The 57,671-nt window shown below is 26.5% G+C and carries 58 protein-coding genes, 1 pseudogene and 1 riboswitch (1 of these 60 only partly in view); of the genes and pseudogenes, 10 read left to right on the top strand and 49 right to left on the bottom strand.

From position 1 onward, the window contains the following. Positions 1-620 carry the 5' portion of a nicotinamide riboside transporter PnuC gene (gene pnuC / locus CNZW441b_RS01270; protein ID WP_166683063.1) on the bottom strand. The gene continues 61 nt to the left of window position 1, outside the view, so 620 of the gene's 681 nt are visible here — the first part of the coding sequence; its start codon is at positions 618-620; its stop codon lies beyond the left edge, outside the window. Continuing rightward, a riboswitch (TPP riboswitch) is annotated at positions 613-701 on the bottom strand. It overlaps the preceding gene by 8 nt. Before the next feature lie 105 nt (positions 702-806). Beyond that, entirely contained in the window at positions 807-4,319 is a 3,513-nt protein-coding gene (gene tssM / locus CNZW441b_RS01265) for a type VI secretion system membrane subunit TssM (RefSeq protein ID WP_216681381.1), read from the bottom strand. Between the two features lie 111 nt (positions 4,320-4,430). Here tssM and CNZW441b_RS01260 point away from each other — a divergent pair, with 111 nt between their 5' ends. Continuing rightward, positions 4,431-4,943: an Hcp family type VI secretion system effector gene (locus CNZW441b_RS01260; RefSeq protein WP_131163065.1), complete on the top strand. Its 513-nt coding sequence runs from the start codon at positions 4,431-4,433 to the stop codon at positions 4,941-4,943. 8 nt (positions 4,944-4,951) lie between these two features. Here CNZW441b_RS01260 and icmH read toward each other — a convergent pair whose 3' ends face one another. From icmH to tssJ, 3 genes are read right to left on the bottom strand one after another with little or no spacing between them, the layout of a single operon-like run. Continuing rightward, positions 4,952-5,722, bottom strand: a complete 771-nt coding sequence (icmH, locus tag CNZW441b_RS01255; RefSeq protein WP_216681382.1) for a type IVB secretion system protein IcmH/DotU — start codon at positions 5,720-5,722, stop codon at positions 4,952-4,954. An 8-nt stretch (positions 5,723-5,730) separates the two neighbouring features. Beyond that, positions 5,731-7,113, bottom strand: coding sequence for a type VI secretion system baseplate subunit TssK (gene tssK, locus CNZW441b_RS01250; protein ID WP_216681383.1), 1,383 nt, complete (start codon positions 7,111-7,113; stop codon positions 5,731-5,733). Between the two features lie 8 nt (positions 7,114-7,121). Next, positions 7,122-7,493 (bottom strand): type VI secretion system lipoprotein TssJ, encoded by a 372-nt coding sequence (gene tssJ / locus CNZW441b_RS01245; protein ID WP_425331636.1) that lies wholly within the window; start codon positions 7,491-7,493, stop codon positions 7,122-7,124. Positions 7,494-7,525: 32 nt separating this feature from the next. Here tssJ and pheL point away from each other — a divergent pair, with 32 nt between their 5' ends. From pheL to tssF, 6 genes are all read left to right on the top strand, one after another. Next, entirely contained in the window at positions 7,526-7,570 is a 45-nt protein-coding gene (gene pheL, locus CNZW441b_RS08260) for a pheA operon leader peptide PheL (RefSeq protein WP_373563805.1), read from the top strand. A gap of 79 nt (positions 7,571-7,649) precedes the next feature. After that, positions 7,650-8,897 (top strand): type VI secretion system domain-containing protein, encoded by a 1,248-nt coding sequence (locus CNZW441b_RS01240; RefSeq protein WP_216681386.1) that lies wholly within the window; start codon positions 7,650-7,652, stop codon positions 8,895-8,897. 56 nt (positions 8,898-8,953) lie between these two features. Then, positions 8,954-9,439 carry a type VI secretion system contractile sheath small subunit gene (gene tssB, locus CNZW441b_RS01235; RefSeq protein WP_131163060.1) on the top strand — a complete coding sequence of 162 codons (486 nt, stop codon included), beginning with the start codon at positions 8,954-8,956 and terminating at the stop codon, positions 9,437-9,439. Between the two features lies 1 nt (position 9,440). After that, the gene (gene tssC / locus CNZW441b_RS01230) at positions 9,441-10,892 is read left to right on the top strand and encodes a type VI secretion system contractile sheath large subunit (RefSeq protein ID WP_131163059.1); all 1,452 of its coding nucleotides are present in this window, start codon (positions 9,441-9,443) and stop codon (positions 10,890-10,892) included. A gap of 3 nt (positions 10,893-10,895) precedes the next feature. Next, on the top strand, positions 10,896-11,273 hold the full coding sequence (locus CNZW441b_RS01225) for a GPW/gp25 family protein (RefSeq protein ID WP_131163058.1): 378 nt from the start codon (positions 10,896-10,898) through the stop codon (positions 11,271-11,273). After that, entirely contained in the window at positions 11,273-12,991 is a 1,719-nt protein-coding gene (gene tssF, locus CNZW441b_RS01220; RefSeq protein WP_216681387.1) for a type VI secretion system baseplate subunit TssF, read from the top strand. The genes CNZW441b_RS01225 and tssF overlap by 1 nt, the downstream gene beginning before the upstream one ends. Positions 12,992-13,102: 111 nt before the next feature. Here tssF and CNZW441b_RS01215 read toward each other — a convergent pair whose 3' ends face one another. The 5 genes and pseudogenes from CNZW441b_RS01215 to dapB form a co-directional block, all read right to left on the bottom strand. Next, positions 13,103-15,097, bottom strand: a complete 1,995-nt coding sequence (locus CNZW441b_RS01215) for a methyl-accepting chemotaxis protein (protein WP_216681447.1) — start codon at positions 15,095-15,097, stop codon at positions 13,103-13,105. 61 nt (positions 15,098-15,158) lie between these two features. Continuing rightward, a pseudogene (locus tag CNZW441b_RS01210) lies at positions 15,159-17,671 on the bottom strand (molybdopterin guanine dinucleotide-containing S/N-oxide reductase). A 10-nt stretch (positions 17,672-17,681) separates the two neighbouring features. Next, positions 17,682-18,254, bottom strand: coding sequence for a cytochrome C (locus CNZW441b_RS01205; protein WP_216681446.1), 573 nt, complete (start codon positions 18,252-18,254; stop codon positions 17,682-17,684). Between the two features lie 116 nt (positions 18,255-18,370). After that, entirely contained in the window at positions 18,371-19,708 is a 1,338-nt protein-coding gene (gene purF / locus CNZW441b_RS01200) for an amidophosphoribosyltransferase (protein ID WP_216681445.1), read from the bottom strand. Beyond that, positions 19,709-20,437, bottom strand: coding sequence for a 4-hydroxy-tetrahydrodipicolinate reductase (gene dapB, locus CNZW441b_RS01195; RefSeq protein ID WP_216681444.1), 729 nt, complete (start codon positions 20,435-20,437; stop codon positions 19,709-19,711). It abuts the gene before it with no gap. Between the two features lie 136 nt (positions 20,438-20,573). Between dapB and CNZW441b_RS01190 the strand changes: the two genes are divergently transcribed. Then, the gene (locus CNZW441b_RS01190; protein WP_216681443.1) at positions 20,574-22,019 is read left to right on the top strand and encodes a DASS family sodium-coupled anion symporter; all 1,446 of its coding nucleotides are present in this window, start codon (positions 20,574-20,576) and stop codon (positions 22,017-22,019) included. 29 nt (positions 22,020-22,048) lie between these two features. On the opposite strand, the gene trxB is transcribed toward CNZW441b_RS01190, so the two are convergent. The 19 genes from trxB to mqnP form a co-directional block, all read right to left on the bottom strand. Continuing rightward, a complete protein-coding gene (gene trxB / locus CNZW441b_RS01185) occupies positions 22,049-22,987 on the bottom strand; it encodes a thioredoxin-disulfide reductase (protein WP_200218791.1) in 939 nt (312 codons plus the stop codon). A gap of 130 nt (positions 22,988-23,117) precedes the next feature. After that, on the bottom strand, positions 23,118-23,432 hold the full coding sequence (gene trxA / locus CNZW441b_RS01180; RefSeq protein ID WP_131163898.1) for a thioredoxin: 315 nt from the start codon (positions 23,430-23,432) through the stop codon (positions 23,118-23,120). Positions 23,433-23,482: 50 nt separating this feature from the next. After that, positions 23,483-23,821, bottom strand: coding sequence for a YraN family protein (locus tag CNZW441b_RS01175; protein ID WP_131163899.1), 339 nt, complete (start codon positions 23,819-23,821; stop codon positions 23,483-23,485). Further along, positions 23,821-25,074, bottom strand: coding sequence for a homoserine dehydrogenase (locus CNZW441b_RS01170; protein ID WP_216681442.1), 1,254 nt, complete (start codon positions 25,072-25,074; stop codon positions 23,821-23,823). The genes CNZW441b_RS01175 and CNZW441b_RS01170 overlap by 1 nt, the downstream gene beginning before the upstream one ends. Beyond that, positions 25,071-26,279, bottom strand: coding sequence for an LL-diaminopimelate aminotransferase (locus tag CNZW441b_RS01165; protein ID WP_131163901.1), 1,209 nt, complete (start codon positions 26,277-26,279; stop codon positions 25,071-25,073). Before CNZW441b_RS01165 ends, CNZW441b_RS01170 begins: the two co-directional genes overlap by 4 nt. An 8-nt stretch (positions 26,280-26,287) precedes the next feature. Beyond that, positions 26,288-27,091, bottom strand: a complete 804-nt coding sequence (locus CNZW441b_RS01160) for a hypothetical protein (RefSeq protein ID WP_131163902.1) — start codon at positions 27,089-27,091, stop codon at positions 26,288-26,290. Continuing rightward, positions 27,085-28,014, bottom strand: a complete 930-nt coding sequence (locus tag CNZW441b_RS01155; RefSeq protein WP_131186400.1) for a helix-turn-helix domain-containing protein — start codon at positions 28,012-28,014, stop codon at positions 27,085-27,087. The genes CNZW441b_RS01160 and CNZW441b_RS01155 overlap by 7 nt, the downstream gene beginning before the upstream one ends. Next, the gene (gene rlmB, locus CNZW441b_RS01150) at positions 28,007-28,693 is read right to left on the bottom strand and encodes a 23S rRNA (guanosine(2251)-2'-O)-methyltransferase RlmB (RefSeq protein WP_131163904.1); all 687 of its coding nucleotides are present in this window, start codon (positions 28,691-28,693) and stop codon (positions 28,007-28,009) included. Before rlmB ends, CNZW441b_RS01155 begins: the two co-directional genes overlap by 8 nt. A 1-nt stretch (position 28,694) precedes the next feature. Further along, complete coding sequence (gene rsmI, locus CNZW441b_RS01145; protein WP_216681441.1) at positions 28,695-29,531, bottom strand: 16S rRNA (cytidine(1402)-2'-O)-methyltransferase; 837 nt, start codon at positions 29,529-29,531, stop codon at positions 28,695-28,697. A gap of 2 nt (positions 29,532-29,533) precedes the next feature. Further along, on the bottom strand, positions 29,534-29,734 hold the full coding sequence (gene rpmE / locus CNZW441b_RS01140; protein WP_131163906.1) for a 50S ribosomal protein L31: 201 nt from the start codon (positions 29,732-29,734) through the stop codon (positions 29,534-29,536). Positions 29,735-29,796: 62 nt separating this feature from the next. Beyond that, a complete protein-coding gene (locus CNZW441b_RS01135; RefSeq protein ID WP_131163907.1) occupies positions 29,797-30,450 on the bottom strand; it encodes a 16S rRNA (uracil(1498)-N(3))-methyltransferase in 654 nt (217 codons plus the stop codon). Further along, positions 30,451-30,858, bottom strand: a complete 408-nt coding sequence (locus CNZW441b_RS01130) for a hypothetical protein (RefSeq protein WP_131163908.1) — start codon at positions 30,856-30,858, stop codon at positions 30,451-30,453. Between the two features lie 2 nt (positions 30,859-30,860). Beyond that, on the bottom strand, positions 30,861-31,283 hold the full coding sequence (locus CNZW441b_RS01125) for a c-type cytochrome (protein WP_131163909.1): 423 nt from the start codon (positions 31,281-31,283) through the stop codon (positions 30,861-30,863). Further along, on the bottom strand, positions 31,283-31,864 hold the full coding sequence (locus tag CNZW441b_RS01120; RefSeq protein WP_131186398.1) for a 6-pyruvoyl trahydropterin synthase family protein: 582 nt from the start codon (positions 31,862-31,864) through the stop codon (positions 31,283-31,285). Before CNZW441b_RS01120 ends, CNZW441b_RS01125 begins: the two co-directional genes overlap by 1 nt. Then, entirely contained in the window at positions 31,861-32,610 is a 750-nt protein-coding gene (locus CNZW441b_RS01115) for a 7-carboxy-7-deazaguanine synthase QueE (protein WP_131163911.1), read from the bottom strand. The genes CNZW441b_RS01120 and CNZW441b_RS01115 overlap by 4 nt, the downstream gene beginning before the upstream one ends. A 3-nt stretch (positions 32,611-32,613) precedes the next feature. After that, the gene (gene moaA / locus CNZW441b_RS01110) at positions 32,614-33,576 is read right to left on the bottom strand and encodes a GTP 3',8-cyclase MoaA (RefSeq protein WP_131163912.1); all 963 of its coding nucleotides are present in this window, start codon (positions 33,574-33,576) and stop codon (positions 32,614-32,616) included. A 10-nt stretch (positions 33,577-33,586) separates the two neighbouring features. Next, a complete protein-coding gene (locus CNZW441b_RS01105) occupies positions 33,587-34,096 on the bottom strand; it encodes a DUF6115 domain-containing protein (RefSeq protein ID WP_131163913.1) in 510 nt (169 codons plus the stop codon). 1 nt (position 34,097) lies between these two features. Then, a complete protein-coding gene (locus CNZW441b_RS01100; RefSeq protein ID WP_131163914.1) occupies positions 34,098-34,592 on the bottom strand; it encodes a hypothetical protein in 495 nt (164 codons plus the stop codon). Beyond that, on the bottom strand, positions 34,583-35,458 hold the full coding sequence (gene mqnP / locus CNZW441b_RS01095) for a menaquinone biosynthesis prenyltransferase MqnP (protein WP_131186397.1): 876 nt from the start codon (positions 35,456-35,458) through the stop codon (positions 34,583-34,585). Before mqnP ends, CNZW441b_RS01100 begins: the two co-directional genes overlap by 10 nt. Before the next feature lie 67 nt (positions 35,459-35,525). On the opposite strand from mqnP, the gene miaA reads away from it, so the two are divergent. Beyond that, positions 35,526-36,395: a tRNA (adenosine(37)-N6)-dimethylallyltransferase MiaA gene (gene miaA / locus CNZW441b_RS01090; RefSeq protein WP_131163916.1), complete on the top strand. Its 870-nt coding sequence runs from the start codon at positions 35,526-35,528 to the stop codon at positions 36,393-36,395. Here miaA and CNZW441b_RS01085 read toward each other — a convergent pair. From CNZW441b_RS01085 to CNZW441b_RS00990, 20 genes are all read right to left on the bottom strand, one after another. Continuing rightward, positions 36,384-38,747 carry a DUF7494 domain-containing protein gene (locus CNZW441b_RS01085; RefSeq protein ID WP_131186405.1) on the bottom strand — a complete coding sequence of 788 codons (2,364 nt, stop codon included), beginning with the start codon at positions 38,745-38,747 and terminating at the stop codon, positions 36,384-36,386. The two genes, miaA and CNZW441b_RS01085, sit on opposite strands and share 12 nt — an antisense overlap. Positions 38,748-38,766: 19 nt before the next feature. Then, on the bottom strand, positions 38,767-40,161 hold the full coding sequence (locus CNZW441b_RS01080) for an NADH-quinone oxidoreductase subunit N (protein ID WP_131186396.1): 1,395 nt from the start codon (positions 40,159-40,161) through the stop codon (positions 38,767-38,769). Beyond that, positions 40,151-41,641, bottom strand: coding sequence for an NADH-quinone oxidoreductase subunit M (locus CNZW441b_RS01075; RefSeq protein ID WP_216681440.1), 1,491 nt, complete (start codon positions 41,639-41,641; stop codon positions 40,151-40,153). Before CNZW441b_RS01075 ends, CNZW441b_RS01080 begins: the two co-directional genes overlap by 11 nt. Position 41,642: 1 nt before the next feature. Beyond that, entirely contained in the window at positions 41,643-43,439 is a 1,797-nt protein-coding gene (gene nuoL / locus CNZW441b_RS01070; protein ID WP_216681439.1) for an NADH-quinone oxidoreductase subunit L, read from the bottom strand. Position 43,440: 1 nt separating this feature from the next. After that, entirely contained in the window at positions 43,441-43,737 is a 297-nt protein-coding gene (gene nuoK / locus CNZW441b_RS01065; RefSeq protein WP_131163920.1) for an NADH-quinone oxidoreductase subunit NuoK, read from the bottom strand. Continuing rightward, positions 43,737-44,252, bottom strand: coding sequence for an NADH-quinone oxidoreductase subunit J (locus CNZW441b_RS01060; protein WP_216681438.1), 516 nt, complete (start codon positions 44,250-44,252; stop codon positions 43,737-43,739). Before CNZW441b_RS01060 ends, nuoK begins: the two co-directional genes overlap by 1 nt. Then, complete coding sequence (gene nuoI, locus CNZW441b_RS01055; protein ID WP_216681437.1) at positions 44,249-44,917, bottom strand: NADH-quinone oxidoreductase subunit NuoI; 669 nt, start codon at positions 44,915-44,917, stop codon at positions 44,249-44,251. Before nuoI ends, CNZW441b_RS01060 begins: the two co-directional genes overlap by 4 nt. A gap of 9 nt (positions 44,918-44,926) precedes the next feature. Next, positions 44,927-45,925: an NADH-quinone oxidoreductase subunit NuoH gene (gene nuoH, locus CNZW441b_RS01050; protein ID WP_131163923.1), complete on the bottom strand. Its 999-nt coding sequence runs from the start codon at positions 45,923-45,925 to the stop codon at positions 44,927-44,929. Further along, positions 45,918-48,380 (bottom strand): NADH-quinone oxidoreductase subunit G, encoded by a 2,463-nt coding sequence (locus CNZW441b_RS01045; protein WP_131163924.1) that lies wholly within the window; start codon positions 48,378-48,380, stop codon positions 45,918-45,920. The genes nuoH and CNZW441b_RS01045 overlap by 8 nt, the downstream gene beginning before the upstream one ends. After that, complete coding sequence (locus tag CNZW441b_RS01040) at positions 48,377-49,081, bottom strand: hypothetical protein (protein ID WP_131163925.1); 705 nt, start codon at positions 49,079-49,081, stop codon at positions 48,377-48,379. Before CNZW441b_RS01040 ends, CNZW441b_RS01045 begins: the two co-directional genes overlap by 4 nt. Beyond that, positions 49,071-49,304, bottom strand: a complete 234-nt coding sequence (locus CNZW441b_RS01035; protein ID WP_131163926.1) for an NADH-ubiquinone oxidoreductase subunit E family protein — start codon at positions 49,302-49,304, stop codon at positions 49,071-49,073. The genes CNZW441b_RS01040 and CNZW441b_RS01035 overlap by 11 nt, the downstream gene beginning before the upstream one ends. After that, on the bottom strand, positions 49,301-50,527 hold the full coding sequence (nuoD, locus tag CNZW441b_RS01030; protein ID WP_131163927.1) for an NADH dehydrogenase (quinone) subunit D: 1,227 nt from the start codon (positions 50,525-50,527) through the stop codon (positions 49,301-49,303). Before nuoD ends, CNZW441b_RS01035 begins: the two co-directional genes overlap by 4 nt. Position 50,528: 1 nt before the next feature. Then, the gene (locus tag CNZW441b_RS01025; RefSeq protein ID WP_216681436.1) at positions 50,529-51,320 is read right to left on the bottom strand and encodes an NADH-quinone oxidoreductase subunit C; all 792 of its coding nucleotides are present in this window, start codon (positions 51,318-51,320) and stop codon (positions 50,529-50,531) included. Beyond that, entirely contained in the window at positions 51,320-51,823 is a 504-nt protein-coding gene (locus CNZW441b_RS01020) for a NuoB/complex I 20 kDa subunit family protein (protein ID WP_131163929.1), read from the bottom strand. The genes CNZW441b_RS01025 and CNZW441b_RS01020 overlap by 1 nt, the downstream gene beginning before the upstream one ends. Continuing rightward, positions 51,805-52,194, bottom strand: coding sequence for an NAD(P)H-quinone oxidoreductase subunit 3 (locus tag CNZW441b_RS01015; protein ID WP_131163930.1), 390 nt, complete (start codon positions 52,192-52,194; stop codon positions 51,805-51,807). Before CNZW441b_RS01015 ends, CNZW441b_RS01020 begins: the two co-directional genes overlap by 19 nt. 115 nt (positions 52,195-52,309) lie before the next feature. Then, positions 52,310-52,975, bottom strand: a complete 666-nt coding sequence (locus CNZW441b_RS01010) for an ATP-binding cassette domain-containing protein (protein WP_216681435.1) — start codon at positions 52,973-52,975, stop codon at positions 52,310-52,312. Continuing rightward, positions 52,962-53,711, bottom strand: coding sequence for an ATP-binding cassette domain-containing protein (locus CNZW441b_RS01005; protein WP_244985447.1), 750 nt, complete (start codon positions 53,709-53,711; stop codon positions 52,962-52,964). The genes CNZW441b_RS01010 and CNZW441b_RS01005 overlap by 14 nt, the downstream gene beginning before the upstream one ends. Beyond that, positions 53,711-54,493, bottom strand: coding sequence for an ABC transporter permease (locus CNZW441b_RS01000; RefSeq protein WP_131163932.1), 783 nt, complete (start codon positions 54,491-54,493; stop codon positions 53,711-53,713). Before CNZW441b_RS01000 ends, CNZW441b_RS01005 begins: the two co-directional genes overlap by 1 nt. After that, positions 54,486-55,442: an ABC transporter permease gene (locus CNZW441b_RS00995; RefSeq protein WP_216681434.1), complete on the bottom strand. Its 957-nt coding sequence runs from the start codon at positions 55,440-55,442 to the stop codon at positions 54,486-54,488. The genes CNZW441b_RS01000 and CNZW441b_RS00995 overlap by 8 nt, the downstream gene beginning before the upstream one ends. Next, the gene (locus CNZW441b_RS00990; RefSeq protein WP_216681433.1) at positions 55,423-56,961 is read right to left on the bottom strand and encodes an ABC transporter substrate-binding protein; all 1,539 of its coding nucleotides are present in this window, start codon (positions 56,959-56,961) and stop codon (positions 55,423-55,425) included. Before CNZW441b_RS00990 ends, CNZW441b_RS00995 begins: the two co-directional genes overlap by 20 nt. A gap of 249 nt (positions 56,962-57,210) precedes the next feature. On the opposite strand from CNZW441b_RS00990, the gene CNZW441b_RS00985 reads away from it, so the two are divergent. Then, on the top strand, positions 57,211-57,654 hold the full coding sequence (locus CNZW441b_RS00985) for a hypothetical protein (RefSeq protein ID WP_216681432.1): 444 nt from the start codon (positions 57,211-57,213) through the stop codon (positions 57,652-57,654). Positions 57,655-57,671: the final 17 nt, after the last annotated feature.

The following is a 57,671-nucleotide window of genomic DNA, read 5'->3' as shown; positions in this document are numbered from 1 at the left end:
ATAATTAAAAAAATAATCATATTTAGAAGTTGGGCAATATTTTCTTTAGAATGTTCAAAAATTAAAAACCAAATAAAAACATTTGTAATATTAGCCAAAGTAACTAATAAATAATTTTGAATATATCGTTTTACTTGCAAATAAAATGCAACAATTTGAGCAATAACTGCAAAACTATTAAAATATGCAAACATGGTGTTAATTTTTTCTAAAAAAATCCCATATAAAATTGTTAAAAATAAAACTACCACTAAACAAATGATCATATTTTTAAAATTTAAACTTCTAATATTTACAATATTATTTTTATTTTGATGATTTTTCCAATGTATAATACCCAATACATTCATAGGTAAATAAATAAGATTTAACATAACATCACCATATAAATTAGTTTTATAAGCTATATAAATATAACAAATAGAATACATAATGCCAAAAATAAAACATATCAGTTTTTTAGCGCCAGCAAAAAATGCATAAATAATCCCGCATATAGCAGTAAAAATATTTAAAGTGTCTGCATTAATGATTAAACTTAGCGTAATAACAAAAATTAAAGTCACCAATAACAAGAAGTAAAATTTAAAAGATAGACTATATAGTTGAGCTTTTAACAAAATTATCCTTTCCTTGCGTAAGCATTATCTTACAAGTTCTAAGGGTATGATCTCAGCCCTAAAGCACCCCTTGGATTAACAAAATAACTTTAACAATTTAAAATATTGTAAAAAATTATATTTTAATAAAACATTAAAATATTTCAATTATAAAGTTAAACTTGAATAAAAGACAATATTCTCCTTTCACCCCTTCACCCTTTTAATCATTTTAAAATCATCTAATATTTTAATAATATCATTAACACTAGCTCCACTTATTAACATAAAATCAAAATATCTCTCTTTATTATCAAATAAAATGCTATAAGTGCCATTATCCATATAATTTGCTTCTTTTAATAATTTATACCAAGCCCATTCTCCTTTATAATTTTTATTATAATTTATATTTGTATTATTAAAAGAATAAGCATTTAAGCTTAAAATAGTAGAAGTATTAAATTGATCTGCAATAATTTGTAGATTTGTTTTTAAAGTATGATCATATCTTATTTTATAAGAATTATAAGAAAGCTCTATAAAAGAAAAACTAGAACTTAAATCCAAGCTTTTTAAAATAAAATTAACCTTTATATTATCATTTAAATCAAGCATTAAATTTGAAAGCATATAAGATTTTGAAAGAAAGGTTAAAAATTCTTTAGAAAAAACAAATCTTTTAGCAAAAGTTTCTTTTATAAAATATTCATTTTTCTTTCTGATTAAAATATTATTTAAGTATTTTTCATAAAACTGATTTAAAATCCCGCTTTTTCCAAAAAACTCCTTAAAAGCATCTATACTTAAATCATCGTTAGAATTATTATTAAAAGGATAAAATGGAGCTATATTATTTATAAAAGGAGTATAAACCTCATTAAACCACGTATTATCAAGCAATAAAAATCCATAATCTTGCATAAATTCATAAGAATAAGAAATAAGCAAAGAATAATATCTTTGTAAGCTAGGAGGTAGTTTTTTAATATGGGTTAAAAATACATCAAAAATATCATTTGCTTCTTTGTTTTGATTAAAAATATAATTTATTTTTTCTTGAGTATTTAAATCATTATTAGTAAAATTAGAAATTCTACTAATTAAAACGTTTAAATCCTCATTTATAATATCCATAATATTGCTTACATTATTGGCATTGTTTGTATTTAAAATATTATCAATTAAACTTTTATTATCTAAAAGAGTATGATAGGCACTAAAATAATTACTCACGCTCATAAAAATAGTTTTAATTTCACTAGCATTCACACCCAAATTATAAGCTTGGCCCAACAATAAAGCATCATTTAAATTAGTATTAATATTTATAATTTCAATTAAAGCTTTTATAGGATTTTCTTTACTGGCTAAGATATTTAAATTATCAAGCAAAGCTTCTTTTGAGATATATCTTTGAGGGGCAAGATTTAAAAGTAAATTTTTGTATTGCTCTTTATATTGTTCTAAATATAACTTAATAATATTTAAAATAATAAAATTCTTACTTTCTTTTTTTGAACTTAAACCATCAAATACCCAAGCATCTATGCTTATAGCTTGATCAATTGTTTGATTGATATTTTTTAAAAAAGCCATCAATGCTTTTTTGTTATAAGATAAATCTACATTAATGTTTTTATTTGCAAAAATATTTTCTAAAGAAAAACCTAGCTCATCTTTAAGATTATAAATTTGATCTTTTTGTTTTGTGTCTAAAAAATTAAGTAAAAAATAAATTCTTTGAAATTTATTTATTTTACCAAGCTTTAAAAAAGCCTCATTGATGCTTTGTTTATTTTCTAAAAACTCATTTAAATCAATTTTTTTAAGAGTATCAATCCTATTTAAAAAATTCTCTTTTGAAAGTTCATATTTATTTAAAAAGATCCAATTTTTATCAATCCATTTTTTTAATAATTCTTTATTAAGAGCGTTTTCTTTAAACAAAGATCTATACATATATAAAGTTTCAACCAAAACCTTAGGATTGTTTTGAGTTTGTAAAATATTTTCCATTTCTTTAATAAGAGTATTTTCAAGTATATTTTCATTAAGTTTATAATAAAAATCCAAAATAGGAGTAAAGGCTTTATAAGAAATATTTAAATTAAAATATTCCAAAAAAGAAGTTTTATTATTAAATTCAGAATAAGAACTTAAGATACTTTTTAAATTAGCCAACAATTTAGCCTTTTGCAAAATGTCTAAATGCTTATAATCAGAATCTTTAAGCAAATTTTCGATTTGATTTAAGACATTATTGGCCTTTTGTTGTTCTTTATTATTAATTTCAATAAAATAAGAAGATAAAAAATAAGAACAAATAAATAAAGCTAAAACTAAAAATAAAAAACTAAATTTCTTAAATAAATTTTTTAAAGTTAATTGGCTTAAAAAATAATCTTTAAAAATAATATCTTCAAATAAAGATTTAATAAAATAGCTTTTCTTATTTATAAAGCGTGTAGAATGTGCTAAAGGTTTTTTTATATCATATTTTTCACATACAGTATCTAATAAAAAATTTCTTGGTATATTTTCTTGATAAGCACTAATAAAATACACTCCTCTTAAATAAGAATGATTTTTAAAAGTATTTTTGCTTTGAATTTGTAAGATAAATTCCTTTATTAAAGCAAGCAAATTGTCAAATTGTTTTAAGAAAAGATAGATTTTAGTTTTCTCTTCTAAAGAATATATAAATTGATTTTTACTCATAAAAGCAAAAAGTAAAGCATTGCTTAATTCTTTAAAATCTTTATCTAGTTTTTCTTGATTTATTTCCTCTAAAAAACTAATGCCTAAAGCTTTATTTGAAATTGTCTCATTAAAAATTTCAAAATATTCTTTCATGCCCAATAAAAGATCGATCTTTGAAAAAACTATATAAATAGGAAGTTTTAAATTTAAAATATCTTCAATTTCATCTACTCTTTTGCCAAGATAACGTAAAAGATTTTTTGAATACTCCTTAGAATTACTCAAAAAAGCTTGAGTATCTATTACCAAAACAACACCATTTAATTTATTGTAAAAAAATTTTCTATTTAAAAAAAATAAAAAGTTTTGCCAAATATTTTGCTTAATTAAAAACTCTTTATTTTTAATAAGATCATCTTCTGGTAATTCATCACTTCTTAAAGGCTTAAAAAGCTCTTCTTGGGAAAAATATTTTCCTTCAGTATCAAGCAAAGCTCCTTTTTTTGAAATATAAAGAGCAAAATTGTTTGTAGATTGATGTAATTTCTTATAAGAATTTAAACTATCACTTAAAGGATATTCCATATTAGAATAATTTATCAAAGAGCTTTTTCCAGCACCCTCTTTTCCTATTATCATAACCAATGGGAGTTTTTTGATCTTTAAATTTTTAAAGGTATTTTTTGCATCTTTTAAAATAATAAAAAAATTCCTTTTAGCTCTATATAAAAAAATATTAGCTTCTTTTCTTAATCTTTTAAATTTTAATCTTTTTGCATCTTTTAAAGAAAATATCAATCTCATTAAAGGTTTTAATAAAAAAAATAAAAAAATAATTACCCAAGTTATAGCAATAATAGCAATTCTTAAATAAGCATCACTAAAAATATAAAAATCATTAAATGCTATTAAAGAACCCCAAAAATAAAACAAGAAACTAAGTGCAAATAAAAAGATTAAAAAAATTGTAAGTGCAAACCATTTGGATTTAAAAAAAAATATCAGTTTTTCAAGCATAAACTATCCTAAAAGGTAATTTTGTAACATTTTATAAAATTTTTACACAATTTATAATAAAGTATAAAAAATATTGCTAGAATATTAAGTATTAGATTTAAAGGAGTTGCTATGGCACAACCAGCATATATAAAAATAGAAGGCTCCACTCAAGGACTTATCTCAAGTGGTGCTTCTACTGAAGCAAGTATAGGAAATCGCTACCAAGCAGGACATGAAGATGAGATTATGGCTCAAGAAATCTCTCACATAGTAACAGTGCCTGTTGATCAACAAAGCGGACAACCCTCAGGACAAAGAGTGCATAAACCCTTTAGTTTTACTTGCTCTTTAAACAAAGCCGTTCCATTGCTTTATAATGCTCTAACTAGCGGAGAAAGACTTCCTAATGTTGAAGTACATTGGTTTAGAACTTCAACAAGTGGTGGACAAGAGCATTTTTTTACAACCAAATTAGAGGATGCAATTATTACAGATATTACTCTTATAATGCCAAATGCTCAAGATCCAAATAATCACAACAAAACTGAACTTTTTAAAGTCTCGCTTAATTACAGAAAAATTACTTGGGAGCATGTAGCTGCTGGAACAAGTGGTGCAGATGATTGGAGAGAAAAAGCTTAATTAATATTTTAATTAAGCTTTATGCTCTGATTAAATTCAGCAATTGTCTTATTTATTTCTTCTTTTACTTTTAAATTATTATTATGAAGATCTATTAAAGAATACAAATAAAAAAATAAAACAAAAACAATAGGCAAAATAATAAGAGTTTTTTTAAAATATAATCTTTTAAATTTTTGCCAAAGATTTTCTTTAATTTTATTTTCATAAGCTTTATTAAAAACTAATTGTTCATCTACATTAAAAAGAGGAGTCAAACTCGAACTTATATTATTTAAAAAATTAACCACTTTTTCTTTAACGTTTTCATCATTTGAATACTTTCCTTGATAACCCAAAGCTAAAAGCGCATAAATAAATTCAAGATAATCTTTATTTTTTAAAGGATCGCTTAACCAATTTAAGGCTATATCATAAAAATTATTTCCGCCCAAAGCTTCATCAAATAAGCTAATTGTTAAAGTATTATTTGCCCAAGAACTATTAATAAAAATACTATTTTTCATAAGCATCTCATCAATAAAAACACAAAGACAATATCTTAGTTTAATTATATCTTTTTCCTCATATTCTTTATAAGCTCCAAGCTTTAAACTCCAAGCTAAAATATCATTAATTAAATCATCTTTAAGATTTTGCATAAAGCTTAAATCAATAGAATTTAATTTAGACAATCTAAAAATAAGCAATAAAAGCTCTAAAGAATTATCAATTACTTTATTATTTCCAAGCCCTTTAAACTGCGAACTTAAAATCAGATTTAATTCTTTTTCTTGCATTTTTTACCTTAAAAAAGAGCCCACATCTTAATATCAGCTTCTTTTATATTATTAGTTAAGTAAATGCTAATCACATTTTCACCCTTAAAGTCTTTAAATAATTTATCCTCTTTGTCTAATTTATAATAAATATAACCATTTAAATAAGGAATATTAGAAGGAATATTTGGAATTTGTTCTATATTTAAACCTTTTAACTGGGTTGCAACAATTTCTTTAATTTTGCTTTGAGTATAAATTTTACTTTGAGTTTTAAAATTGCGAAGCAAATACTCATAACCAACGCTAGAATGTACTGCTAAATAAAGTTCAGCTTGTTCTAAAATTGAATCATTATCAAATAATAAATCATAAAAACCATTGCCATTATTTACAAGTTTAGCTATGCTATATTTAGGAGAGGTAATTTTTGAAAATAAAACTCTTATATGATTAATAAGCAAAATAAAAGTAGAGCTTAAATCATCATGATTATAAGCTATAAACTCTAATTCTTCCTCATTACTTAAAGCATATAATTCTCCTTGAAATTCTATAAGTTTTTCATATAAAAATTCTGGATGAATTTTTTCTTTATTGTTGATATAAGAAAAGATTAAATACCATTTTTTTAAAAGATTTAAAGTTAAATAAGTGCTAAAATCCAAAGTATTTTTAGTTTTATCTATACCTTTAAATACATTTTTAAAAGTGATTTTGTGCTGATTAATTGTATAAAGAATTTGATTTAAAAAAGATTTTACAATATTTATTTTATTTAAATTAAGACAAGTTGGAATAAAATTTTCATCAAGCTCTATTTTTTTATGTGCTGAAATATTTTTAATTTTACAAATAGGAATTTCGAGTTCATTAGCATTTGCATTTCCCAAAACGCCTAGTTTCAATCTTAAACTTGCAAGTGCTATATTCATCTTATCTTGTGCAAAAGTAGAATTTTTTATATCCTCATCTTCTTCAAAATCTTTAAATTCGTTATTACCATCATAGACTTTAGAGGCTATAATACTTCTTATAGTTTTGTATTTAAGTTCTAAATCATTATTAAGAGCAACATCAGCTAAGGCTTCATTTGTTAAAGAAGTTTTTAAAACTATAATTGGACTATTTAAAGTGTTAAAATCAAGCTCTAATGGCTCTGGTAAAATATCTTGCATTGGAGCATCAAAAATACTTCCATCACGTGCAATGCCAGATACTTTTTTTAAAGCAATTCTTCCAAATTCTAGCATTTCTTTATCAAATTCTAAATCAATAATGCCATATAAAGCATTAAAAAGATGGATTGTTTTTGTATTTATATTACGTTCTATATATCTTTCTTGCTGCTCAAAATGAATTTTATCTATACTTAAACCATTAAACCAAACAACTTTTAATTTATCTGCCATCTTTTTTCCTAAAGCTTTTTAATACCTTCTTTATTGATTTCAAAAATAAGAAGTTTGTTTTTTCCAAAACCTTTAGCATCTTTAGTACTTGTATAAATTTTAGAAATTGTGCCATTAGTATATAAAACAAGCACTCCTATAAAAGGCGTTTCATCATCCTTAACCTCAAGAGCTAAGGTTTGTTCTTTAGGGGCTAATTGAAGCCTTAAAGCATCGATTTTATCTTTAGAAAGTATTTGATCTTGACTTATTAAATCAGCATTATTACTTTCTTTAAATTTGCTTATATCTTTTAATTGATAAATAATAATTGTAAGAGGAACATCATCAAGACGTTTATTTAAATTAGAATTTTCTTCATTAATTATTTTTATACCCACAGTACTTGAACAAGCATTAAACAACAAAAAGCATAAAGTTAAAAAGATTTTTTTATGCATTTTTCTTTATCCTTTAAGATTTAAAGCAAGTAAATTAACATAATATTTTTTAAATTTTAATTATAATTATAAAAGTTAATAGAATTTGGAGTATGAATGACTTTTGCAAAAAGTATAAATAATGATTTTAAACAAGAAGAGTATTATGAACTCTTAGAATATCAAATGTCTAAATATCAAACTCTAAATCATGAAAGTATTGAATGGGATAAAGTGTATGAATACTCGCTTAATCTTTTAAAGACTAAAACAATTGATATTAAAATTTGCAATTATTTCTCTTTGGCTTGTTTATATCTTAATAATGCAACAGTTTATGAGAATTTATTAAAACTATTTAAGCATTTAAACTCTTTATTAAATTCTAACACACTAACACAAGATGAAAAAATATTAAATTCTTACAAAAAAAGATTAGAAGGTATTATAAAAAATTTTATAAATCAATTTAATAATGCAAAATTAAATATTAATCCTGATATGGCCTTAGAATTTAATGAAATTTTTAAAGAATTAGAAAAAAGCCTAAATATTTCTTTTATAGAATTAAATATACAAAAAGCTAAAATACAAGATAATCAACACAATAAAGAAAAAATAAATTTAAATAATGAAGAAACAAAAAAAGAAAGCATTGATCTTTTAAATGATAGATCTTATAAAACTTATTTTAATGATTTAGCCTTTAAACTTTTAACCAATGATATAGATAATTTAACGGCCTATGCATTATTTATTGAAGCTTGTTGGGGTAAAATTGAACACTTACCTCCTCATGAAAATTTTATCACTTTTATTGAAAGTCCTAATAAAAATTTAGAAGAACTCTTACTTAAAGAGTCCTCAAATCTTTTAGAACACATAAAACTTTTTATGTCTCATCTTGCTTTAAATCCTTTTTGGTTTGAAGGATTTAAGATGTTTTGTGAATTTTTAAAAAAACACAAAAAATACAATATAGCAAAATTTTTATGTTCTTTAATCTATAATTTTATTGATCGTTTTAAAGAGCTTTTAAAACTTAAATTTAGCAATAACACTCCTTTTTGCGAACAAAGCTTATTAAACTACTTTTCTAATAAAAATGAAAATACAAAAACCAATCCATCTAAAATTCAAAAAGATTTAAATCAAAGTTTAATAGATATTGATAAAAACCGTGATAATTCTTTATTTAGCACTCTTAATTCTTTAATACAAATGGCTGAACTTTTCGAAGAGCAAAAAATGGAATATAACGCAAAGATTATTTATACACAAATTAAAGATTTAATGGAAAAAAAACTCTTAAAAGATTATTTAACTAAAGAATATGAAAAAGCGAAACTAAAAGCTTTTAATTAGCTAATATTTATTTTTAATTGTTTATAATATTTTAAATTTAAATTAAAGGATAATTAATGTCTGAGGGATCAAACGCTCCAAAAGAGCGCATTAATATTACTTACAAAGCTAAAACAAACGGGCAAAATGCTGATGTTGAATTACCTTTAAAATTAATGATAATGTCTGATTTAACCGCAAGTGAAAATAAAAAGAATTTAGAAGAAAGAGAAATTCTTTCTATTAATAAAAATAATTTTGATCAAGTGATGCAAAAACTAAATATTAATACCTCATTTAGCGTAAAAAATACTCTAAGTGAAAATAATGAAGGTGAGTTAAATATTAATCTTCATATTTCTAATATGAAAGACTTCTCTCCTGATAACATTATAAAGCAAGTTCCAGAACTTAATAAACTCTTACAATTAAGAGAAGCTTTAATGGCTTTAAAAGGGCCTATGGGGAATATACCTGATTTTAGAAAAGCTCTCTTGGAGGCTTTAATGGATAAAGGCTCAAAAGAACAATTACTTTTAGAAATTAAAGAAGAAAAGGAATAAAATGCAAGATAAAACACTCACGCCTTCTATAATTGATACCATTATGGAAAAAACAAAATATAATAAAAATGATGAGAGTTATGCCATAGCAAAAAAAGGTGTTGCTGAGTTTATATCTAGCATTGTTCAAAATGATAATGTTGAGGATAAGATTAATAAATTTGTTCTAGATGAAATGATTGCAAGAATTGATACTTTACTTTCTGCTCAAATGGATGAAATTTTACACCATAAAGAATTTCAAAAATTAGAATCTACTTGGAGAGGAATTTCATTTTTAGTTCAAAGAACTGACTTTAATGAAAATATTAAAATTGATTTATTTGATATAAGCAAAGAAGAGGCCTTAGAAGATTTTGAGAACAATCCTGATATAACTCAAAGCATTGTTTATAAAAATATTTATTCTGCTGAGTATGGACAATTTGGAGGAGAACCTGTTGGAGCTATTATAGGAGATTATGAATTAAGCACAAGTAGCCCTGATATGAATTTTTTAAATAAAATGTCTTCTATTGCTGCAATGAGTCATTCTCCTTTTATCACTTCTTTATCTGCATCTTTTTTTGGACTTGAAAATTACGCAGAATTAGCCAATGTCAAAGATTTAAAAAGTTTACTTGAAGGACCTCAATATACAAGATGGCATACCTTTAGAGAAAATGAAGATTCTAAATATGCAGGTTTGCTTGTAACAAGATTTTTAACAAGAAGTCCTTATGATGATAAAGAAAATCCTATTAAAAGTTTTAATTATAAAGAAAATATCCACGCTTCGCATGAGCATTTATTATGGGGTAATTCAGCCTATGCCTTTGCTACAAGATTAAGTGAAAGTTTTGCAAAGTATAGATGGTGTGGAAGCATTATAGGACCAAAAAGCGGAGGAAGTGTAAAAGACTTGCCTACTTATTTTTATGAAAGCTTTGGAACACTTGAGGCTAAAATTCCAACAGAAGTGCTAATTACAGATAGAAGAGAATTTGAACTTGCAGAAAATGGTTTTATAGCTTTAACCTTAAGAAGAGATACAAATAACGCGGCTTTTTTCTCAGCAAATTCAGCCTTAAAACCTAAAATATTTGCTAATACTCAAGAGGGCAAAGAAGCTGAGATGAATTATCGTTTAGGAACTCAACTTCCTTATATTTTCTTAATTTCAAGGCTTGCTCATTATCTTAAAGTTCTACAAAGAGAAGAAATTGGTAGCTGGAAAGAAAGAAGTGATATTGAAAATGGACTTAATGAATGGATAAGACAATACGTATCAGATCAAGAAAATCCTCCTGCTGAAGTAAGAAGTAAAAGACCTTTTAGAGCAGCTAGTATTAAAGTTGAAAATGTAGCAGGAGAAGTAGGCTGGTATAAAATAAATCTTAGCGTAAGACCTCATTTTAAATATATGGGCGGTAATTTTGAACTTTCTTTAGTAGGAAAGCTTGATAAAGAATAATTAATGTCTTTTTTAGATAAAATTATTCACAATCTTGATGAACAAAATTCTAAAGCTTTTATAGAGGATAAATATAAAGATATTAAAAACAATATAAAAGCTTTACTCAATACCAAGCTTGATGATTGCTTAAGTATAAATGACTTAGGTATTCATACAGATTTAAATTTAAGCGCTAATGAGCTTTCTTCAAATATGGCTAAAGAAATAAATTATTTAATTTCTAAATATGAAAAAAGGATAAAAATTATATCCATTAATTATGATTATTCCTTAAGTCCTTGGCAGCTTAGTTTTCTTTTAAAATGTATTGATGATGAAATGAAAGAAATTAATTATGAAATTATTTTTAAAAATAATCGCTATTATGAGGTTTTTTGATGGATAAAGAAAACATTTTTTACTATCAAAAAGAGCTTGATTATCTTCACAAAAGCAAGGAAACTATTTTAGAATTTTATCCTAAATTAGCTCCTTTTTTAGATAAAAACTCCAAAGATCCAGATGTAGAAAGAATCATTGAAAATCTTGCTATTTTAACCTCAAAAATTCACAAAGAATTAGATGAAAATATTCCTTATATAGCACAGTCTTTAATCAATATACTTTCTCCAAATTATACAAATTCTTTACCATCTTTATGTTTACAAGAATTTGCTTTTGAAAAAAATGCTAAAGAAAATAAAATTTTAATTCCTAAATCAAGCATACTCAAAACTAAACCCGTAGATAAAATTGAATGCGAATTTAAAACTACTTATGATGTTTATCTTTATCCTTTAGAAATTGAAGAAGTTTTCTTAAACAATGAAAAAAAATATCATAGCATGGATATAAAATTAAAAATCAATAAAGAAAATACGAAACTAAGTGATCTAAATTTAGAAAGAATCAATCTTTATCTTGGAGATGAAGTTTATGTCTCAACTACTTTACTTTTATATATTCATCTTTATCTTCAAGAATTAAGTATTATCTTAGAAAATAATGAAGAAATTAAATTAAATCCTTATTATATTAAAACCATGGGATTTAATAGTAATGAAAGTGTCATAAAATATAATGATTTAGGTTTTGAAGCGTTTTCTTTATTGAGAGAATATTTTTTTATTCCTCAGAAATTTAATTTTATTGGTATTGAAAATTTAAATATTTTAAATAATATATCAGATTTAAGTTTTACTCTACGCTTTAAATTCTTAAAAGCCTTACCTAAAGAATGCATACCAAAAGCTCATATGTTTTCCTTAGCAGTAAGTCCTATTATTAATATTTTTGAAAAAAGTGCTGAACCTATTATCAATAATCATACTAAAGATGCTTATAAAATATTTATAGATAGAACTCATGAAGATGCTTATGAATTAATAGAAGTAATACAAGTAAAAGCTCATAGTAATATAGGCGAGGTAAAAATGCTTAAAAATTATAATAGCTTTGAAAGATTTTCCTTGCAAAATAAAGATAATTTTTATTATATAAGTTCTAAATCTGATTCTAAGAATAATTCTTTTAAAGAAATCTCTTTCTTTACTGATAATGAAAATTTTATTGAAACTATAAGTATCAATGCTTTATGTTCTAATAAAAACTTGCCTTTAAAATTAAAAATAGCAGATATTAATCATTTAAAAGATTTTAAAAATATTAAAACAAAAAATATCACTCTTGCAAGCGCTTTAAGAGAAGTTAAGGTAGATGGAAGCTTACTTTATAAATTAGTAGCACTACTTTCTTTTAATTATCAAAGTTTATTAAGCAAAGATTCTTTTTTGGCTATCTTAAATACTTATAGTTTTATGGATGATAAGGAGAATAAAAGTATATGTGAACTTTTAGAAAAAGCTATTATAAATATAAAAGCAAAAACTATCTATTCTTCTTATCATTTAAACAAAAGAGGGACTTTATGTATTATAGATATAGATGATTCTTGTTTTTATTCTTTAGGAGATGTTTATAGATTAGGTTTAGTTTTATCTAGATTCTTTGGTTCTTTTACAAGCATTAATTCCTTTTTTAAATTAAAGATTAAATGTTTAAAAAATGAAGATATTTTTACTTATCCTATTGTAAGCGGTAATAAGGAGTTAATGTGAGAGATGAATTTTTAGAGTATGATTTTTATACTATTTTTTTTAAATTATATATCCTAAATTAAATTTCATTGTTTATAAATTAACCCTAGAGAGCCTTAGCTCTCTAGTATATTAAAATCTTTTTTTCTTTACATCATCAAGTATATTACTTGCTATATCACTTACTGTATTAGAAATAAGTGCTGATTCATTTGCAATCTCAACATTGTCTTTAGTAGTTTGATCTATGTGAGCTACACTTTCATTGATTTGAGTAATACCTGTAGTTTGTTCTTTTATAGATTCAGCCATATCATTGATAGATTGAACAAGTAAGTTAGTATTAGCTTCTATCTCACTTAGAGATTTTTGAGTTCTCTCAGCTAGTTTTCTAACTTCATCAGCAACAACAGCAAAGCCTCGTCCATGTTCTCCTGCACGAGCTGCTTCTATTGCAGCATTAAGTGCTAGTAGGTTGATTTGATCTGCAATATCACCTATTATACTTGTTACATTTTTAATCTCTTCACTTTGAGTGATAACATCACTTGTTTTTTGAGAAACATTTTGCATAGAAGAAGTAATTTCTTCTAATGCTGCTGCTGTTTCTTCTAATGAAGCTGCTTGAGAATTAGAAGAATTTGTTAAAGATTGAACTGCAGTTTGAAGTTTTCCACTCTCATCTGCTAAAGAATTTGCAAAGTCAGAGCTTTGTTTTAACATTTTAATAATTTCTTGTCCTAAGGCATTTGTAGTTACTTCAACTGCACCTTTAGCATCTTTTACTTCTGTTGTAAAGTCTAAGGCTCTATAACTATTAAATACTCTTTGGATTTCATTCATATTAGAACCTATTTTTTCTTGTAAAACATCTAAGAGTTTATTAAGAACGTTTTTAAGTTCAATTAATTGTGGGTTTCTAGGATTTGCAGTAATTCTTGCAGTTAAATCTCCTTTTTCTACTACTTGAACTGTTCCTACGCTTTCTTTTACTGCTTGATTATCTTGTTCTAAACCTTGTTTAGTTTGGAGTATGTTTTCATTGATGGCATTTGATATTTGACCAAATTCATCATTTGTTTTTATATTAATGGTTGATACATTATTTGTTTTATGATTAATAAAATCAAAGAATGAGTTAAGACCATTTTGGATAGTGGTGAGTGGGGAGAGACTTCTAGTAATTAAAATTCTAACAAACACTAAAACTATCACTAAAGCTATAAAGCCTACTATAAGCTGACTATATAAAATACTATTGATAACATCATCATAAGATCTTTTATCCACTATACTGCAAACTCTAAATGTTGGATTAACTGAACTTGGATTACACATAACTGCTTGAGTTTGACCTTGATCATTATCAACATAAAATAAAGTTTCTCTTTGTCTAGGATCTATTAATATTGGATTATTTCTAATAGCTATTGCAATATTTTCACTTAAAGTATTTTTAGTTAAAATTTTTTCAGCATCCTCGTGAAATAAGATACTTCCTTCTGCATCATAAACAGCAGCATAAGAATTTGTAGTGCGACCTAAAGCAAGAACATCTTTAGAGAAACTTTTTAAATCATAATCTCCTCCCACAACACCAATAAATTTTCCATTTTGAAAAATAGGTGCTGCATAAGTTATAGTAGCTTGACCATTAATTGACCTATAAGGTTTTGTAACACTAATTTTTCCATTATCTTTTGCCAATTTAAACCATATAGAATTTCTTGTATCAAATCCCTTAGAAGAATCTAACATCGAACCATCTGATAAATAAGTTTTTCCAGAATTTTCAAAGCCTATAAAAACCAGATTAAATCCATTTGCCTCTTTAAAAGCATGAAGTAAAGTTATAATCTCATGCACATTTGTATCAGAATTATTAGAAATTTCATTTGCCAAAACTCCTAAAGCTTTTCTTTTAGAGCTGGCATAATTATCAAAAGTTATTTGAACATCATCCATAACTTTTAGCTGATTATCTTGTAATAATTCAAAAGCATTTGATTTTGATTGATAATAAGTTATTGTAGTAGTTACTGCTAACACTAATATTATCAAAACACCTACATATAAAGTTAATTTTGAAGATACTTTAAAAGAATTCTTCGAATCTTTCATTTGCATTTAAATAACTCCTAAAATAAATTTTTGTTATTAAAATTATAACAAAAATTTATCAAAAAACTTATAAAATTTTAGGGGCATTAAAAGCTGTAATCTCAGGGAGACTTTTGTTAAATTTTTCAATCCCTACAAGTCCTGTATGAGAAATATTGCCATTAGCAAGTTTTGAAGTAGGCAAATCCAATGTTAAAACATTAGCACTTCCATATTTACACAAACCATTCTCATCAGGATCATACCAACCTCCTTCACAAATTCTTACAACCCCTTGCATAATATCTTTACTTACTAAAACCCCTGCTAAAATCTCTCCACGTTTATTAAATACTCTTACAACATCACCATCTTTAATGCCAAGTTTTTTAGCATCTTTAAAATTCATAAGCAAAGGTTCTCTTTCTTGAATGGTATATTTTTTTCTTAAATCTGTATGACAAAGTTGAGAATGAAGTCTTTTACTTGGATGAGAGGTTATAAGATGAAATGGCATTTTTTTGGTAGCATTCCCAAGCCACTCAATAGGCTCAAACCAAGTAGGATGTGCTTTACAATCATCATAATTATAATTTTCAATTGTTTTTGAATAAATTTCAATAAGTCCTGAAGGAGTGCCTAAAGCATTTAAAATAGGATCTTCGATAAATTCTGAAAAACGAACATACTCTAAACTTTCATTCGTTGGTTCAAAAACGATAGGCTCATTTTTTGCCCAAAATTCTTCAAAACTAGGCATAGATGTATTAAAAGCTTCTCCATAATTTTTTACTTGCTTTAATGCAATATTATAATAATCTTTAATTAAATCTTTTGCTTTTTTACCATTTTGAGTATAAGCATTAAATACATCTTTACCATAAATTCTACAAAGATCAGAAAAAATTTCATAATCATCTTTGCTTTCCTCTACTGGCAAAACAGCTTGTTTCATAGGAACTATATGCATATTAGAATAATCACCACTCATAGTAATATCATCTCTTTCATAAGATGAAGTAACTGGCATAACAATATCTGCCATCTTTGCTGTTGGAGTCCAATAAATTTCATTTACAACAATGGTTCGTGGTTTTTTCCAAGCTTTTACATTAGTATTAGTGTCTTGATGATGAACTAAAGGATTTCCGCCTACCCAGTAAATAAAATCGATATCAGGATAAGTAATCTTAGCCCCATTATGATCTATAGTTTTTCCAGGATTAAGCAAGGCATCAGCTATCCTTGCTACAGGAAAAGATAAACTAGCCGTATTTTGTAACCACTCAGCAGAATTTAATCTTCTTTTGATTTTGCAAGACCTTTAAATTTACCATTTTTCCAAATACCTATTTCTCCAGCATTAATTCCTCCTATAACACCTCCTTTGCAAGTAGGCACACCTCCATTGCTATAATGATAACTAAGCCCAAAGCCTCCACCTTTTGTTCCAATTTGTCCAAGTATGGAACATAAAGTCACTAGCATCCAATGCGGTTGTTCTCCATGATGAGCTCTTTGCATACCCCAACCACTCATTATCATAGTAGAATTATCATAAAATGTTTCAGCTAATTCTTTGATAGTTTTTTCGCTCACTCCACAAATTTTACTTGCCCATTTAACATCTTTTTTTATGCCATCATTCTTACCTTCTAAATAATCTTTAAACTGATTAAAGCCCGTTGTATAATTTTCTAAAAACATATAATTGACTTTATTTTTAGAAATTAAATGACTTGCCATACCCATCATCAAAGCAACATCAGTATTTGGACGCGGAGAAATCCATTTAGCATTTAAAAATTTAGCTGTATCTGTTCTTATAGGATCTATACAAATTACTTTTATTTTACTTTCTCTTAATTTTTCAAAATAAGCTAAGCCTCTTTGATCATTTGAAGTCCAAGCTATACGCAATGTAGTTAATGGGTCAGCTCCCCAAATAACAACATATTTAGAATATTTTAAAATATTTTCCCAAGAAGTTTGTTGCTCATAGACTTCAATAGAGCCTACTACATAAGGCATAATAATCTGAGAGGCACCTGTTGAATAATCCCCACTAGCTCCAACAAAACCTCCTGTAACATTTAAAAATCTATGAAGTAAAGTCCTAGAATTTTGCATATTTCCACTTGATTTCCAACCATAACTTCCGCCAAAAATAGAACTTATTCCTTTTTGTTCTCTTGTTTTTTTAAGTTCTTTTGCAATTAAATTTAAAGCTTCCTTGTAACTTACACGTACAAATTCATCTTTTCCTCTTAATTCTCTTTTTGGATCATCAGGATTTTCAAGATAAGACTTACGAACATAAGGATACTTAATGCGAGATTTATAAATCAAATCAGAAGTATAATGTTGCAAAGGATTATCCATTTTAGTTATTTTTTCCCAAGGTTCACTTTTTATAACTTTTCCATCTTTTATGGTAAGTTTTAAAATTCCCCAGTGGGCTGCAGTAACTATCTCTCCATTTTTTACAATACCAAGACTTACTTTTGAAGCTTCAATATTCTTTGTTATACCAAAAGTTGGTATAAAAGATAGAGCGCTCAAGCTTACACTTGCTTTTAAAAAATTTCTTCTATCTAACATTTTATTTCCTTTAATTTGCTTTAAAATCTTTTGAATTTTTTTGTAAATATTCTATAACAAGCCAATGATCTTTCTTTTCAATTGCCGTTCTATCAACCATAGATCTAAAAACTGCTGGCCAAGCATTTGCATTAAATTCTTTTTCTTTATGCAAAGCATGGCAAATCCCACAATTATTAACAAAAAGTTCTTTTGCACGACTCAGCATTTCTTTATCATTTTTAAAAAATTTCTTTTTCTCTGCCCAAATTTCTAAACTTACTCTATCCCATTTATCATCTTTTGTCATATCTTTTTTACTGAAATTTAATTTAGTATTTTTAGAAAAAGCAGCGACAATAATTCTTTGAGTATTATTATAATAAATAACAAAAGGAGCTTTTGGATTGACAAAACCTTGAATTTTTACATAAACTTTATCACCTTGCTCTTTTAAAATTTCAAAAGAATTTGTAGGGAGCAATCTGCCGACCACTTTGGTGTCATCTTGAGAAAGATAAAGTGATACAACCTCATCACTATAAACTATATTTTTAGACCACATGCAAGTGATGAAAAAAAATATTGATAAAATAATCCTCATTATGTTTCCTTAAATAAATATTAAATTATCTTTATTATATTCAATATAATATTAATTATATATTAATAAATTATTTATATTTTAAAATAAAAATAAAATAATATTCTAACTAAGGTTTATTTTATAAAATAATCTCCATCAAAACTGACTAAAGAATAAGATCTTTCATTTCCTATGCTACTTACTAGTTCATCTATACTTAAAAAAGTAAGAGAATCAGCATCAATAAATTCTTTTACTTGTTTTATGTTTTTATTAGCACTGATTAACTCTTCAAAAGTAGGTGTATCTATACCGTAAATATCTGGAAACTTAATTTCAGGACAAGCAATAGCTAAATGAATTTTGCTTGCTCCAGCTGCCCTAAGTAAAGAAATGATTTTTTTAGAAGTTGTTCCACGCACTAAACTATCATCAATTACTACAATCTCTTTATCTTTTAAAACCTTGGACATGGGGTTAAGTTTTAATTTAACTTTAAAATTTCTAAGCTCCTCGGTTGGTTCTATAAAAGTTCTGCCTACATAATGATTTCTAACAATTGCCATTTCAAGTGGGATTTTAAGATATTGAGAAAAACCTATAGCAGCACTTACTCCACTATCTGGGACAGGCACTACAAAATCGATCTTTTGATCAAATTTTTTTGCTAAAGTTTCACCTAATTTTTTACGCACCTCATAAACACTTTTTCCTTCTATAATGCTATCAGGTCTAGCAAAATAAATATATTCAAAAGCACAAATTCTAGGCTTTTCATTAAAAAGTTGTATACTTTCAAAATTATCATTTCCTTGTGTAAAAATAAGCATCTCTCCTGCTTTTACATCTCGGATAAATTCTGCTTCAATCAAATCAAAAGCACAAGTTTCACTAGCTATAATATAACCGCCATCTTTTAAACGCCCTAAAGACAAAGGTCTAACTCCATAAGCATCTCTTATCACATAAAGCTTATCTTTACTAGCCAACATAAAACAATAAGCCCCTATACATTTTTTTAAACTCTCTATCAAACGATCTTTTAAATCTTGTTCTTTACTACGGGCAATTAAATGGATTAAATTTTCAGTATCCAAATTTGTTTGAAAAATTGCACCACATTGCATTAAAAATTCTCTTACTTCATTTTTATTTACTAAATTTCCATTATGTACTAAAGAAATATCCCCAAAAGAACAATTAGCATAAATAGGTTGTGTATCATCAATACTTGAATTTCCAGCCGTAGAATAGCGATTATGACCTATAGCAATTTCACCATTTAAACTTTTTAAATTTAAAGGATTAAAAATTTGATTTACTTCTCCTTTAGCCTTAATAGTTTTTATACCTTTACCATCGCTTGCACTTATTCCACTTGCTTCTTGTCCGCGATGCTGCATAGCAAATAAAGCATAATAAGCATAAGTACTTGCATTTTTAGAATTAATTACCCCTACAATTGCACACATTTAAATTCCTAAAAAATCATTCATTGAATATAATTTTGGCTCCTTTTGAATAAGCCATTTGGCAATTTTAATTGCACCTTTAGCAAAAGTAGCTCTTGAGGTAGCATTATGAGTTAATTCTAAATATTCTCCTTCTTCATAAAAACCTATAGTATGACGTCCTACTATATCTCCACCTCTTAAACTCATTACAGCAATCTCATCTTTGCTTCTTTCTCCACTAATCCCATCTCTACCACTTATTCTGATATTTTGAAGTTGTAAATTTCTAGTTTTAGCTACATTTTCAGCCAAAGTTAAAGCTGTGCCACTTGGAGAATCTTTTTTGTGCCTATGATGCATTTCAACGATTTCTATATCGAAATTTTTAAGCATAATACTCGCCTTGCTTGCAAGATAGTTTAATACAGCAACTCCTAAAGACATATTTGTTGCATAAAATATTGGCATCGATTTGCTTAGATTATACATTAATTTCATCACTTTCTCATCTAATCCTGTTGTGCCAATTACTAAAGGTTTATGATTATTTTTTGAAAACTCTAAAAGTTCATTTGTTCCATAAGGAGAAGAAAAATCAATAATCACATCACTTTTTTTAAAAAGTTCTTCTAAATTTCCATTTTTATCATAAAGCACAGACACCTTTGCTTCATCATCAAATTCCAAACACTCTTGTATTTGTCTACCCATTCTTCCACAGGCTCCATAAATTCCAATTTCTACCATTTTTATCCTTCTTAATTAATTCTAAAATTATATAAAATTAAATTAATAAATTATTTATTTTAAAATATTTAAAATATATTTTAAATATTTTAACTTTCTGTTAAAATATAATACAAATCATTTTAAAGGAGAAACAATGTGGAAGCTATTTTTGCCTATTGTTATAGCTATAGCATTTTACTTTATTCCTACTCCAGAAGGACTAAGTAATAACTCTTGGCTTTATTTAAGTATTTTTATTGGACTGATTATAGGTTTAATGCTAGAACCTATTCCACCAGCATTAATAGGAGTCATTGCTATAACTTTAGTTGTCATTTTTAAGATAGGTCCAGTAGGAAGTGATAAAAGTATTATAAGTGATAGTATGGCTATAAAATGGGGATTAAGCGGTTTTTCTGACTCTGTTGTTTGGTTAATCTTTTCTGCTTTTACCATAGGCCTTGGCTTTTCAAAAACAGGACTTGGTGAAAGAATAGCTCTTTATCTTGTTTCAAAACTTGGTAAATCAACTTTGGGTTTAGGATATGCTATTTGCATAGTTGATTTTATTTTGGCTCCTTTTATTCCAAGTAATGCAGCAAGAAGCGGGGGAACAGTTTATCCTATAGTAACAAATATAGCTCCTATGTTTGAAAGTTATCCTGATAAAAATCCTAGAAAAATAGGATCATATTTAGTTTGGATGGGTTTAGCAAGCTCATGTGTAACAAGTTCTATTTTTTTAACTGGACAAGCACCAAATCCTCTTGCCTTATCTTTAATTTCGAAAAACGGTATTGAAGTAGTAGATTGGCTTGGATGGTTTTTATCTTTTTTACCTGTTGGAATTATTATATTTATTTTAACACCTTTACTTGGATATTTTATATATCCACCTGAAATCAAAGGCTCAAAAGAAATTGCACAATGGTCAAATGAAAAATATAAGGCTTTGGGTAAAATGGATAAAAAACAAATCTATATGATTATAGTTGCTTTAATCGGTTTAATTTTATGGGTTGGAGCTAGTTTTTTTAAGATCAATGCTACAACAACAGCTTTAATAATGATTATTTTAATGATATCTCTTAAAATAATTACTTGGCAAGATTTTTTATCAAATAAAAGTGCTTGGAATACATTAATATGGTTTGCTACTCTTATTACTCTAGCTAGCGGTCTTAAAAATATGGGAATATTGGATTTTTTAACAAACAATTTAGGTAAACATTTACTCGGATTTTCTCCTTTATTTGCAAGTATATTACTGCTTTTACTTTTTTCATGGCTTAGATATTTTTTCGCATCTGGAACAGCTTATGTCACTGCAATTATTGCTATTTTTGCAAGTTTAGCAGGACAAATTCAAGGAGCAAATGCTCAAGAAGTAATGTTAATCCTTGCTTTAAGTATGGGATTTATGGGAATTATCACTCCTTATGGAACAGGATGTTCGCCTTTATGGTTTGGAAGCGGATACGTAAAGGGAGCTAAATTTTTCTTACTTGGTGGAATGTTTGCTTTTGTATATCTTGCAATTTATATTATTATTGGGATACCTTGGATTAAATTTATAAGTTCTTATCTTAATTTTCATTAAATTTTTCTACCTCTTGCGAGGTAGAAATTTTAGTGTAGACTTTCTACATATGCTATTGCGCTAAGTGCTGCAATCGCCCCATCACTCGCAGCACAAATAACTTGTTTTGGAGCATCTTTTCTTAAATCTCCTGCAGCAAAGAGTCCCTTAATATTTGTCTGCATTTTAAGATCAACACTAACCTGACCTCCTTCTTCCATATCGCATAAAAATTTTCCATCATCTTGTTTTAAAATTTCATTGCGCACATCAAGTCCAACAAAAGTAAAAATTCCAGGAATTTTTAAATCTCTAATACTTCCATCTCTTAATTTAACTTTTACACCACTAACACCCATTTTATCACCATAAACCTCATCAATACTCGCACTAGTGATAAGTTCTATTTTCTCATTTTTTTTCACTTTTTCTATAGTAGAAGGAGCAGCTCTAAATTCATCTCTTCTGTGAACAAGATAAACTTTAGAGCAAATATTAGCAAGATACAAAGCTTCTTCTAAAGCTGTATCGCCCCCTCCTAAAACTGCAACTTCTTTATTTTTATAAAAAAATCCATCACAAGTTGCACAAGTGCTTACACCTTTACCAAAAAATTCATCTTCTCCTTTAAATCCTGCACGACGTGGAGTTGAACCTGTGCAAACAATAACTGCTTTAGCTTGCTCTACTTTTCCATTTTCTAACTTTACATCAAAACTACCATTATTATTTTTTACAATTTGAACCACTCCTACCATCTCATGCTTTAAACCAAAACGCATACACTGTTCACTCCATGGAGCCATAAAAGAAATACCATCCATTACAGTGGCAACTCCAGGATAATTTTCTATTTCAGAGCTTGAAGTTATTTGACCGCCTGGCATACCTTTTTCAAACATAACAACATTTTTTAAGCCTCCTCTAGTCGCATAAAGTCCTGCACTAAGTCCAGCAGGTCCTCCTCCTATAATTGCTAAATCTAACATTTAAATTCCTTTTTCTAAAAAAATTATTTTTATTATAATATAGAATTTTTTCTTAATAAGCAGTTAATAAAAATTATTATTTAATATAAAATATAATTAGAATAAAGTCGCCAAAGCGACTTTAAGAAGATTAAAGTAAAGAATTAATTTTATCAGCAATAGCTTGCTTAGATTGTGCTCCAACTAGCTGATCTATTACTTCACCATTTTTAAAAAATATTAAAGTAGGAATTGATCTTACTCCATATTCAGCTGCTAAATCCCCTTGCTCATCTGTATTAACTTTACAAATTTTCGCTTTACCTTCAAAATCATTTGCAAGTTCATCAATTACTGGTGATAGCATTCTACAAGGTCCACACCAAGGAGCCCAAAAGTCAACTAGGGCAACACCTTCTTTTATTTCAGAAAAATTCTCTGAAGTAAGTTCTATATATTTTCCCATAATTTCTCCTTTTTTTAATTTATTGTATTTTAACTAAATAAAAAACTAACTTAAAAAGTTATATTTTCAATAAATTCTATTACATTATTTTTAACACAAATTAGATCTATTTGGAAATCATTATTTTTTCGTGTTTTAATAAAATAAAATTCTATCGTTTTAATAATTTTTTGATACTTTTTATGATCAATACGCTCATAGATATTATAATCATTTTGGGTAAATTTTACTTCAATAAAATGTAAAATATTATCTTTTAAAGCAATAATATCTATTTCACCGAATTTGGAATGAAAATTTCTTTCTAAAATACTAAATTGTTGTTTTTTTAGAAAATTACAAGCCTCGTCTTCACCTTTAATACCAAGAATATATGAAGATAACCCCATTAATCCTCTATGCGCATCATAAAAGGTTCATCTTTAACAAATTCTTGCTTTTTTAAAATTCTTAATAAATTTTGTATACTCTTTTCATAAGTAAAATGTGTTGTAAAAAATATAGTAGTATAATTTTCATTATTCTTTTTAGGTTTTTGTAAAAAACTTTCAATAGAAATTAAATTTTGAGACATAAGCAAAGTGATCTTAGACAAAACTCCCAATTTATCTTCTACTTTAATTCTTAAATAATATTTTGTATAAATCTCTTCTGGTTTTAATAAATTAAATTCTAATTTTTCCTTAAAACCTAACATAGGAGTTTTAAAATTTCCCTTTGCTATATCTATCAGATCAGCAACAACAGCACTAGCCGTTGCCAAACCTCCAGCACCAGCACCATAATAAAGACTTTCTCCCAATGCATCACCCACTATAGAAATAGCATTCATAACGCCATCAACTTTAGAAAGCATTTTATTTTTACTTATCATAGTAGGGTGCACTCTTAATTCAATATTTGAATCTTTTAATTTAGCTATACCCAAAAGTTTTATAGTAAAATCAAATTCATTAGCAAAATACATATCTTCAGAACTTATATCTTTGATACCTTGCATTAAAATATCTTCAGGTTTTATATCAAGATTGTAAGCAAGACTTGCTAAGATTAAAAGTTTATGTGCAGCATCTTGTCCTTCTATATCAAAACTAGGATCAGCCTCGGCATAACCTAATTCTTGTGCTTTTTGTAAGGCATTGTGAAAATCCATTCCAACTTGTTGCATACAAGTTAGAATATAATTACAAGTTCCATTTAAAATACCCTTAATATTAATAATATTATTTGCACTCAAACCTTCTTTTAAAACTTTAATAATAGGAATACCTCCAGCAACACTTGCTTCATAGCCAAAAGCTAAGTCCTTAGCTAATGTTTCAAGCTCATAACGATGATAAGCGAGCAAAGCTTTATTAGCGGTTACAACATTTTTCTTTCTTTTTAATAATTCACTAATAATTTGAAAAGGGAGCTCAATCCCGCCCATTAATTCTACAAATACATCAATATCTTTAAAATTTAAAATCTCATTTATATCTGAAGTAATAGGAATAAGAGCATCTTTTTTAGCATGTCTTGCTAAAGCTATCACAGGAGTAATACTTTGACCACATCTTGCTTTTATAATTTTTTCATTTTCAATTAAAACCTTTGCAACATTACTTCCTACCGTTCCATAACCTAAAATAGCAACTCTCATATATTTTCTTTAAAATATTTTTTAATATTTCTTGCAGCTTGACGAATGCGATTTTCATTTTCTATTAAAGCAATACGCACATATTCATCTCCTGCCTCTCCAAAACCAACCCCTGGACTTACTGCAACATTGGCATATTGTAAAAGTTGTTTTGAAAATTCTAAACTTTTTAAATGAGCTTTGCTAGACGGTAGTTTCGCCCATATAAACATACTTGCATTTGGTTTTATTAAATTCCAACCTATATTACCAAAAGCTTCTACTAAAACTTGCATTCTTCTTTCATAATTTAATCTAATATTTTCAACACAACTTTGATCACTATCAAGAGCTATAGTGGCTGCAACTTGTATAGGTGTATACATACCATAATCAAACCAAGATTTAATTTTTTTAAGAGCATTAACAAGGCGTTGATTTCCTACTACAAAACCCACTCTCCAGCCAGCCATATTGTAAGATTTTGAAAGAGTATAAGTTTCCACAGCAACATCTTTTGCGCCATCAATTTCTAAAATTGAAGGAGTTTGATAGGATCCATAAGTTAAATCAGCATAAGCAATATCGCTAATAATATAAAATCTTTCTTTTTTTGCAAACTGAACAAGTTTTTCATAAAAGCTTTTTTGCACTGTAGTAGTAGTTGGATTATGAGGAAAATTAACAACTAAATATTTAGCTCTTGGCACACTTTCAATTAAAGTTTGTTCTAAATTTTTAAAAAACTGAGTTTCATTAAGTTCAAAATTTTCATTATAGCAAATAGGCATTTTAACGACATTTCCTCCGGCTATAATAAAAGCTTGGGTATGAATAGGATAAGCAGGAGTTGGAACAATAGCCGTATCGCCAGGATTAATAATAGCACGAGCAAGATTTACAAAACCTTCTTTAGAACCCATAGTAGCTACAACTTCAGTTTCTGGATCTAAAATAACATTATATTTTCTTTTATACCAATTACAAATAGCAAGTCTTAATTTATAAATTCCTATAGAAGCAGAATATCCAGATGTTTTATCTTTATTAGCACTTTCACAAAGCTTATCTATAATATGTTGTGGGGTCTTGCCGTCTGGATTTCCCATTGAAAAATCTATAATATCTGCTCCTTTGTGTCTAGCAAGCATTTTTAACGCATTTACTTCAGCAAAAACATAATTTGGCAATCTTTCTATAGTATGAAAACGGATTTCATCAAACATTTTTTTCCTTATTTTTTAAGATATATTTTTAAACCTCTTTTGATATTATCAAGACTATACACGTCACTAATTATGGCATACATTGAACCATCTGGAATAAATTCTGAAAAATGATTATTTTTTACTTGACTTTTAATACTTTTAATTAAATTTAAATTTTTATCTAAAAATAGAATTTTAGGAAACCATTCATCAGTATCATTAGCATCAATTTTAAGTAAAGTTGCACCTTTTAACAAAATAATATAATCTTGCAAAGGTTTCTCTAAAAAAGTAGTTGTATTTAAATTAACATTTGCGTTTGTTTTTAATCTCGCTTCATCAAAATTTAAATCATACTCATAATCATTTAAACCCACTTTTTTTATATTATTGATATAGACAGAATTTTCTTTTAAAAGTCTATAAAATACACCTGGATCTAAGATGTATTGAGATTCTACTTGTATAGTATAATCAATGTTTCCATCTCTTAGCACTAAATCTGTTGGAATAAAATACACATAACCTGCATTGTTTAAAGCATTATTGATAATCTCAAAAAATAAAATAAAATCCGTTTGTGCTTTGAAATTTAATCTCAAAGTTTCTGGAGCTGGAAGTATAAGATTAAGTAAAGAATTTGCTTTTAACATATTAGATATTTTTTCTATGTCTAAATTACCTTTTGAATCTTGATAGTTTTGATTAGTAAATAAAAGTTCAAGTTGAGTTCTTTTATTTGAAGAATTTACAATATTTTTAGCCAATTCTAAACTAGTAATACCATAAGATAAACTTACAAAAACTATCAAAAATAAGATTTTTACCATTCTTTTCCCTTATTAAGCTTTATAAAATCACTTAAAGTTATATTTGAGATTTTTCCATCTTTAATTAAAAAACGTTTAGAAACTCCAGACGGAAATTTGTTTTCCTTTCCACTCTCATCTATAAAACTTAAAGCAGAAGCCCCCATTAAAATGAGCTGATCTTCTTTTAAAGAAATATTAAAATCTTTATCTTTTACAAAACTACTCTTTTTATAAGTTTTTAAATCAATTAAGCCGACCCATATTTTACCATTCGTCTTAAAAGTAATTTCATCTAATGTTTTTTTTTCTTCTGTAATACTAGCCTCTTCATTTGCAAAAGTCACATTGTTCTCTTGGCTTATATTTTGATCTTGATTTATTGTAATATTTTCATCCAAAACGATATCTTGATTAGTTAAATTATTTTCTTCTACTTCATTTTTTTCTTCAGTTAGCTCTTCTGTATTATCAATAATTTTTACTTTATTTGTTACTTCTTTTAAATTTGTTTTAGCCTCTCCAATAATATTTACAATTGCTGTGCTTGATTTATTTTCTTCAGTTTTTAAAAAAAAATTAACCCCATTTAAATAATAAAAACCAAAAATTAAAATTACAATAATTATTGCAGCAATATAAATCCAAAAACTAGAAGATTTACTAGTATAAATATCAATTTTTGGAGTAATAATCTTTCCTTTTGATAGGTTATAAGAGTTATTAAGATTATTTTCATTTAAATAATTTTCATATAATTCATTAAAATCAGTAAAATCAAGTTCATATTCACGACTTAGAATTTTAACAAAACCACGGACATTAAAATGATTTAAAGTGGCAAAATCTTGATTAATTAAAGCTTTTAGAAAATCAATTTCAATTTGTGTTCTAGCAGCAACTTCTCTCAAATCTAAATCTTGTAATTTTTTCCAACTATTCATTTATCATCCTATCACAAAGTATTGCAAAAGCAGCACTAACATTTAAGCTATCAAACTGATTTTTCATAGCTATGCCTATAGATTCATCACATTTTTTAATTATTTTTGCACTTAAGCCAAAACCTTCGCTTCCTAAAACTAAAGCTTTCTTTTTGACATTACTTAATTTTAAACTATGAATTTCTTTTCCTTCCTTATCAGCAGCATAAATTGTAAAATTCATTTGCTTAAGCTCATTGATTAATCCTAAAATATCGTTTTTTACCACAATAGGTAAACCAAGAGCTGCCCCACTGCTAGTTCTTATTACATTTTGCATTGCAAGCTGATTACCAGAAAAAATTAAACCTTGCACACCTAAAGCATAAGCAGTTCTAATAATAGCTCCTATATTTCCCATATCAGTTATACCACAAAGTATAATTAAAAAATCATTTTTTTTCATTTCATTAAAGTCAGCAAACACAAAATCTTTTATATCCATTAAAAAACCTTGGTGATTACCACCTCTGGCATAAGATTGAGCTGTTTTAAAATCTAGTTTTTTGATTTTAAAACCAGATTTTGCAATTTTATTAAAAGTTTTAAAATCACATTCTTTAGCTAAATAGATTTCATTAATCATATCTGGATAATGCTCTAAAATATAAAAAAATACCTGCTTACCATAAACTAACATTTTAATATTTTATCCCATCTTGACTTAAAAGCAGTTTTTTATAAAGTTCCTTTGAATTTTTACCATAAATTTTTGATAAAAGCTTGCTTTTGGTTTTTAAAGGTAAATCAAGTTCTAAAATATCTTTTTCACATAAAAAATTCATTTGTTCTTCTTGATCTTTTTCTTTTAAAACTACAACCCATTCGCCTTTTAAATTAGTATTTTTTAAAATTTCAAATAAATCTTTAGCATTAGCTCTTAATTTAGTTTCAAATTTTTTACTAATTTCTTTCATAATAAAAATTTCTCTTGTTTCTTCTAAATTAACTATCGTTTCAATTAAAGATAAAATACGCTTTGGAGATTCATAAACGATACTTGGATAAGGATTATTTAAAAGTTTTTCTATATCTTTTTGGCGCTCTTTGCCTTTATTTGATAAAAAACCCATAAAAATAAATTCTTTTTTACAAAAACCACTACTTACTAAAGCAACTAAAGCAGCATTAGCACCAGGCAAAACTTCATAAGATAAATTGTGATTTAAGGCATATTTTATTAAAGAAGATCCAGGATCACTAATACCTGGCATACCAGCATCACTCATATAAGCTATATTTTTATCAAAAAAATCTAAAGTAATATTTTTAAAAAATTGAGTTTCATTGTGAGTATGAAGTGAAATAAATTTCTTAGGTTTAATTTGAACATTAAATTTAGAGTTTAAAAAAGAAATTAAAGACTTGCAAATTCTAGTATCTTCGCAGATTATTATTTCGCAAATCTTTAAAATTTCTAAAGAACGAAATGAAATATCGCTTAAATTTCCTATGGGAGTAGGAATAAAATAAAGCATTGCTATTGCATTGCGTATTTTTTCTTAAATTTCTCTACACGACCAGCTGCATCAACAATTTTTTCACTTCCTGTAAAAAACGGATGACAATTTGAGCAAATATCTACTCTTAGTTCACTTTTATTTGATCTTGTCATAAAAGTATTACCACATGCACAACTTACTTTACACTCTACATATTCTGGATGAATTTCTTTTCTCATTACAATTCCTTGAAATTTTTAAAGTTTAAATTATATAAGAATATAAATAAAATAAAGATAAATTAAAGTAAAATTTTAGAACTTATAGCAAGAGCTGCGGTATGAGCTTTTAGAATATTTTGAGTGCTTAAAGAAATTTTATTTTTAAAGTTTCTAACTTCTTCCTCGCTAAAACCACCTTCAGGTCCTATAAAATAAATATTATCTTTTGTAAATTTCTTTTTTTCTCCAGAAAAATCAACTAAAATAACATTCTCGTATTTTTTTAAAAATTCTTGAATATTATTAAAAATCTCAATTTTCATCATATAAGATCTTCCACATTGTTCACAAGATTGTATAATAATTCTTTCACAACGCTTAAGATCAATTTTAAAATTTTTTTGAGAATATTTTGTATAAACTAAAATAAGTTTATCTACGCCAAGTTCATTTAAAAAAGGCAAAGTTTTTTCTAGAATTTTAGGATCAATGATTGCTAAGGCTAAAGCAAAATCTGTTTTTATTGTTATTTTTTCTTCTTTTTTAATTAATTTTAAAGTGCAAAATTTTTTAGCTATTTCTACAATTTCATAAAAATATAAAAAGTCATCTTTTAAATTTCTTAAACAAATAACATCTTTTTCTTTGATACGGCGCACTTTAAGATGTAAAAAATCTTCATCTTTTAAATATAAAAACTCTAAACCGCTTTCTTTACAAAATAAAAATTGCATTTAAAAAAATTTTTTAAATAAAAAAGGTAAAAATAATAAAAGAATTTCTATAGGCAAGATTAAAAAACTAATCCATCTAAAAAAAATATATCTTCTATTTTCACGAGCTTTTTTAAATTGTTTAAAATGAAATATAGCCAAAACAAAAATCAAAATATTAGATAAAATCATTAACCAATAATTTAAAGTCATTTCAAAATGATTAAATGCTAAAAGTAACATTCCTGTAAAAAAAATTAGAATTAAAAAAAAATAATAAATAGGTAAAAACAAACGGATTCTTCTTGTAAAAATAAATTCAGTTTTAAAATTTCCTTGAGTTAAAACTAAATAAAAAAATATCAAAAAACCACTTGCATAAAGACTATATAGATGTAAGGCCAAAACAAACTCATAACTTTGATCCATTATTATTTTCCTTTATTTAAAATATATTTAGCCAAATTTTCAATTTGATCTTGATTTAAATTAATGCAATGATCTTTATCATTTTGTTTTTCACAAAAACTAAATTTTTGGATAAAATTCTCTTTGCTTAAATTTTTAATCTTAACATTATTTTTTAATTTTAATTCTCCATTTTTTCCATGACAATTTGCACATTTTTGTTTATACAAGGAACCAATGATACTTAAATTCATATTTAAAGTTTGAGTATCATCTAAAGAATCATCACCAACTGGCAATGGCAGATTATCATCATTGACTTGGGTTTTTTCATCATTTTGCTCTATTTGAACTATCTCTTGCTCTGGCAATTTAGATTTAAAAGAATTATCTTCATTATTAGAACATCCAATTAAAAATAAAAAAATGATTACCAAATATGGCATTAAACTTCCTTTGGATTAACAAAAATGTAAGAATTTTTTAATTTTTCATAAAAATCCTTATCTTTCCACTCTTCTTGAATTGCTTTTGAAAATTCTATATCTTCTAGTTTTATAGGAGGCAAAAACTCACTATAAGCGTCCTCTTTAAATCCTTGTGCATAACCAGTTTTTGTTTCATGAACTATAATGCTTTTTAAATAAACCCCTTGTTCACCATTAATCATTTTAGTTTGTTTCAATAAAGTATCAATAAGAACAAAAAAAATACGACAAAAATTCTCAGCACTAACATTTAACGGCAAGATAATCCAACGACTAGAAAATTTTTTCATTTGTTTTAAATACTCTTGATCATCATCCTTAAAAAGAGTAATAGCATGATCAAAACTATCAATAATCTGTTTTACCTCTTGTTTTAAGAGTCCAAAATCATATACCATCCCAGCATTATCTAAATACTTGCTTTCAAGCAATATCTCAACCTTATAAGAATGGCCATGAATGCTACTTTTACAACGTTTAGAACTACAAAAACGAACAATATGAGCATTCTCAAATTCAAATTCTTTTCTAATAATCATATTCCCTCTTTATCATTCCAAAGTCTTATATGCATTCTATCAGAATAATTATAACCATTTTTTATGCAAAAATGAACTACCTCTAAAGCATTAGTTTTTAAACTCTCTTCGTTATGGCCCATTGGCATACAATAAACTTCATTGTTTACTTTAGCCAAAATCTCATCAATTTCTTCTTGAGCTTTGTGGTTTTTTATCATTTCTTGATCTAAAACAAATTTATAAAAACTACCTTTAGCATTTTGCACAATAGCTCTTATAGCATCAAAATTTAATCTTTTTTCTTTGGGTATTTTACTATTACTAAGCTTCACACTTAAAGCAAAAACACACTTTTTATATAAAGGATATTTTTCAAAGTCTATCATTATACTTGCATTTGTTTCAAAATGGATTTCAAAATTATCTTTTAATAAAAGTTCAATCCATTTTAAAAAATCTTCATTTTTATGATGCAATAAAGGTTCACCACCAGTAATAACTATAATAGGATTAAAATCTGCTTTTAAAATATGTACTCTCTCATAAAGTTCTAAAGGTGTAAATTTGATATAACAATCAGCAAAATCTTTTGTAAAAACCGCTCTAATGGTATCACAACCTAAAAATTGTTTATCATTTTTCTTTTTAGACACTCCAAAACCATAGCAATTAAAATTACATCCTGCAAATCGCACAAAAATAGCTAATCTTCCGCTAAATTTTCCTTCACCTTGTATGCTTATAAAACTCTCAACAATATCCAAAAATTACCCTCCGGTTTGATAAAAAGCTCTAGAGGATGTTTCATTATCTACAATACTCCATTTATTTTTTTCAGGTTTATTTCTTAAAACTTCTTTAAGAATTTCAACCGCAGCTTTAAGATCTTTTCTTTTTACCGCCTCTTTAATGCTTAAAGATTCATCATAATACAAACAAGGTATCAAAAGCCCATCAGCACTAAGTCTTATACGATTACAAGTATCGCAAAATTCATGAGAATGTGGATCAATAATACCAAATGTATAATCATTAATCTCATATAAAGTTACTGGTGAATTTTGTGCTTTTCTTGAAGAAATAATTTTATATTTTTGTTTTAAAATTTCAAGAATTTCATTAGATTTTAGACCTTGAAGTTTTCCATAAGCATGATAATTTTCCATAAATTCTATAAAACGAATTTGTATATTTAAGCTTTTTGCATATTCTAATAAAGAAATTAATTCATTATCATTTAAATTTTTAAGAGCTACTGTGTTGATCTTTACTTTAAAGCCCAAATTAATCGCTTCTTCAATCCCTGCTAAAACATTACTTAAAACCTCTTTTTGAGAGATCATTTTCGCCTTTTTAGGATCAAGAGTGTCAAGAGAAACATTAATACGCTTTAAACCAGCTTTTTTAAGATCTTTTGCATAATCTTTAAGAAAATATCCATTTGTAGTAATAGCTAAATCAATATCTTTTTTATAATTATGGATCATCGAAATAAATACATCTAAATCTTTTCTTAATAAAGGCTCCCCGCCGGTAATTCTAATCTTAGAAATTCCCTCATCAATAGCCACCTTAACAAATAAAAACATCTCTTCAAAAGTTAATAAATTTTCTTTTGGAACCCAATCAAAAGGAATTTTTGGCATACAATAAAGACAACGAAAATTACACCTTTGAGTAACTGAAATTCTCATATAGTTAATTTTTCTTCCATATTTATCAATTAACATTTTGCAAATCCTATTTAATCATTTTTTTAAATTTTAAGACAAGCTCAACATTACCTATACCAACTCTTAGATCTTTTGCAATTTGTTCTATACTTTTACCCTGCTGAAACAACTCTATAATTTTTTGTTCCTCTGTATCATAATTAGGCGTAAGTTTACTTATACTTTGTGTTTTTTGCTCCAAGGTTAAAATTCTATTTTGTTGCTCATTTTGAAATTCTTCTATAATACTTTCAACATTTTGCAAACTTTGTAAAATAGGATAAATTTTGTTAGAAACTTCTTGTTCGAGCATTATTTTTACTTCATCTTTTAAAAGATCTATATTGAATTTCTCCTCCTCATCATCCTTTAAGTCTAAATTTTTTTTAAGATAATGTAGTTCCTTAGTAAGATCTTCCATAGCATTTTGCAATTTTATAATTTTACTCATATTTTCTTTATCTTTAATATTCATATAAGCTAAAAAAGCAACCAATAAAACAATCATAAAAACTAAATAAAGCACTTCTTCGCTCATTTTATTTTCCTTTAAAAGTCTTAATGATATCTCTTTGAATTTCTACTACAAAAGCATTATAAACATCTTGATCTTCTGATTTAATTTTAATAATTTTAGCCAACTTTTTATTTAGAGCTTTAAAATAAAAAGCTATTTTTTGATCATTAATTTCAAATCTAGCATAATATTCCTGATTTTCAATTAAATTTTCATTTTTAAAATTTATATATTCAAAATTTAATAAATTAATAGTATCTAATTGAGATAAAGCAAGTAATTTATTTTTCTTAAATAAATGATTTTCAATCCTTGAAATATCTTCTTTTAAACTCAAAAGCAAATCAAAAATTATCTTTTCAGAATCTTCAAAATCAACCCTATAAGCTAATTTTTTCCATTTTGCCAACTGACGATTTGTATTAATGCTCAAGTATTCTTGTAAAAATAAATTATCATTTAAATCACAAGCTTCAAATTCTATTTTTAAATCTGCTTTAAAAAGATTTAATTCCATAATAAATCAACCCATATAAAAATAAAAAAAATAATACTTAAATATCCATTTAAAGTAAAGAAAGCTTTATTAATATGAGAAAAATTCTTACGAACAATCTTATGTTCAAAAAATAAGATCAAAGCACTAATAATTACACCCATTAAAGCTAAATTTCCTAAAGGAGAAACAAAAACAAATATAAACCAAAAACATACAGCTAAAATATGAAAGAAAGCCGAAAATAAAAGAGTGGTCTTACTTCCAAATCTAGAAGGTATAGAATAAAGCCCCGCTTTTTTATCATACTCCATATCTTGAAGACTATATAAAAGATCAAAACCCGCGGTCCAAAAAGTAACCCCTAAGCACAAAAATATACTAAAAATATGAATTTCTCCTAACACTACAATACTACCTGCAATAGGAGCTAAACCCAAACAAAAACCTAATACTAAATGCACAAAAGAGCTAAAGCGTTTAAAAGCAGAATAAAATGCCAAAATAAAAAGCACAGGAAAAGAAAGAATAAAAGCTAAATTATTAATTAAATAAGAACAAAAAATAAAAATTAAAGCATTTAAAATAATAAAAATCCACATACTTTTTTTACCAATACGACCATTGATATTAGGTCTATCTTTACAACGAGGATTATTTAAATCGATATCTTCGTCCATTAAACGATTTGAAGCCATGGCAAAATTTCTAGCACTAATAGCACAAATAATCCCTAAAATTAAAGCTTTAAATCCAAACCAAGCACTATCATTTGCTATTTTAGAAGCAACAAGCATAGAACTTAACAAAAAAGGTAGAGCAAAAATAGAATGCTTAAATACAATCAAATCTAAAATATCTTTAAATTTATTCCATATTAAAATCATTACAACTCTTTTATAAATTTTTGTTATGATTTTACTAAAATTTTATAAATTTTTAGAAAGTTTAGTAATGTTTTTTGAATTTGCATTAATAGGCCCTACAGCTAGTGGAAAAACAGCTATTGCAAATGCTTTAGCCTACGAATTTAAAGCTGTTGTTTTAAGTCTTGATAGTCTTTGTATTTACAAGCAAATTAATATAGCAAATGCTAAAAGCGAGGACAAAGTTTTAAAAGAACTTGATTATTTTGGGGTAAATCTTTTAAATGTTGATGAGCATTTTAATGTTTCTTTATTTATACAAGAATACAACAAAGCTAAAAAATGGGCACAAGATAAACAAAAAATTCTCATTATAACAGGAGGAACAAGTTTTTATCTTAAAATTTTAATGCAAGGTTTAAGCGAAAAAATAGAAGAAAAAGAAGTTTTAATAGACAATAATGAAATCTATAAACTCTTGCAAAAAATAGATCCTGATTTTAAAATTGAAAAAAATGATACCTACCGTTTAAGAAAGTGGTTTAACATTTATGAAAGCACCAAAGAAATACCAAGTCTTTTTTTAAAAAGAACCAAAAAAAAACCTTTAATAGAAACAATAGAAATTTATAATTTATTTTGGGACAAAGAAGAACTAAGGAAAAATATACAAAAACGTACTAAATTCATGCTAGATTCTGGTTTAATAGATGAAGCCAAAAATCTTTTTGATCAATATGATGCAAATTTAAAGCCCTTAAATTCCATAGGTTTAAAAGAATGCAAAGCTTATTTAAATAATCAAATATCTTATCAAGAATTAGAAAATTTAATCAATATCCATACAGCACAACTTGCAAAAAGACAAAGAACTTTTAATAAACAATTTAAAAAAATAGATCTTAATTATGATGAAGCTTTTTTATATCTTCAAAAAAAGCTTCAATCATTGAAGTAGTTGATTTTTTTGATTACATAAATTTTGCCAACTAGAACTTACATTGATATCTAAACACTGTCTTAAACTTTCTTTTTGTGCATTAACATCTTTTAAATTTTCATAAATTCCACTTTGTATATACAAAGCTCTAGCTCTATTAGATGCTGATAGTTTTAGCTTTAAAAGATCAACCAAAACTTCTAAAGCTTTTTCGTTTTGATTGGTATTTTGCAAAGCATTTAAATAAATAAATTCTAGATTTGGACTAAAAAGATTAATTCCTTTTAAATTTTGATAATCAATTGCCTTTGGCGCATAAGTTAAAATAGTTGTTTGCATATTATGATCATTTGCAAAAGTAAGTAAGGCATCATAAATTTCCACCATATTAAAATTCATAGGAAAACTTTCTAAAATTTGTAAAATATTTATTGCTTTATTATAATCATTCAAACGTAAATAAGATAAAAACTCTAAATAATAAGCTTTAAAATTCTCCTCATCGCTTTTTAATATTCTTGAATTTGCAATTTCATTGGTAATTTTAATCACTTCATTATATTGTTTATTGTCAAATAAAATTTGTGCTTTTTGCAATCCATAAAAAATACTATCTTCATTATAGTTTTTATCAATATATTTTAGAGCTTCGTCAAATCTAGACGTTCTTTGAAAACAAGCAAGCATCTGTTTTTTATTGCCAATTTTTTGTCCTATATCATAAGTTTTAAATTCTTCAAAAATTTCACTTGCTTTAATGCAGTTATCCTCTTTTAGTTCATTACTTAATAAAAAGATAGCAGAATCTTCTAAAATTTTAAGAATTGAAGGAATTTTAACTTGTTCAATCTTATCTTTATAAGCAATAATTGCTGGATAATTTTTTTCTTTATAATAAAGCTTAATATTTTCTTCTAAAGCTTTATTGCTGATACCTTGATCACTTTTTTCATATTGTTTTATCAATTCTTCATAACGCTTATGAAGCAAAGTTGCATTATTATCATCTAATTTTAAGAAAACCTCATCATTAGCTTTTTTAATTTCATCAATATAAAGACCATCTACATATTCGTTTATATATAAATTAATATATTTTTTTGCTTTTAAAGATTCTTTAGTATGAACCAAAGAAAGAGCTAAATTTTTTAATACACTTTCATAACGAGGATCAATTTTATCCATTTGCTCAAAAGTATTTTCATAAATTAAAGAACTTATATTATATTTTTTATTTTTATAAAAAAGCTCAGCAAGCGTTAAAGCTCTTGAAATATCCTTTCCAAAATACTTTGGATCAGCTTTTAAAACAATATTAATAAAATCAATTGCTTGATTTAACTTATTATTTAATATTAGATCTTTAGATAAAGATAAAGCAGATCTTGCGGCAAGATCCAAATTTTTATTATTATAAAAAGTGTTTTCATAAATTGAAATAGCCTTTTCTTTATCTCCTAGATCATAAATATAATCAGCATAATCAAGTCTTGCAAGATCTGTAAAATAATTATCTGCTTGTTCATTATTTAAAATTGACATTATATAATCAACATCAGCCTTTTGAGAAAGTGCTATATATGTTCTTAACATAATATGTAAAACTTCTGGAAAATTCTTATCGCTCGTAAAAGTCCTCATCCAGTTTTTAGCATCATCAATCATGCTTTCTAAAACTTGTTGATCTCTATTATCTGGACTTTGAGTGTAAATTTTATTTTCTGCTCTTAATTTATAAAGAGCAAATTCACCCATAAAAATACTGCCTTTATAACGATTAATAGCGTTTCTTGCATCTATAATAACTTGCTTATAATTTTGTTTTTGATATTCCTTTTCTATGCGTAAAAAAGTATTAATATCTGCACTTTGAGGAATAAACACTGGATCTGAATTTAAATCAAGTGCTCCTATATAAGGAAAGCTTTCATGAGGAAAGTCTATAGGAAATTCTAAACCATCATACTCTTTAGCATTAGCAATATAAGGCGTAAAAACAAAAGTGAGACTTTTTGATCTTAAAGAATCATCAATCCAAATTTTAGTATCTGTAAAAATATTTTGTGAAAAATTATATACTTTAGTATCAACTTTAGGAAAAATTAATACTTTTATTTTTTGTTCCTCCTTGATAAATTTAAGGTCAAATAAAGCAAAATTTTGATCTTTTAGCTCATTATTAACCGTACCTAAAATTTCACACTTATAATAAATTTTAGTATCTTTAGTAATACTTTTACATGTAAATTCTTGATCATTATTAATATGCAAAATCGCAAAAGGCTGGTTATTTTCACGGCCTGTATTTAAAACTAGATCAAATGCAAAAAGTTTTATAATACTTAATAAAATTAATATTAAAATTCTCATCAACTAATTATAAAAACTCCTATAACATAAAAAATAATGCAAAAATATTTACACCGATACACAAAATTAAAACTAAATTTTGCCTAAAATTTAGTTTAGTCATATAAATTTTATCTTTCTTTATAAAAAACGCATTAATAATAATCTTTAAATATGCATAAAACATAATCATAGAACTTAAAGCAATAAATAATGCTAAATATCCATATCCATTTTCTATAACAGATTTTAAAATCATAACTTTACCCCAAAATACTCCAAAAGGAGGAATTCCAGCCAAAGAAAGAACACAAACTCCTAAACAAATAGCTATTAAAGGTCTTTTAGATAAGATTCCTTGTAAATTTTCATAAGAACTTTTCTTTAAAAGACTTAAAATTAAAAAAACAGCATAATTAGCAAAAGCAAATAATACCCAATATCCAAAAATAGGAATTAAACTTAAACTAAAATCTTCTTGATTATATCGTAATAAAGGAATCAAAGCACACAACACAAAAGAAGAATGAACTACAGAACTATAAGCTAACATTTTTTTAATATCTTTTTGACTTAATGAACTAATAGCTGCTAATATCATAGAAAAAACTGCTATTATCATTATGATATATTCAAATCCTAAATTACTCATAAAATTAAAAATTCTTAATATAACGACAAGTATAGCAACTTTTGGAACAATCGAAATAAAAGCAACTAAATTTGTATGAGCTGCATAATAAACATCTTTTAACCAAAAATGAAAAGGGATTAAAGAAAGCTTAATGGCGCATAAAATAAATATAATAACCCCTATACTTAAAAATAAAGGATCCTTTTGGAATTCATTTTTTAAAGCAAGACCAGAATTTAAGTCCAAACTACCAGTTTTCATATAAAATAATGCACAAGCAAGAGTGAAAAATCCCGCTCCAACTGCCGCAACACTAAAATATTTAATACTAGAAGAAATAGCATTTTGCGTTCCTCTCATAGCAATTAGTGTATAAAGTGCCAAAGAAGAACCTTCAAGAGCTATAAAGATTAAAATCAAATTAGAACTTGAGACCAATAACAGTAATGAAGAAACCATAAATAAAAACAAAGGATAAAATTCACTTTTATTTTTTTCTCTATCCATTAAAAGATATAAAAAGGAAAAGAATAAAATAATACAAGATGCATAAAAAGATATAATATCACTTCTTAAAGTATCCAAAAATGCTTTAGCTTCTATACCTTGTGCACTCATATTTGATAAGATTAAGAAAAAAGAAAAAATTAAAGACAAAATACTAATACTTGTATAAAAACTTCTATGAAGTTTATAAAAGGCTGAACAAAACAAAAGAATAATTGCAATAATGATTAAAAAAATAAAAGGATATGCTAAAGCTATATTAAGCGTTTTAAAATCAATAAATTCATTTAGCATAATTTTCTCCTTTTAAATTAGATAAAAATTCTATAGTACTTTGCTCAATAGCTTTAATACTCATTGTATTTATTAGCTCTTTACTATTTTCTTGTAAAGGTTCTAAAAAAATCTTAGGTGCAATTCCAAGATAAAAAATTAAAATTGTAGCAATACCTAAAACAAAGACCTCTCTAAAATAAAGCTTAAAGCCTATAATATCATTATCCTTTTGCATAAAAAACATTTTTCTAAATAAATTAAGCATATAAATAGCACCGAGTATAATCACCAAACCAGCTAAAAAGGCATATAAAAGATTAATCTTAGCAATTCCTAGCAATACCAAAAATTCACCAATAAAAGATAAAGTTAAAGGCAAAGAAATACTAGATAATAAAACAATAGCAAAAAAGATAGCAAATAAAGGTGCTTTATTTGCTAAAGAATGATAAAAAGAAATTTCATACGTATTATATCTTTGGAATAAACTTTGTGCCATTAAAAATAAAACCCCTGTCACAAGTCCATGTGCAAACATATAAAATACAGATCCACTTATACCTAAAGTATTAAAAGAAAAGATACCAAGAATAATAACACCGATATGAGATAAGGAACTATAAGCAATTAGTTCTTTTAAATCATCACTTCTATAAGCAATTAAAGCACAATAAATAATACTTACTATACATAAAGCCGCAATTAAAGGCATATAATAAACACTAGCATCAGGAAAAAGCACTAAACAAAATTTTAAGAAACCAAAAGGAGCCATTTTAAAGCTCACAAGCATCACAGAAACAATTGTTGGAGATTTTGCATAAACTTTTGGTGCCCAAGTATGAAAAGGAAATAAAGGTGATTTTATAGCAAAAGCTATAAAAAAAGCTGCAAAAAGAATAAGTTGTTCGTTTAAATTTGCTCCTGAAACATTATTTTTCCAAATTTCTAAATCAAAAGTCCAAATATTTAAAAGTTGATAATTTAAATAAGCCAAATAAATCATAGCAACAAGCATCAAAATAGAACCTACAAAAGCATAAATAAAAAATTTAATTCCATATTTAAATTCTTTAGAGTAAATTCCTATGATATAAATCAAAGGTAAAAGAGAAAATTCCCAAAAAACATAAAAGAGTAAAGCATCTAAAGCACTAAAAAGCCCTAACATTGCAAATTCTAATAAAAATATATTCAATACAATATCTTTTTGCTCTAGCTTTAAAAATACGAAAGAAAGAAAAACCATTAAAGAGCAAAGAAGCATTAAAATTAAAGCTATACTATCTACTCCAATATGATAATTAAAAAGTTTTAAAATCTCAAAAGAAACTTTATATTCAAAATCAGTTCCTGACAAAAAATCAAAAAAAACTTTTATATTAAGCACTAAAATTATAAAGCTTGCTAAAACACTAAAAATTTTAATTCCACCACGCTTTAAAAGTAAAATGACAAAAGCAGCAACTAAAGGAGAAAAAATTAAATAATTTAACATATTAAACCATCCATACTAAAAAAAGTAAAATGACAAAAGCAGCAACTAAAAATTTAAGCATCAAAGAAAGTGAGTTAGGCATGATAATTTTTTTAGATATTAAATTAAAATATAAAACGATTTTTTCTATACAAGCATCAAAAATATAAATATCACAATGTTTCATCACTGCACACAAGCTTATATATTTTTTTACTAAAAAATTATGATAAAACCTAGGAATATAGTATTCATTGCTTAAAAGCTTATATATGCTTTTTTGTTCTATACTCTGTTTAAACCAAGACTTTTTATAAGCAATAATGGCTAAAAGCACTCCAAAAATAGCTGCAATACTTGCAAGAATCATTACAAGAGAATTTTGCGCATTAATATAAACAAGTTTAATACTTATAAAATCAAAAAATTTATGCTCAAAAAATCCTAAAATAATAGCTAAAATCGCCAAAGGACTCATTGAAAAAAGTGCTAATTTACTTGCTTCATGAGGATGAATATCATGTCTTTTTGGAGTAAAAAATACAAGCATTAAAAGTCTAAAGCTATAAAATGCTGTCATAAAAGCTGCAATTAAAAGTACCAAAAAGATTCCATGATGAAAAGTTATAAAAGAATAACCTAAAATCAAATCTTTAGAAAAAAATCCAGCAAAAGGATAAATTCCTGCTAAAGCTAAAGATCCAATCAGCATAAAAAATGCTGTTATTTTCATAGGATTAAAAAGTCCTCCCATTTTCTTAATATCTAAATTATTATTCATAGCATGCATTACATTTGCAGCACCTAAAAATAACAAAGACTTAAAAAAGGCATGGGTTACTAAATGAAATAAAGCTATACTATAAGCTCCTAATCCTGCCGCAACAAACATATAACCTAACTGAGAAAGAGTCGAATAAGCAATAATACGCTTTAAATCATTTGCCACCAAAGCCATAGAAGCAGCAAATAAAGCCACAAAAGCTCCTATAAAAGCTATCATATAACTTACTTCCGGAACCAAGTCATAAATTATATTGGCACGAATTACCAAATAAACTCCGGCAGTCACCATAGTTGCTGCATGAATCAAAGCTGAAACTGGAGTAGGTCCAGCCATAGCATCTGCTAACCAAGTATGAAATGGAAATTGTGCAGATTTTCCCATAGCACCTATAAATAAGCAAATTGCTATAAGAACTAAGGCAGAATGATCAATACTTGAAATCAAAGAAAAAACTTCATCATATTTTAAAGTATTTGTCTGCAAATAAAGCCAAAAAATTCCAATTAACATTCCAAGATCACTAATTCTATTCATAATAAAAGCTTCATTAGCTGCAAAAGAATATTTATTATTTTTATACCAAAAACCGATTAAAAGCCAAGAGCATAAACCAACTCCTTCCCATCCTATAAATAATCCTAAGAAATTATCACTCATAACCAAAAACATCATAGAAAAAACAAAAAGACCTAAATAAGAAAAATATTTATTAAATCCTTCATCATCTTGCATATAAAAAATACTATAAAAATGAACTAAAGTAGCAACTATACTCACTACACTCATCATAGTTAAAGAAATAGCATCAATATCAAATCCAAAAGAAAGTCCGATAATAGGAATCCATTCAAAAAGTGTTATATTAAAACTTTGATTTTCAAAAAGAAGTATTAAAGAGCTTAATGCACTTAAAGTCACCAAAAATGAACATAAAAAACCTATAATAATCTTTTTTTTACTTAAAGAAAAACAAGAAGCTAAAATAAATGATATAAAAGGTGCAAAAAGAGAAATTAAAGCTAAATTTTGCATATCACACCTCTATTTCTTTTAAACTTTTTAATTCTAAGCTTCCCTTCTTTCTATACCAAAGAACACAAAAAGCCACCCCTACTGCTACTTCGCATGCTGCTACTCCCATAATAAAAAGAGCAAAAACTTGACCATTTAAATCATTATGCATTTTTGAAGCTGCAATTAAAATTAAATTTGCAGCGTTAAGTAAAATTTCAGTAGAAATAAAAAGCATAATTAAATTTTGTCTTTTTAATATACCAATGAGTCCAATTACAAACATTAAAATTGCAACAATAAAATATTTTTCTATCATTATTTTTCCTTACCAAACTCTTTATGCGTAAGAACAATAGCACATACTAAAGCTATTAAAAGCAAAACGGCTATAAATTCAAAAGCTAAAAGATATTTTGAAAAAATGGCAAAAGCTAGTTGCTTACTATAATCAAAAATTAAAGGATCTTTAAGAGTTAAATCAGTGCTAATATTTTGATATTTAAATCCACTAATCATTAATAAAAGTAACAAAGCACTTAAAATAACTAAAGAAAAAAATATTTTTTTATATTTTATTTTTTCTTTTAATTCTTTAGAAGAATCAAAAAACATTATAGCAAAACTATAAAGTCCCAAAACTGCTCCACTATAAACGATAATTTGTATCACTCCAATAAATTCTGCATCTAATAAAAAGTAAAACCCTGATAAAAAAATCATTCCAGCAGCTAAAGCTGAAAGAGAATATAAAGTATTTTTACTCAAAACAGCTACCAAAAAAAATCCTAAAACTATTACTGAAAAAAAATAAAAAGCAAGCTGTTCTATCATTTGTTTTCTCCCTGTGAAACTAAATTTGGCAACATGCATTCTTTATCAGTACATAAATTATTTTCTCTCTCTTGTAAAACTTCATAATAATTTGGAGTTTTTTTCACAAAATTATCTGCATCTTTTCTTAAGCTTCCAGAACCTTCAAATTCTTTTTGTGTTTTAAGATTATCAATAGGAGTTAAAAAATCACTTTTATAACCAAAATAAGCTCTTTGTTCTGATGCATTTTCATACTCGCTTGTATGCACGATAGCAAGCTCTGGACAAACCTCAGCACAAAATCCACAATAAATACAACGCCCTAAATTAATACTATAATTATTTACTTTTTTACGACCCTCTTCATCTAAAGAAGTTTCCATTCTTATACAATTACTAATACAAATTTTTTCACAAAGACCACATCCTATGCATCTTTCATTTTCGCTTTCAATAAAACGCATAAGTCTATGTACAGCTCTATATCTAGAATCAAGCTTAATTTTTTCAAAAGGATATTTTATTGTTGCACTATTATTTTTCTTTACCAATTCTCTTAAAAGGACAAAAAGCCCTACAAAAAGTTCTAATTTGATAGATCTTTTTATAGTTTGAGAGATTTTCTGCCAAGTTGTTTGAGGATTTTTTCTTTCCTCATCCACTAAATAATATTGTTTTTCCATTATAAATCCTTAAAAAACAATTACAAAAGCTGTTATTAAAAGATTAAAAACTGCCAAAGGAATCAAAATCAAATAACACATTCTCATCACCTGATCAGGACGCAATTGAGGAAATGCTGCCCTAGCCCAAAAATACCAAAAGAAAATAAAAACAGATTTTAAAATTATCATAATCCAACCAGGAATAATCCAAAAATCATTAAAACCACCCAAAAATAAAAGCGATACAAGAATAGCTCCTGCTATCATAGAAGCATATTCTCCTATAAAAAACATACCCCAACGAAGTCCTGAATACTCTGTTCCATAACCAGCAACAATCTCAGCATCATTTTCAGTTAAACAAAGTGGAGTTCTATTAGTTTCTATAAATAAAGCAATAATAAAAAGAATAAAAGCCAAAGGTTGTTTAAAAATAAGCCAAGAAAGAATTCCATCACCTTGATAATTATTAATATCTATAAGAGAAAAAGACCCAACAATCATAACAATAGCAATTAAAGCTAAAGCTCCTACGCTTTCATAAGAAATAATAGCTACCAAAGCTCTTGCTGCACCCAAAATAGACCATTTATTATTGCTAGCAAGTCCTCCCAAAAATACCGCATAAAAACAAAGTCCAGAAGTTCCTATAACAAAAAGCAATGCTACATTAATATCAGCAATAATTGGCTGAACTACTTTACCAAATAAAACAAACTCAGGCAAAATAGGAATAGCTGATAAAGACACAAAAGCACTAATAGCGGCAATTAAAGGGGCAATTGCAAAAATAACTTTTTGTGAATTTGAAGGAATGATATCCTCTTTTGTAAAAAGTTTAATCATATCAGCAACCAATTGTATCAACCCAAAAGGACCCACCATATCAGGGCCTATACGCCTTTGAAAATAGGCCAAAACTTTTCTCTCAGCATAAGTTGCAAAACCCGCTAAAGTAGCAAATACAGCAAGCACCACAATACATTTGATTAAAGTTTCTAATGCAAAATAAGCAAATTCACTCATTATTTGCTCCTAATTTTTGAATTTTTGCCACAATAAATCTTTCTTTAAAAAAACTTAAAGTATCAATCTTGCTATCAAAATAAGGCAAGAATATACTATTTTTTAAGTCTTTATCTACTTTAATACTAAGAATTAATTTTTTACCATCTATAAAAAACTCAATCAGATCTTTATCTTTTAAATTAAGCTTTTCACATAAGTCTTCACTTATACCCAAAAAAATACTTTCGTTTAAAGCACTAGCAAGATTAGAATACCTTCCAAATTGATAACTTGGATTAGCACTATAAACTAAAAACTCATTTTCTTTCAAAGTAAGAGAGGAATTAAAATCAGGCAAAATCCATTCTAAATCTGCATTTTTATCAAAAACTTTTGTATTTAAAATATAACCTCTTTTATTCTCTCCACCATTGGTATAATAATTTTCTAAATGATCAAATTCTATTGGTAAAAATCCTTTATTAATTGGTAATCTTTTAGTATAACCAATGGTAAAATTTTCATCAAAACCTAAAGCATTTGCTAAATCATTTAAAAAATAACCATCAAATTCTAAAGCTACATTAGTTGGAACTACTCTCTTATCATAATTTACAAAAGTTCCTTCTTGCTGATTTAAACTAGAACTTTTAAGATCGTTATATTCTTCATAAGAAAAGCTAAAATCACCTTTTTCATTATATCCTAAAGTTTTTCCTTCTTGAGCTTCTGATAAATCACAAATCAGTGAAACGCCCAAAGTGTTTGTATGAGTTGGATTTAAAAAAATTTTAAAAGGAGTTGTATTTTGAATAAGAGCAAGAAGTTTAGCAAGTTTTTTAGAATTTTTATGAAAATAAAAATCACTTCCTACAACCAAAGTAAAATTATTTTTCTTTAATAATAAATCCTCTAATTTATTCTCATCAATGCCTAAATTTTTAGCAAAAATAGATCTTTTTACTTCTATGGTTTTTTTTATCTTTTTAGGCAAAAGTTTTTTTACCTCTTTTTGAATTTCATTACCTTCTTCATCTTTTTCTATAATTTTTTCTACAACTTCCTCATTGATAGTTTCTTCTATTTCTTTACTTTCTTGAATAAAAAATTCTTCTAAAGCTTTTTTTATATTTTCATCCTGTGAAAATTTTTGTAATAAAAAATACAAAATTTGCTCCTCATCTCCTGCCTTGTGAGTATGAGTAATAAAATTTTTAGAATATTTTTTTACCCCTTCATCTTCTAAAGGATGAAAATAAAGTCCTGAGCCCTTATTCATAACCAAAGCATTGTTAATCTTATAACTTAATGTTGGGGCATCATATCTTAACAAAGTTCCAACAACAACTAAAAAATCACCTTTAACAATATCTTCAGTCGTTGCATTATACATACTTCCTGAACTTTGTACAAAATCATTTAAAAACTCTTTAAAGGCTTTAGCTTCATCATTAATCAAACAAAGATCAAACTTCTTTTTTAAATTCTGCAAAATTAAAGCTTCTTCATTTGTTATAAAGCTATTAAATTTAATATTTTTAATTTCTTTTTTTTCTATTAAAGAAATTAAATAATCAAAAGCTTTTTTATCTTTTTTACCTTCACTTTGAGTATCAAATCCATATCTTGCAGCTTTATTTAAAGTAGCAAAGGAAAAATCATTACTTACTCTATAAATTTTTGCTTTTTGTTCATTAATACTTGTTTGCTTAACATCATAATACATAAGCTCACAATCACTTGAATGTGGATTTGAAGCAGGAATTCTTTTTAATTCCCAAATATTTGAAGTATATTGAAATGAAGAACCAATAAGCGCCCCTGTAGGACAAACACTAGTGCATTCTCCGCAAAATGAACAATCAAGTTTATCCCCATTAGCAGGACCTATCAAACTTTTTTGAAATTTACTCCAAATAGCATAAGCATCCTTTCCCATACTCTCTTTAAAAGAGCTATCTGGCATATCTCCGCCTCTAGGGACAGTTTTTAAAGCACTTTCTCCTATTTTATCTTTACATACCGTAATACAACGTTCGCACACTATACAAAGTGCTGGATCATAATTAATAAATCCCCATTTTTTATGAGGCTTATGAGTATCTTTAATCCAATATTTTTGTTCATTTACTCTAGCTTTATGAGTAAAATTTTGAAGTTCGCATTCACCTGATTTATCACATACTCCACATTGTAAAGGGTGATTAATGCAATATGCTTGCATAATTTCATTTCTTTCATCCCACAAATTTTTTAAATCACTCTCAACAACCATTTGATCTTTAGCTTTGGTATTACAAGAATATACTTTTTTACCATCTGCTTCAACCATACACATACGACAAGCCAAAGTTGGACTACAACCACTAAGATAACAAATCGCTGGAATAAAAATATTATTTCTTCTTGCAATATTTAATATATATTCACCCTCTTCAAAGAAACACTCTTTGCCATTGATTGTTATTGTCATTTTGCTTCCTTTATGCAAATTTTAACAAAATCTAAACCTTTGCTTTCATCATTTAAAAACCCTATCGTTCCGCTTAAATTCTCATCTAAATAAAGCTTAGTATTTAAATTTAAATTTTGACCTTGAATATTTACTTTATCCAAATGTTTCAATTTAGCAAGTTGTAAAAATTGTTTAGAACAATATAAAAAATTATCCTTTAATTTACATCTAAAAACTACGAGTCCATCATAATTATCAAGTTCTTTTAAAACTCCTAGTTTAGATTTAGAAAAATCATATTCTTTTTCGCAAGAATCTAAAATTCTCAAATTAAATTCTTTGCTTAAAATATACATAAAATACTTAATATTTTCAAAATCTTTATAAAATTTTAAATTCTTATCAAAAATTAAAACTTTAGCACTTTTTAAAAAATCTAAAATTTCTAAAGCCTCTTCTTCTGATATACAAGACTCTGCACTCAAAAATCCTTCATCTAAATCTTTAAATTTTTGTCCATCAAGCATTTTACAAAGCAATGCTAAAACATAAGAAATACTTGCTATCTCACATTTATAAAACTTGGCATTTAAAGCTTTATCTTGCAAACAAGAAATATTAATATTGGAACTTTTTTGCAATTTTTCACATAAAATCGCATTATTGAGACTAAGCATATTTACAAAACAAAATGCATTATCGCCGCTTCTATAATGCATTTTTATCCTTTTTTATTACTATAGTCCAATCTTTTTGATTAAATTTTAAAGAATTTAAAAGAATACACTTTTTTTCTTTGATAAAAGAAAAGCTTTTCTCAACTGCGGAAAAATCTCCGATTTCAAAGAGTATAACCAAAACTTCATTAAATTCAGCATTTTCAATTACTTCACCCATCTTTAAAAATAAATCTTTGCTTTTTCTTAAATCAACTCTTCTCATCTATCAATCTCGCCTAAAACTATATTTACACTTCCCATAATCGCTACAACATCAGCCAAATAAGATCCCACAAGCATTTCTTCAAAAAAAGAGCAATGCCAATAACTAGGAGTTCTAGCTTTAAGTCTATAAGGCCTGCTACTTCCATCTGAGTGTATAAAAAATCCAAGTTCGCCTTTTGGGCTTTCAGTTGGAACATAAACCTCACCTTTTGGAGGTTTAAGTCCTTGAGAAATTAAAACAAAATGCTGTTGTAAAGAATAATTTTGCGTTAAAATTTGCTCTTTTGAAGCACTAACATATTCTGGATTATTAGCTAAAATTTCTGGAGGAGTATCTTTATAAAGCTTGATACATTGTTTTAAGATTTTTAAACTTTCTCTAAATTCTTGCATATAAACTTTATATCTAGCATAAGAATCACCTTGCGTAGCATAAGGAACTCTAAAATCAATCTCATTATAAAGCAAATAAGGTTCTTCTTTGCGTATATCATAACAAACTCCACTTGCTCTTAGCATAACTCCACTACAACCCCAATTTAAAGCTTGCTCTTTACTTACAATACCAACATTTTCTGTTCTTAAACGCCAAATTCTATTATCATCAAGCAAAGCTTCATAGTCTTTAATATCATTTGGAAATTTATTACAAAAACTCAAAAGTTCATCTAAAAAACCTTCAGGCAAATCAAGCATTACCCCGCCTATTCTCATAGAAGAATGCGTAAGCCTTGCTCCACAATATTTTTCTATCAAATCAAGAACATATTCTCTATCTCTAAAACAATATAAAAATATACTCATAGCACCAATATCAAGTGCATGTGTAGCAAGCCAAAGCAAATGAGAGGCTAAGCGATTTAACTCTAAAATTATCATACGAATCACAGCAGCTCTACGAGGAATTTCTAAACCACATAATTTTTCAACTGCAGCACAATAAGCGTAATTATTAGCACTAGCAGCGACATAATCCATTCTATCAGTAGTAGGAATAAATTCTTGATAAATCATATTTTCAGCCATTTTTTCCATACCACGATGCATATAGCCTATACAAGGACGCGCCTTAACAACTTGCTCTCCATCAAGTTCTAAAATAAGACGTAAATTCCCATGAGCTGAAGGGTGTTGTGGTCCTAAATTTATAATCATTTTAGAATCTTCACGTTCAAAAGCTATGTTTTCATAATAAGGTTTTAACTTAGTAGGAATTTGCATCTTAACGCCTTTTATCTAAAAATTTAATTTTATCTCGCTTGATCTTTTTAACAAAAGCTACACCCTCTTCTTCTTGATATTCTAAAGCCAAAGAACTCTCAACTGGTGTTTTTCCTTTTTCAACTTGATGATATAATCTTGAAAAATTCAAAGTATCCTTATCATCAATAAAAGCTGGATCCCTATTTTCAGGTCCTACCACTTCTCTATAATCTTTTCCAAAAATTCTATCAATCTCATACCATTTTGCAAATTCATCTCCTTCTAAAGGATAAGTTTTTAACAAAGGATGTCCATACCAATCATCTGGCATTAAAATACGCTTTAAATTAGGATGATTAATGATAAAAATTCCAAACATATCATAAATTTCTCTCTCGCTCCAATTAGCACCTTTAAAAACACTTGTAACACTTTGAAGTCTCTCTTTTGAAACTACAAAAGTTTTAATTCTTACACGTAAGCTTTTTTTAATATTAAGGAGTTGATAAAAGACACTAAAACCATTGCGTTGTGCGACAAAATCAATTGCACTCGCTTCAATAAAACAATCATAACCTAATTCTTTAAGTAAAGCTAAAGTTTTTACATTGTCTTCTTTTAAAATATCAAGAACAAGTGTATCAAATTCTATAAAAGCATCTTGAAGATCAATCTTTTCTTGCAAGATTAAAAAATCATCTTTAAAAATACTTTCCTTAGGATCAGTTTTAATACTTTGTGGAGCATGATAAAACCTATCTTCATAATAATTTTTTAATTGAACATTTTTTTTATCTTGATATTTTCTCATTATATTAGCCTTTTTGGAGCGATTTTACGACTTGCTTTTTCTTTTCTTATTTTTTTTTGCAAAATCATTAAGGCAAATTGAAAACTTTCAGGTCTTGGGGCACATCCTGGAACATAAATATCAACAGGAATAATTCTATCAACCCCTTGAACAGTTGAATAGGTATTAAACATTCCACCTGTATTTGCACAACTACCCATAGAAATAACCCATTTAGGATCTGGCATTTGATCATAAAGCCTTCTTGTAAATTCAGCGTGTTTTTTAGATAAAGTTCCTGCTATAATCATTACTTCAGAATGTCTAGGACTTGCTCTAAAAATTGTTCCAAAACGATCAAAATCATATCTTGAACCTCCCGCTGCCATCATTTCAATTGCACAACAAGCTAAACCATAAGATAAAGCCCATAAGGAATTGCTCCTACCCCATTGAACAATCTTATCAACTGTAGTTAAAACTACAGGAAGTCCATTTGCATAATTTACTTGATGCTCTGCCATTCAAACGCCCCTTTTTTATAAGCATATAAAAAACCTATTGCTAAAAGTAAAATGAAAATAAAAATTTCAAAAAGTCCAAACCAACCAAGATACTTAAAAACTAATGCCCAAGGAAATAAAAACACTACTTCAATATCTAAAAGTATAAAAACTAAAGCAACTATAAAAAACTGAGAATTCATTTTATTGGCTTGTCTTACAGGAATAGGACCACACTCATACATTCCAAGTCCAAGTTTTTTACGATTTTTAGCAGCAAACGAATTTCCTATTTTAGAAGCAATAAAAACTAAGCCAAAAAAAATAACACTAGCTAATATTAGCATTAAAAATATACCAAAATATGGATGAGAAATCTCCATATGAGACATATATTCTCCTTAACAAGTATTAAATATATTATAACACTTTTAATTCTTTAAAATTTATTAAAATAATATATGAATATTACTCAATTTTTTCTATATAGAAACTTATAAAATCATATTATAAATGTATTTTTTTACATAAAAAATCATTAAAAAATTCTTGTTGATGTGCGATAAAAATATATGAAATTTCTTGATTTTGCTGATATTTTTTTAAAAAATTTAAAATTTTTTGCGTATTTAAAATATCAAGAGAAGAGGTCACTTCGTCTAAAATTAAAATTTTAGGTTTTAAAATCAATGCTCTTATAAGACCTATTTTCTGAGCTTCTCCACCACTTAAATTAAAAGATTTTAAATGAAATATTTCTTCTTTTAATCCAAAAATTTCAAAAAAAGATAAAATCTCATTCTTATTTTTTTTTAAAGAAAAATTCTCATATACATCAAACAATAGTCTTTTTATACTCTTATAAGGATTTAAAGCAAGTTTTTGATCTTGAAAAACGTATTGGATTTTAGTTCTTAATTTTCTTTTTTGTTTATCATTTTGTAAATGTAAATTAAATCCTTTATATAATACTTCTCCATATTTTGGAACTTCAAGCATACATAAAATTCTTGCTAAAGTGCTTTTTCCACTCCCGCTTTCTCCTGTGATAATTAAATTTTCACCGCTTTTAAGATTAAAATTTAATCCTTTAAATATAAATATTTCTTCTTTTTTTAAATACCAATGCTTTTTTAATAAATAACTTTGAGTTAAGTTTTTAACCTCTAGCATAAAAACTCCAAAAAGCTTTTGTATATTCGTTTTCTTCTTTAAAAAAATCATTCTTACTTATTTTTTGAGAGATTAAACCTTGATGCAGTATTAAAAGTTCATCAGATAAATCATAAACCATCTTTAAATTATGGGTAATAAAAATAAGATTTATTTTATCTTTAAGTTCATATAAAAGTCTGATAATTTTTTCTTCATTTTCTTTATCAAGAGATGAATTAATCTCATCACAAATTAAATATTTTGGCTCACTAACCAAAGCTAATGCAAAGCTAATACGTCTTGCCATACCAACACTTAATTGATAAGGGTAAGAATGCCAAATTAAATCTAAATTTTTTAATCCTAATAAATCAAGATAATAAAAAGCTTTTTGTTTTCTTAATGCTTTATTTAAATTGGTATGAGTTTTTAAAACAATATGAAATAATTCTCCAATGTCCAAATAAGGATAAAGACTTAAATGTGCATCTTGTAAAACAAGAGCTGCAAAGGATCTTAATTTTCTTAGTTCTTTTTCTTTTAAATTTAAAACATCAAAATTATCAATTCTAAATTTTTTAGCATCGAGCTTATAATCTTGATTTAAAAGTTTTAATAAGGACTTAACTAAAAGACTTTTTCCGCTTCCACTTTTTCCCATAATAGCTAAAGATTTTTTATCCTCTAAAGTAAAAGTAATATTTTGCAACAAAGGCTTATTTTTAAAACTTAAATTTAAATTCTCAATCTCTATCATAATCTTATACCAAAAATATTTTGCCAAAAACGAGCCAATAAAAGCAAAGGTAAAATAAGCCCTAAAATAAACAAAAGCGGAAAAACAATCATCCACCAAGCCCCAAGAAATATGGCTTTACTTGCATCGTTTAAAATATTACCCAAGCTTGGAATTTCAAAAGCAAGTCCAAGCCCAAAAAAGCTTAAAGTAGATTCAGTATTAATAGCATGAATCACATTTAAAACAAATAATACCATTAAAAGCGAAAAACAAGGAGGAAGTAACTCTTTAAAAAATGCCCTTATTTTAGAACAACCTAAAACAAGAGCACACTCATAAAATTCAAGTTTTTCAAGACGCTTTAACTCATCTTCTAAAACTTTAGCTATAAATGGAAAGTGGGCTAAAGCTATGATAAAAATCATACTCCAAAATCCACCTTGTAAAAAACTTTGAAAAAACATAAGCAAAAGTAAAATTGGTAAAGATAAAAAAATATTTAACAAACGTATAAAAAAACTATAAAAAACTAAACGCATTAAAAAAACATAAAAACAAGCAAAACAAATAGTAAAAAAAGAAGCAAAAATACCTATTAAAAAAGAAGTTTTTAAAGCAAATAAAAGCCTAATAAACAAGTCCCTACCTAAAGAATCTGTCCCAAAAATATATTCTTTCGAAGGACTTTGATAAATAGAATCAAGATGTATTAAATTTGGATCGTATCCACTTAATAAAAAATTAAAATATAAACATAAAGATATAAAAATAAATAAAAAAATACCAATTTTACGCATAATTTAATCTTGGATTTATAATTTTAACAAGCAAAGTGCTAATTAAAATAAAAAAATTAACCATTAAAATACTAAGCATAATTAAAAACATTGCCACAGGATAGTCTTTAAAAATAATACTTTGTATCATTAAAAAACCTATTCCATTATAAGAAAATATACTTTCAACCACATAAGCACCCATTATAAAACTCAAAGCGCTAGCACCAAAATAAGAAATAATTACCCCCAAAGAATACTTCAATATAAAATGTCCATATACTCTTATCTTGCTTAAACCTCTTGCAAAAGCGTTAAGAATAAATACTTGATTAAGACTTTCAATAAAGCTTGTTCTTGCTATACGCAAAAATATAGCTAAATGCGATAAAACTAAAGTGCTAAGGGGTAAAATTAAATGCTCAAATCTATTAAGCAAATTATCCTCAAAACCTATATCACTCACACCTGAAATTGGTAAAATTTTTAAAAAAAATCCAAAAATTAAAATATGTATTAAAGCTAAAGCAAATGGTGGTAAGGCAAAAAAACTAAGAGTAAGGAAATTAATCATCTTATCTATAAAACTATCTTGATAAATCACGCAAAATAAAGCCAAAACAATACTTAAAAAAAATAAAATAAATAAAGATATTATAGTTAAAATAAAAGTATTTTTTAAAGGTTCTACAATTAAAGAAAATACCTTTTCTCCACTAATTAAAGAAGTCCCAAAATCTCCTTTAAAAACTTTTAATAACCATATTTTATATTGCTCTACCAAAGGCTTGTCTAAATTTAAATTTGCTTCAATACGATTTTTTGTCTCTAGGCTCACTACATCATTTCCACTAGCAAATACAACACTTGCCTTACTATAATAAAGCATAGCAAAACACAAAAATGAACTAAGAAACATTAAAAAACAAGTAGCAAAAACCTTATAAATACTAATTTTTACTCCACTCATAAACATTCCAAGTAAATCCTACTCCATGATGACCTAAAATTCTAGGCTTTATACCTAAAATATTTGCCTTATAAACTAAAGCAAAATCTAAATAAGTCAAAAATATAAAAGGAGGATCTTCATATAAAGCTTGAATAAAATTAGAATAATATTTTTTTCTTTCATTTATATCAAGAGAATTTCTTGCCAAAAATAAAGCCTTATCAACCTTAGCATTATGATAATGTCCAAAATTCCATCCAGAACCATTAACATCACTATCTTGAGAACTTTCAAATACTCTAAAAGTGTGCAAATCAGGATCAAAAGGACTGCCCCAACCCACTAAAAAACTATCTACTTTAGTATAGTCAAAACTTCCAGCTATTTTAGCAACTACTCTTGTTTTCACTCCAAGTTTTTTAAAGTCATTTTGTAAAATACCGGCTAAAACGACCCTTAAAGGATCATTACTCATTGCATAAATATCAAATTCAAGGACTTTTCCATCTTTTTCATAATAACCTTGTTTATTTTTTTTAAAACCTTCTTTCTCCAAAAGTTCTTGTGCTTTTTTTAAATCAAATTTATAACTTGGAAATTCCTTAGGATTAGCCCAAGATTTTTCTAAAGGATGAGAAGCTATGAAACCGTAATTATGCAAGATATTTTTTACTATACCTTCTTTATCAACTGCGTAATTTAAAGCTAAACGTATATTTTTATTTTTAAGAAATTCATTGTTTAAATTAAACATTAAAGCCCTATAATCAGCCGAGCTTTGCTTTAAAATTTTAAAATTTTTATCATTTAAAAAAGTTTTAAGTAAAGAAGAGTCGATCAAAGCAACATCGATTTGTCCATTTTTAAGCTCAACTGCGCTAATATTTGGATCTGCTATATGTTTTAAAATAATTTTTTTACTTTTTACTTTTGTAAGATAATAATGCTCATTAGCATTAAATATCATATAAGAACCTTTTTTCCACTTTTCAAATTTATAAGGCCCTGTTCCAATAGGATTTTGGTTAAAAGAACTAGTATTTAAATTTTCATCTTTTAACAAATGATAAGGAAGAATACCTATACTCAAAGCATCTAAAAAAGCTGGGTATGGTTTTTTTAAACTAATTTTAATTTTATAAGGATTTAAAATTTCTATTTTATTTATGTCTTCAAAATTAACATATATAGAAGAATTGTTTTTTTTATTCATAAAAGATTTAAGGCTAAACTCGACATCTTTTGCACTAAATTTAACTCCATCATGCCAAAGCACATCTTCTCTTAAATCAAATTCGTAATTTAAGCCATCACTACTTATTTTCCAAGATTTGGCTAAATCGGGTTTTAAATTCATATTTTCATCAAAACGTGTAAGTCCTGAAAAAACCAAAGATATAGCTACATCATGATCTTCGCTATAGGCAGGATTTATTCTTGAAATTTCATTCTCTACCGCAATAATTATAGTATCTTTAGGAATTTTTGCATTTAAATTAATAATAAAAAATAAAGCTATGATTATTATTTTTAGCATTGTTGTCCTTGATTTAATAGAATATTTTGCATTATAACAAAATTTAAATATTTTTCAAATGATATTAATCATATTGAGATTTAAACAAATTTGTTATATTTTTTCTAAAAAATAAAAACACTCATAAATACCATAAAATCATTATGAATAATCTTCAAATATCTATAAAACAATGTTTTATTAAATTTGACTTAAAATATTTTCTGCAATAAAACAAATTCGCATCATATTTTAAAACAAGGAGCTAAAATGTTTAAAAAACTACTTAGTGTTGTAGCTTTAGGTGCTTTAGTTTCAAGTTCTGCTTTTGCAGAGGATATCCTTGCTAAAGTAAGTAATGGAGTAATTAGTGATAATAGTGTAGGTGTTAAAGTTCTTAGCCTTGATGAGATGAAAGAGGTTAAGGGTGGATATCAGTTTAAAAGAGCAAGTGGATATGATAATGTTGTAGGTGTTAGAAGTTATGCTTACTATGTTTATACCGATAGTTTTAATCCAGTTAATTCTGAACTTCAGGTAGATTCTTATAAAACAATTCTTGCTAAATACCGTTATGTAAATAATCAAAAAGATTATTATTTACAATCTTATGACCCTAAAACAAATTCTTTTGGAACAATTTTTCCTAATTATTCTACAAGTTGGGGTAAAAATGCAATGAATATTTTAAATGACTTCAAAAATAAATACTAATTCTTTCTAAATTTATT

The sequence above is a fragment of the Campylobacter novaezeelandiae genome, assembly GCF_018968685.1.
Taxonomy (GTDB): domain Bacteria; phylum Campylobacterota; class Campylobacteria; order Campylobacterales; family Campylobacteraceae; genus Campylobacter_D; species Campylobacter_D novaezeelandiae.
This window is presented reverse-complemented; position numbering and strand designations above follow the sequence as displayed.

Excerpts from the sequence above, each read along its gene's own strand:
- tssM (WP_216681381.1), bottom strand. The coding sequence starts at position 4,319 with ATGCTTGAAAAACTGATATTTTTTTTTAAATCCAAATGGTTTGCACTT.
- CNZW441b_RS01260 (WP_131163065.1), top strand. The coding sequence starts at position 4,431 with ATGGCACAACCAGCATATATAAAAATAGAAGGCTCCACTCAAGGACTT.
- icmH (WP_216681382.1), bottom strand. The coding sequence starts at position 5,722 with ATGCAAGAAAAAGAATTAAATCTGATTTTAAGTTCGCAGTTTAAAGGG.
- tssK (WP_216681383.1), bottom strand. The coding sequence starts at position 7,113 with ATGGCAGATAAATTAAAAGTTGTTTGGTTTAATGGTTTAAGTATAGAT.
- CNZW441b_RS01240 (WP_216681386.1), top strand. The coding sequence starts at position 7,650 with ATGACTTTTGCAAAAAGTATAAATAATGATTTTAAACAAGAAGAGTAT.
- tssB (WP_131163060.1), top strand. The coding sequence starts at position 8,954 with ATGTCTGAGGGATCAAACGCTCCAAAAGAGCGCATTAATATTACTTAC.
- tssC (WP_131163059.1), top strand. The coding sequence starts at position 9,441 with ATGCAAGATAAAACACTCACGCCTTCTATAATTGATACCATTATGGAA.
- CNZW441b_RS01225 (WP_131163058.1), top strand. The coding sequence starts at position 10,896 with ATGTCTTTTTTAGATAAAATTATTCACAATCTTGATGAACAAAATTCT.
- tssF (WP_216681387.1), top strand. The coding sequence starts at position 11,273 with ATGGATAAAGAAAACATTTTTTACTATCAAAAAGAGCTTGATTATCTT.
- CNZW441b_RS01215 (WP_216681447.1), bottom strand. The coding sequence starts at position 15,097 with ATGCAAATGAAAGATTCGAAGAATTCTTTTAAAGTATCTTCAAAATTA.
- CNZW441b_RS01205 (WP_216681446.1), bottom strand. The coding sequence starts at position 18,254 with ATGAGGATTATTTTATCAATATTTTTTTTCATCACTTGCATGTGGTCT.
- purF (WP_216681445.1), bottom strand. The coding sequence starts at position 19,708 with ATGTGTGCAATTGTAGGGGTAATTAATTCTAAAAATGCAAGTACTTAT.
- dapB (WP_216681444.1), bottom strand. The coding sequence starts at position 20,437 with ATGGTAGAAATTGGAATTTATGGAGCCTGTGGAAGAATGGGTAGACAA.
- CNZW441b_RS01190 (WP_216681443.1), top strand. The coding sequence starts at position 20,574 with ATGTGGAAGCTATTTTTGCCTATTGTTATAGCTATAGCATTTTACTTT.
- trxB (WP_200218791.1), bottom strand. The coding sequence starts at position 22,987 with ATGTTAGATTTAGCAATTATAGGAGGAGGACCTGCTGGACTTAGTGCA.
- trxA (WP_131163898.1), bottom strand. The coding sequence starts at position 23,432 with ATGGGAAAATATATAGAACTTACTTCAGAGAATTTTTCTGAAATAAAA.
- CNZW441b_RS01175 (WP_131163899.1), bottom strand. The coding sequence starts at position 23,821 with ATGGGGTTATCTTCATATATTCTTGGTATTAAAGGTGAAGACGAGGCT.
- CNZW441b_RS01170 (WP_216681442.1), bottom strand. The coding sequence starts at position 25,074 with ATGAGAGTTGCTATTTTAGGTTATGGAACGGTAGGAAGTAATGTTGCA.
- CNZW441b_RS01165 (WP_131163901.1), bottom strand. The coding sequence starts at position 26,279 with ATGTTTGATGAAATCCGTTTTCATACTATAGAAAGATTGCCAAATTAT.
- CNZW441b_RS01160 (WP_131163902.1), bottom strand. The coding sequence starts at position 27,091 with ATGGTAAAAATCTTATTTTTGATAGTTTTTGTAAGTTTATCTTATGGT.
- CNZW441b_RS01155 (WP_131186400.1), bottom strand. The coding sequence starts at position 28,014 with ATGAATAGTTGGAAAAAATTACAAGATTTAGATTTGAGAGAAGTTGCT.
- rlmB (WP_131163904.1), bottom strand. The coding sequence starts at position 28,693 with ATGTTAGTTTATGGTAAGCAGGTATTTTTTTATATTTTAGAGCATTAT.
- rsmI (WP_216681441.1), bottom strand. The coding sequence starts at position 29,531 with ATGCTTTATTTTATTCCTACTCCCATAGGAAATTTAAGCGATATTTCA.
- rpmE (WP_131163906.1), bottom strand. The coding sequence starts at position 29,734 with ATGAGAAAAGAAATTCATCCAGAATATGTAGAGTGTAAAGTAAGTTGT.
- CNZW441b_RS01135 (WP_131163907.1), bottom strand. The coding sequence starts at position 30,450 with ATGCAATTTTTATTTTGTAAAGAAAGCGGTTTAGAGTTTTTATATTTA.
- CNZW441b_RS01130 (WP_131163908.1), bottom strand. The coding sequence starts at position 30,858 with ATGGATCAAAGTTATGAGTTTGTTTTGGCCTTACATCTATATAGTCTT.
- CNZW441b_RS01125 (WP_131163909.1), bottom strand. The coding sequence starts at position 31,283 with ATGCCATATTTGGTAATCATTTTTTTATTTTTAATTGGATGTTCTAAT.
- CNZW441b_RS01120 (WP_131186398.1), bottom strand. The coding sequence starts at position 31,864 with ATGATTATTAGAAAAGAATTTGAATTTGAGAATGCTCATATTGTTCGT.
- moaA (WP_131163912.1), bottom strand. The coding sequence starts at position 33,576 with ATGTTAATTGATAAATATGGAAGAAAAATTAACTATATGAGAATTTCA.
- CNZW441b_RS01105 (WP_131163913.1), bottom strand. The coding sequence starts at position 34,096 with ATGAGCGAAGAAGTGCTTTATTTAGTTTTTATGATTGTTTTATTGGTT.
- CNZW441b_RS01100 (WP_131163914.1), bottom strand. The coding sequence starts at position 34,592 with ATGGAATTAAATCTTTTTAAAGCAGATTTAAAAATAGAATTTGAAGCT.
- mqnP (WP_131186397.1), bottom strand. The coding sequence starts at position 35,458 with ATGATTTTAATATGGAATAAATTTAAAGATATTTTAGATTTGATTGTA.
- miaA (WP_131163916.1), top strand. The coding sequence starts at position 35,526 with ATGTTTTTTGAATTTGCATTAATAGGCCCTACAGCTAGTGGAAAAACA.
- CNZW441b_RS01085 (WP_131186405.1), bottom strand. The coding sequence starts at position 38,747 with ATGAGAATTTTAATATTAATTTTATTAAGTATTATAAAACTTTTTGCA.
- CNZW441b_RS01080 (WP_131186396.1), bottom strand. The coding sequence starts at position 40,161 with ATGCTAAATGAATTTATTGATTTTAAAACGCTTAATATAGCTTTAGCA.
- CNZW441b_RS01075 (WP_216681440.1), bottom strand. The coding sequence starts at position 41,641 with ATGTTAAATTATTTAATTTTTTCTCCTTTAGTTGCTGCTTTTGTCATT.
- nuoL (WP_216681439.1), bottom strand. The coding sequence starts at position 43,439 with ATGCAAAATTTAGCTTTAATTTCTCTTTTTGCACCTTTTATATCATTT.
- nuoK (WP_131163920.1), bottom strand. The coding sequence starts at position 43,737 with ATGATAGAAAAATATTTTATTGTTGCAATTTTAATGTTTGTAATTGGA.
- CNZW441b_RS01060 (WP_216681438.1), bottom strand. The coding sequence starts at position 44,252 with ATGATAGAACAGCTTGCTTTTTATTTTTTTTCAGTAATAGTTTTAGGA.
- nuoI (WP_216681437.1), bottom strand. The coding sequence starts at position 44,917 with ATGGAAAAACAATATTATTTAGTGGATGAGGAAAGAAAAAATCCTCAA.
- nuoH (WP_131163923.1), bottom strand. The coding sequence starts at position 45,925 with ATGAGTGAATTTGCTTATTTTGCATTAGAAACTTTAATCAAATGTATT.
- CNZW441b_RS01045 (WP_131163924.1), bottom strand. The coding sequence starts at position 48,380 with ATGACAATAACAATCAATGGCAAAGAGTGTTTCTTTGAAGAGGGTGAA.
- CNZW441b_RS01040 (WP_131163925.1), bottom strand. The coding sequence starts at position 49,081 with ATGCATTATAGAAGCGGCGATAATGCATTTTGTTTTGTAAATATGCTT.
- CNZW441b_RS01035 (WP_131163926.1), bottom strand. The coding sequence starts at position 49,304 with ATGAGAAGAGTTGATTTAAGAAAAAGCAAAGATTTATTTTTAAAGATG.
- nuoD (WP_131163927.1), bottom strand. The coding sequence starts at position 50,527 with ATGCAAATTCCTACTAAGTTAAAACCTTATTATGAAAACATAGCTTTT.
- CNZW441b_RS01025 (WP_216681436.1), bottom strand. The coding sequence starts at position 51,320 with ATGAGAAAATATCAAGATAAAAAAAATGTTCAATTAAAAAATTATTAT.
- CNZW441b_RS01020 (WP_131163929.1), bottom strand. The coding sequence starts at position 51,823 with ATGGCAGAGCATCAAGTAAATTATGCAAATGGACTTCCTGTAGTTTTA.
- CNZW441b_RS01015 (WP_131163930.1), bottom strand. The coding sequence starts at position 52,194 with ATGTCTCATATGGAGATTTCTCATCCATATTTTGGTATATTTTTAATG.
- CNZW441b_RS01010 (WP_216681435.1), bottom strand. The coding sequence starts at position 52,975 with ATGCTAGAGGTTAAAAACTTAACTCAAAGTTATTTATTAAAAAAGCAT.
- CNZW441b_RS01000 (WP_131163932.1), bottom strand. The coding sequence starts at position 54,493 with ATGCGTAAAATTGGTATTTTTTTATTTATTTTTATATCTTTATGTTTA.
- CNZW441b_RS00995 (WP_216681434.1), bottom strand. The coding sequence starts at position 55,442 with ATGAGTGGAGTAAAAATTAGTATTTATAAGGTTTTTGCTACTTGTTTT.
- CNZW441b_RS00990 (WP_216681433.1), bottom strand. The coding sequence starts at position 56,961 with ATGCTAAAAATAATAATCATAGCTTTATTTTTTATTATTAATTTAAAT.
- CNZW441b_RS00985 (WP_216681432.1), top strand. The coding sequence starts at position 57,211 with ATGTTTAAAAAACTACTTAGTGTTGTAGCTTTAGGTGCTTTAGTTTCA.